General features: G+C 37.7%; 46 protein-coding genes, 1 pseudogene and 1 CRISPR repeat array (2 of these 48 running past the window's edge). Of the genes and pseudogenes, 29 read left to right on the forward strand and 18 right to left on the reverse strand.

The genetic code is table 11. The features are described 5' to 3' along the window. Positions 1–380 carry the 3' portion of a monofunctional biosynthetic peptidoglycan transglycosylase gene (gene mtgA / locus O1449_RS04145; protein WP_004663315.1) on the forward strand. The gene continues 295 nt to the left of window position 1, outside the view, so 380 of the gene's 675 nt are visible here — the last part of the coding sequence; its start codon lies off the left edge, out of view; the stop codon is at positions 378–380. A gap of 112 nt (positions 381–492) precedes the next feature. Further along, positions 493–2,571, forward strand: coding sequence for a polyphosphate kinase 1 (gene ppk1, locus O1449_RS04150; protein WP_269239242.1), 2,079 nt, complete (start codon positions 493–495; stop codon positions 2,569–2,571). A 42-nt stretch (positions 2,572–2,613) separates the two neighbouring features. Here ppk1 and O1449_RS04155 read toward each other — a convergent pair whose 3' ends face one another. From O1449_RS04155 to O1449_RS04185, 7 genes and pseudogenes are all read right to left on the reverse strand, one after another. Further along, the gene (locus O1449_RS04155; protein ID WP_269239243.1) at positions 2,614–3,657 is read right to left on the reverse strand and encodes an NAD(P)H-dependent flavin oxidoreductase; all 1,044 of its coding nucleotides are present in this window, start codon (positions 3,655–3,657) and stop codon (positions 2,614–2,616) included. Positions 3,658–3,775: 118 nt separating this feature from the next. Then, positions 3,776–4,477, reverse strand: a complete 702-nt coding sequence (locus tag O1449_RS04160; protein WP_050040643.1) for a VIT1/CCC1 transporter family protein — start codon at positions 4,475–4,477, stop codon at positions 3,776–3,778. Positions 4,478–4,712: 235 nt separating this feature from the next. Then, positions 4,713–4,874: pseudogene (locus O1449_RS04165) on the reverse strand (hypothetical protein); the annotation flags it as partial. A gap of 179 nt (positions 4,875–5,053) precedes the next feature. Continuing rightward, entirely contained in the window at positions 5,054–6,496 is a 1,443-nt protein-coding gene (locus tag O1449_RS04170) for a cryptochrome/photolyase family protein (protein ID WP_269239244.1), read from the reverse strand. A gap of 119 nt (positions 6,497–6,615) precedes the next feature. Continuing rightward, the gene (locus O1449_RS04175) at positions 6,616–7,098 is read right to left on the reverse strand and encodes an FKBP-type peptidyl-prolyl cis-trans isomerase (protein WP_004663295.1); all 483 of its coding nucleotides are present in this window, start codon (positions 7,096–7,098) and stop codon (positions 6,616–6,618) included. 122 nt (positions 7,099–7,220) lie between these two features. After that, on the reverse strand, positions 7,221–8,507 hold the full coding sequence (locus O1449_RS04180; protein ID WP_269229853.1) for an NAD(P)/FAD-dependent oxidoreductase: 1,287 nt from the start codon (positions 8,505–8,507) through the stop codon (positions 7,221–7,223). Positions 8,508–8,603: 96 nt separating this feature from the next. Next, complete coding sequence (locus O1449_RS04185; protein WP_269239245.1) at positions 8,604–9,923, reverse strand: D-alanyl-D-alanine carboxypeptidase PBP6B; 1,320 nt, start codon at positions 9,921–9,923, stop codon at positions 8,604–8,606. Positions 9,924–10,093: 170 nt separating this feature from the next. Between O1449_RS04185 and O1449_RS04190 the strand changes: the two genes are divergently transcribed. Further along, positions 10,094–11,797 carry a M61 family metallopeptidase gene (locus O1449_RS04190; protein WP_269239246.1) on the forward strand — a complete coding sequence of 568 codons (1,704 nt, stop codon included), beginning with the start codon at positions 10,094–10,096 and terminating at the stop codon, positions 11,795–11,797. A gap of 114 nt (positions 11,798–11,911) precedes the next feature. Here O1449_RS04190 and uraH read toward each other — a convergent pair whose 3' ends face one another. Then, positions 11,912–12,310 carry a hydroxyisourate hydrolase gene (gene uraH, locus O1449_RS04195; protein WP_241306155.1) on the reverse strand — a complete coding sequence of 133 codons (399 nt, stop codon included), beginning with the start codon at positions 12,308–12,310 and terminating at the stop codon, positions 11,912–11,914. A 489-nt stretch (positions 12,311–12,799) separates the two neighbouring features. Between uraH and O1449_RS04200 the strand changes: the two genes are divergently transcribed. Both O1449_RS04200 and O1449_RS04205 read left to right on the forward strand, forming a co-directional pair. After that, positions 12,800–15,031 carry an NADP-dependent isocitrate dehydrogenase gene (locus O1449_RS04200; protein ID WP_269239247.1) on the forward strand — a complete coding sequence of 744 codons (2,232 nt, stop codon included), beginning with the start codon at positions 12,800–12,802 and terminating at the stop codon, positions 15,029–15,031. Positions 15,032–15,168: 137 nt separating this feature from the next. Beyond that, a complete protein-coding gene (locus O1449_RS04205) occupies positions 15,169–16,179 on the forward strand; it encodes a DUF2971 domain-containing protein (RefSeq protein WP_269239248.1) in 1,011 nt (336 codons plus the stop codon). Between the two features lie 36 nt (positions 16,180–16,215). On the opposite strand, the gene O1449_RS04210 is transcribed toward O1449_RS04205, so the two are convergent. Further along, positions 16,216–17,034, reverse strand: coding sequence for an rRNA large subunit pseudouridine synthase E (locus O1449_RS04210; protein WP_269239249.1), 819 nt, complete (start codon positions 17,032–17,034; stop codon positions 16,216–16,218). A 192-nt stretch (positions 17,035–17,226) separates the two neighbouring features. Here O1449_RS04210 and icd point away from each other — a divergent pair, with 192 nt between their 5' ends. The 3 genes from icd (at position 17,227) to O1449_RS04225 (ending at position 22,436) form a co-directional block, all read left to right on the forward strand. Further along, complete coding sequence (gene icd / locus O1449_RS04215; protein ID WP_005157986.1) at positions 17,227–18,483, forward strand: NADP-dependent isocitrate dehydrogenase; 1,257 nt, start codon at positions 17,227–17,229, stop codon at positions 18,481–18,483. A gap of 221 nt (positions 18,484–18,704) precedes the next feature. Beyond that, positions 18,705–19,523: a PhzF family phenazine biosynthesis protein gene (locus O1449_RS04220; RefSeq protein WP_269239250.1), complete on the forward strand. Its 819-nt coding sequence runs from the start codon at positions 18,705–18,707 to the stop codon at positions 19,521–19,523. 144 nt (positions 19,524–19,667) lie between these two features. After that, complete coding sequence (locus O1449_RS04225) at positions 19,668–22,436, forward strand: M16 family metallopeptidase (RefSeq protein ID WP_269239251.1); 2,769 nt, start codon at positions 19,668–19,670, stop codon at positions 22,434–22,436. Between the two features lie 48 nt (positions 22,437–22,484). Here O1449_RS04225 and O1449_RS04230 read toward each other — a convergent pair whose 3' ends face one another. Further along, the gene (locus O1449_RS04230) at positions 22,485–22,871 is read right to left on the reverse strand and encodes a DUF3144 domain-containing protein (protein ID WP_018676862.1); all 387 of its coding nucleotides are present in this window, start codon (positions 22,869–22,871) and stop codon (positions 22,485–22,487) included. A 104-nt stretch (positions 22,872–22,975) separates the two neighbouring features. Here O1449_RS04230 and O1449_RS04235 point away from each other — a divergent pair, with 104 nt between their 5' ends. Continuing rightward, positions 22,976–23,608: a hypothetical protein gene (locus O1449_RS04235; protein WP_269239252.1), complete on the forward strand. Its 633-nt coding sequence runs from the start codon at positions 22,976–22,978 to the stop codon at positions 23,606–23,608. A gap of 97 nt (positions 23,609–23,705) precedes the next feature. Here the strand turns inward: O1449_RS04235 and O1449_RS04240 are convergent, their stop codons facing one another. Further along, positions 23,706–25,154 carry a CYTH and CHAD domain-containing protein gene (locus tag O1449_RS04240; protein WP_269239253.1) on the reverse strand — a complete coding sequence of 483 codons (1,449 nt, stop codon included), beginning with the start codon at positions 25,152–25,154 and terminating at the stop codon, positions 23,706–23,708. Positions 25,155–25,330: 176 nt separating this feature from the next. Here O1449_RS04240 and O1449_RS04245 point away from each other — a divergent pair, with 176 nt between their 5' ends. The 11 genes from O1449_RS04245 to hemL all read left to right on the forward strand — a co-directional run bounded on the left by O1449_RS04245 (position 25,331) and on the right by hemL (position 39,913). Beyond that, positions 25,331–25,702, forward strand: coding sequence for a DUF962 domain-containing protein (locus O1449_RS04245; protein ID WP_269239254.1), 372 nt, complete (start codon positions 25,331–25,333; stop codon positions 25,700–25,702). A 114-nt stretch (positions 25,703–25,816) separates the two neighbouring features. Then, positions 25,817–26,767 carry a type I-F CRISPR-associated endonuclease Cas1f gene (gene cas1f, locus O1449_RS04250; RefSeq protein WP_269239255.1) on the forward strand — a complete coding sequence of 317 codons (951 nt, stop codon included), beginning with the start codon at positions 25,817–25,819 and terminating at the stop codon, positions 26,765–26,767. 73 nt (positions 26,768–26,840) lie between these two features. After that, entirely contained in the window at positions 26,841–27,068 is a 228-nt protein-coding gene (locus O1449_RS04255) for a DUF2188 domain-containing protein (protein WP_269239256.1), read from the forward strand. A 148-nt stretch (positions 27,069–27,216) separates the two neighbouring features. Continuing rightward, a complete protein-coding gene (cas3f, locus tag O1449_RS04260) occupies positions 27,217–30,591 on the forward strand; it encodes a type I-F CRISPR-associated helicase Cas3f (RefSeq protein WP_269239257.1) in 3,375 nt (1,124 codons plus the stop codon). 14 nt (positions 30,592–30,605) lie between these two features. After that, positions 30,606–31,847, forward strand: coding sequence for a type I-F CRISPR-associated protein Csy1 (csy1, locus tag O1449_RS04265; protein ID WP_269239258.1), 1,242 nt, complete (start codon positions 30,606–30,608; stop codon positions 31,845–31,847). Further along, the gene (gene csy2 / locus O1449_RS04270) at positions 31,847–32,734 is read left to right on the forward strand and encodes a type I-F CRISPR-associated protein Csy2 (protein WP_269239259.1); all 888 of its coding nucleotides are present in this window, start codon (positions 31,847–31,849) and stop codon (positions 32,732–32,734) included. The genes csy1 and csy2 overlap by 1 nt, the downstream gene beginning before the upstream one ends. A gap of 26 nt (positions 32,735–32,760) precedes the next feature. Beyond that, entirely contained in the window at positions 32,761–33,774 is a 1,014-nt protein-coding gene (gene csy3 / locus O1449_RS04275) for a type I-F CRISPR-associated protein Csy3 (protein WP_269239260.1), read from the forward strand. Positions 33,775–33,777: 3 nt separating this feature from the next. After that, positions 33,778–34,392 (forward strand): type I-F CRISPR-associated endoribonuclease Cas6/Csy4, encoded by a 615-nt coding sequence (cas6f, locus tag O1449_RS04280; RefSeq protein WP_269239261.1) that lies wholly within the window; start codon positions 33,778–33,780, stop codon positions 34,390–34,392. A gap of 131 nt (positions 34,393–34,523) precedes the next feature. Further along, a CRISPR array of direct repeats spans positions 34,524–36,773; the repeat unit is 28 nt; unit sequence GTTCACTGCCATGTAGGCAGCTTAGAAA. A 188-nt stretch (positions 36,774–36,961) separates the two neighbouring features. Then, complete coding sequence (locus tag O1449_RS04285; RefSeq protein ID WP_269239262.1) at positions 36,962–37,903, forward strand: S1 family serine peptidase; 942 nt, start codon at positions 36,962–36,964, stop codon at positions 37,901–37,903. Between the two features lie 45 nt (positions 37,904–37,948). Then, positions 37,949–38,560 carry a thiamine phosphate synthase gene (thiE, locus tag O1449_RS04290; RefSeq protein WP_269239263.1) on the forward strand — a complete coding sequence of 204 codons (612 nt, stop codon included), beginning with the start codon at positions 37,949–37,951 and terminating at the stop codon, positions 38,558–38,560. A 51-nt stretch (positions 38,561–38,611) separates the two neighbouring features. Next, the gene (gene hemL / locus O1449_RS04295) at positions 38,612–39,913 is read left to right on the forward strand and encodes a glutamate-1-semialdehyde 2,1-aminomutase (protein ID WP_269239264.1); all 1,302 of its coding nucleotides are present in this window, start codon (positions 38,612–38,614) and stop codon (positions 39,911–39,913) included. A gap of 47 nt (positions 39,914–39,960) precedes the next feature. Here hemL and O1449_RS04300 read toward each other — a convergent pair whose 3' ends face one another. After that, positions 39,961–40,302 carry a DUF5713 family protein gene (locus O1449_RS04300; RefSeq protein ID WP_269239265.1) on the reverse strand — a complete coding sequence of 114 codons (342 nt, stop codon included), beginning with the start codon at positions 40,300–40,302 and terminating at the stop codon, positions 39,961–39,963. Positions 40,303–40,670: 368 nt separating this feature from the next. Between O1449_RS04300 and O1449_RS04305 the strand changes: the two genes are divergently transcribed. Next, complete coding sequence (locus O1449_RS04305) at positions 40,671–41,315, forward strand: RluA family pseudouridine synthase (protein WP_269239266.1); 645 nt, start codon at positions 40,671–40,673, stop codon at positions 41,313–41,315. 186 nt (positions 41,316–41,501) lie between these two features. Beyond that, positions 41,502–44,330, forward strand: a complete 2,829-nt coding sequence (gene rapA, locus O1449_RS04310; RefSeq protein WP_269239267.1) for an RNA polymerase-associated protein RapA — start codon at positions 41,502–41,504, stop codon at positions 44,328–44,330. Positions 44,331–44,386: 56 nt separating this feature from the next. Here the strand turns inward: rapA and dps are convergent, their stop codons facing one another. The 3 genes from dps to fabR form a co-directional block, all read right to left on the reverse strand. Continuing rightward, positions 44,387–44,878, reverse strand: coding sequence for a DNA starvation/stationary phase protection protein Dps (dps, locus tag O1449_RS04315; protein ID WP_269239268.1), 492 nt, complete (start codon positions 44,876–44,878; stop codon positions 44,387–44,389). Between the two features lie 206 nt (positions 44,879–45,084). Next, on the reverse strand, positions 45,085–46,101 hold the full coding sequence (locus O1449_RS04320) for an AI-2E family transporter (protein WP_087543754.1): 1,017 nt from the start codon (positions 46,099–46,101) through the stop codon (positions 45,085–45,087). Between the two features lie 85 nt (positions 46,102–46,186). Beyond that, positions 46,187–46,885, reverse strand: a complete 699-nt coding sequence (gene fabR, locus O1449_RS04325) for an HTH-type transcriptional repressor FabR (RefSeq protein ID WP_005157932.1) — start codon at positions 46,883–46,885, stop codon at positions 46,187–46,189. Between the two features lie 138 nt (positions 46,886–47,023). Here fabR and O1449_RS04330 point away from each other — a divergent pair, with 138 nt between their 5' ends. Together O1449_RS04330 and O1449_RS04335 are read left to right on the forward strand one after the other, a co-directional pair. Continuing rightward, a complete protein-coding gene (locus O1449_RS04330) occupies positions 47,024–48,091 on the forward strand; it encodes a ferredoxin reductase (protein WP_269239269.1) in 1,068 nt (355 codons plus the stop codon). 14 nt (positions 48,092–48,105) lie between these two features. After that, complete coding sequence (locus tag O1449_RS04335) at positions 48,106–49,200, forward strand: fatty acid desaturase family protein (RefSeq protein ID WP_269239270.1); 1,095 nt, start codon at positions 48,106–48,108, stop codon at positions 49,198–49,200. A 53-nt stretch (positions 49,201–49,253) separates the two neighbouring features. On the opposite strand, the gene O1449_RS04340 is transcribed toward O1449_RS04335, so the two are convergent. Continuing rightward, positions 49,254–49,721 (reverse strand): hotdog fold domain-containing protein, encoded by a 468-nt coding sequence (locus tag O1449_RS04340; RefSeq protein WP_269228431.1) that lies wholly within the window; start codon positions 49,719–49,721, stop codon positions 49,254–49,256. A 113-nt stretch (positions 49,722–49,834) separates the two neighbouring features. Between O1449_RS04340 and O1449_RS04345 the strand changes: the two genes are divergently transcribed. Then, complete coding sequence (locus O1449_RS04345; protein ID WP_269239271.1) at positions 49,835–50,455, forward strand: TetR/AcrR family transcriptional regulator; 621 nt, start codon at positions 49,835–49,837, stop codon at positions 50,453–50,455. 185 nt (positions 50,456–50,640) lie between these two features. Here O1449_RS04345 and O1449_RS04350 read toward each other — a convergent pair whose 3' ends face one another. Beyond that, the gene (locus O1449_RS04350; protein WP_269239272.1) at positions 50,641–51,210 is read right to left on the reverse strand and encodes a transposase; all 570 of its coding nucleotides are present in this window, start codon (positions 51,208–51,210) and stop codon (positions 50,641–50,643) included. Between the two features lie 189 nt (positions 51,211–51,399). Further along, positions 51,400–52,101: an SIMPL domain-containing protein gene (locus O1449_RS04355; RefSeq protein WP_269239273.1), complete on the reverse strand. Its 702-nt coding sequence runs from the start codon at positions 52,099–52,101 to the stop codon at positions 51,400–51,402. 465 nt (positions 52,102–52,566) lie between these two features. On the opposite strand from O1449_RS04355, the gene O1449_RS04360 reads away from it, so the two are divergent. The 4 genes from O1449_RS04360 to pstC form a co-directional block, all read left to right on the forward strand. Further along, positions 52,567–53,937, forward strand: coding sequence for a diaminobutyrate--2-oxoglutarate transaminase (locus O1449_RS04360; RefSeq protein ID WP_004652118.1), 1,371 nt, complete (start codon positions 52,567–52,569; stop codon positions 53,935–53,937). A 3-nt stretch (positions 53,938–53,940) separates the two neighbouring features. Beyond that, positions 53,941–55,473, forward strand: a complete 1,533-nt coding sequence (locus tag O1449_RS04365; RefSeq protein ID WP_269239274.1) for a pyridoxal phosphate-dependent decarboxylase family protein — start codon at positions 53,941–53,943, stop codon at positions 55,471–55,473. A 521-nt stretch (positions 55,474–55,994) separates the two neighbouring features. Further along, positions 55,995–57,026, forward strand: a complete 1,032-nt coding sequence (locus O1449_RS04370) for a substrate-binding domain-containing protein (RefSeq protein WP_269239275.1) — start codon at positions 55,995–55,997, stop codon at positions 57,024–57,026. Between the two features lie 99 nt (positions 57,027–57,125). Beyond that, a protein-coding gene (pstC, locus tag O1449_RS04375; RefSeq protein ID WP_269228425.1) for a phosphate ABC transporter permease subunit PstC crosses the window boundary here: on the forward strand, positions 57,126–57,671 show its start. The gene runs 834 nt beyond the window's last position; the window shows 546 of its 1,380 coding nt (coding positions 1–546); the start codon lies at positions 57,126–57,128; its stop codon lies off the right edge, out of view.

Raw genomic sequence — 57,671 nt, forward strand, 5'->3', positions numbered from 1 at the left:
AAGGGGAAGTCGTTGCAGGCGGTTCCACGATTTCTCAACAGCTCGCAAAAAACTTATTCCTTTATAATCAGCGTTCATTTATTCGTAAGGGGCAGGAAGCTGTTGCTACATGGATGATGGAACGTATGTGGTCAAAACGTCGAATTTTAGAGGTTTATATGAATTCGGTCGAGTTTGGTCAAAATATCTATGGTGTTGAAGCTGCTGCACAATTTTATTATGGTAAGAGCTCGAAAAGTTTAACGCGTGAGCAAGCTGCTTTTTTAGCTGCTTTACTACCAAATCCTAAGTATTATCAAGACCATCGTAATGATCATAAGTTACAGTTTCGTAAGCGTGTGATTTTAAGGTATATGAATAGTACACAAATTCCACAATAATTCAGATAAATTAAAAAAAGCTCAATATTTTTGGGCTTTTTTACCAAATTGACATAATTTTGCAGCATACTTAAACCGTGTTTTGATGAATGATAAAGCGACAAGGTTCAGTATGAATACTGCAGTGACGACAACAACGCCAATAGAATATACTTATAATGATCGATATATAAATCGTGAACTTTCAATTCTCGATTTTCATTTACGCGTACTTGAGCAAGCAGTTGATCCTCTCCACCCATTATTAGAAAGAATGAATTTCCTGCTTATTTTTTCAAGAAATTTAGATGAATTTTTTGAAATTCGTGTTGCAGGAATGATGGAGCAATTAACTTTAGGCAATGAAAGTCGTACACCAGATGGTTTGACCCCTAAGCAAGTGCTTGATCAAATTTCTAAAACAGCACATGCTGCGATTGAACGACAATATCGTATTTTAAATGAACAAATTTTACCAAAATTGCGTGAGGAAGATATTTGTTTCTTACGTCGTGGCGAATTGACCCCAGCACAATCTGCATGGATTAAGAAATACTTCCAAGAACAAGTTGCACCCGTTTTAACACCGATTAGTCTTGACCCAGCACATCCATTTCCACGGTTAGTCAATAAAAGTTTAAACTTTATTGTAACGCTAGAAGGTAAAGATGCCTTTGGTCGTCAGATTGATCTTGCGGTTGTGCCTGCACCTCGCTCTTTACCCCGTGTGGTTCGTTTACCCGATGAGCTTACAGATGGTAAAGAACATCATGTCATGTTGTCTGCGATTATCCATGAACATGTTTCAGATCTATTCCCTGGTATGACAGCAACAGGCTGTTATCAATTCCGTGTGACGCGTAATGCCGATTTAGCCTTAAATGAAGATGTTGAAGATTTAGCAAAAGCTTTAAAAGGTGAGTTGAGTTCACGTCGTTTTGGACGTGCCGTACGTTTAGAAGTTACGCATAATTGCCCAAAGCATATTTATGAATATTTGTTGGATGAATTTGATTTAGAAGAAGAACAGCTTTATCGCGTAGACGGCCCTGTAAATTTGGCTCGATTACTTTCTAATTTTAAACGTCCACATTTACGCTATGACTCGCATACGCCAGTGGTTCCAAAAGTATTTAAGAAGACTGAAAATATTTTTGCCGCGATGCAAAAGCAAGATATTTTATTGCATCATCCATTTGAATCATTTGCACCTGTAATTCAATTATTGCGTGAAGCAGCACGTGATCCGCAAGTTTTGGCAATTAAACAAACACTTTATCGTAGTGGTGCAGACTCAGAAATTGTTCAAGTTCTTGCCGAAGCGGCGCGCAATGGTAAAGAAGTCACTGCTGTGATTGAGTTACGTGCTCGTTTTGATGAAGAATCAAATATTGAAGTTGCAAATGTATTGCAAGAAGCGGGTGCTGTGGTTGTTTATGGGATCGTTGGTTATAAAACGCATGCCAAAATGATTTTAGTCGTACGCCGTGAGAATAATAAATTAGTACGTTATGTACATTTGGGTACAGGTAACTACCATGCCACGAATGCACGTATTTACACCGATTATGGTTTAATGACGACAGATAAAGATCTGTGTGAAGATGTACATCGAATTTTCCAAGAGCTTACGGGCATGGGGAAAATGGCAAAACCGAAAAAGTTATTGCATGCACCATTTACATTACATGCTCAACTAATCAACTATATTGATGAAGAAATTGCCAATGCCAAAGAGGGTAAATCGGCGCAGATTATTGTAAAAGTGAATGCGTTAACCGAAGTACAACTCATCAATAAGTTATATGAAGCATCGCAAGCAGGCGTACAAATTGACTTAATTATTCGTTCAATTTGTTGCTTACGTCCGGGTCTTCCGAACTTGTCAGAGAATATTCGTGTTCGCTCAATTGTGGGAAGATTCTTGGAACATACACGAGTTTATTATTTTAGTAATAATGGTAATCCTCGTATTTATTGTTCAAGTGCAGATTGGATGGACCGTAATTTATTTAATCGCGTAGAAGCATGTTTCCCGATTGAAGATCCTGCATTGAAAAAGCGTATTTATCAATTAGGTTTAATGAATTATTTAAAAGACAATCAGCAAGCTTGGTTATTACAAGGTGATGGTGTCTGGGATCGTGCTAAACCGGTTCAGGGTGAGGAACCGCACAACGCGCAACATACGTTACTTGATGCGATTAAATAAATCTAAAAACCGACCTTAAGGTCGGTTTTTTGTAGATATAGATTAGTTGGTTTTAATTTCTAAGACCAACTGATTGACTAAATCGGCAGCTTCCAACTCTCTAATTTGTGCCACATTGCTCCCTGCCCAAAATGCGCCATAACTAAAATCTTGGTGGGTATTTGCAATGCTCATTAGTTGTTTAGCTAGATCATAAGTATAAGGATAGGCTGGCGTTTGAGGTCGATTTGGTGAGTCAATCAGTGTGTGCCAAGTCCCCACTAAACCGCGTGCTGGACGACCTGATAAGCTTGCACTGATTTGTGTAATAGATTGACTGAATAAAGCTTTACGATAGGCTGCATTCGCACTCGAACTTTTACACTGTACAAATGCTGTACCCAATTGAACAGCAGCAGCACCTAATTTCAACATCGATTTTGCTTGATCACCATTCATAATACCGCCAGCAGCTACGACAGGTAATTTACAATGTGTTGAGATGAGTTGTACGAGATCACTGGTTTTAATGGCTGCATCAAAAGTTTGATTGAAAATACCCCGATGTCCTCCAGCTTCAATCCCTTGAGCAATAATAATATCAATACCCGCCGCCTCAATAGCTTTGGCCTCGATGAGATTGGTTGCAGAAACCATGGTGATAATTCCAGCTTGCTTTAATGCCTGAATTTGATGAGGGTGAGGAATTCCAAAATGGAAACTCACGGCTTTGGGGCGAGTTTCAAGTACAACATTCAGGAAATCATCATTATCTAAAAAGCTTGGATAAATACAATTCAATTGAGTTGGAGGTTCTGCTCCGAATTTTTCAAACTCAGGACGAATATAGTTAATCCATTGTTGAGCAACTTCTGGATCGAGTTGTTCTGATTGATGGCAGAAAAAATTAACTTGAAAAGGGTGGTCAGTCAGTTCTTGAGTTTTAATAATTTGTTGTTTTGCTGCCTCTGTTGAATTTGCCCCAAGTCCCAAAGAACCTAAAGCCCCTTGATTAGAAACTTCAGCAGCAAGCTCTGGTGTTGACACACCAGCCATTGGGGAAAGAAAAATCGGATGCTTTATTTCTAATAATTCTAAAATTGACATGATTTATATACTCTTTAGCTTTTCCATCACCATAACGTAAAAACAAAAAGCCCTGCAAATAATAATCAGTATTTAATTATTGAATACTAATCTTTTTAAATACCGAATCACACAGGAATTAAATGGCAGTTACATGGAATAATGAGCCGACCCAACTCGAAAATGCCATGGCTAAAATGCCCCATAAGGTAATACGTAGACTACCTTTTAGCATTGATGTTCGAGCAAAATAACTGGATAACGCTCCCAATAATGCGAGTGAGACGATACCTGTAATTAAAACTGAGCGAGCGACCCATGAACTTGGGCTGAGTAAAATGGCAAGCATAGGAAGTACAGCACCACATGAAAAGGAAGCAGCAGAAGAGAGCGCTGCTTGAATAGGATTCGCGGCAGTATTTTCATGTATGCCAATTTCATCGCGGGCATGTGCCCCAAGTGCATCATGTTCTGTGAGTTGTGTGGCAACTTCATGTGCCAATTCAGGTTTTAGACCTCTCGAAATATAAATTTCAGTCAGTTCTTTCAATTCTGCATGCGGATTTTTTTCAAGTTCAGTTGCCTCAAATTTTAAGTCTGATTTTTCAATATCTTCTTGAGATTTTACCGAAATATATTCTCCAGCCGCCATCGAGGTTGCACCTGAGATCAGTCCAGCAATACACGTGACCAAGAGTGTTTGCGAACTCGCACCACTGGCTGCCATCCCCATAATTAAACTTGTGACAGAAATAATGCCATCATTTGCGCCAAGCACGGCAGCACGCAGCCATCCTGAGCGTTGTATGACATGGAGTTCTTGATGGTGTGACAAAGACATAATGGCTCTCTTTTTATATATGTAAACGTAATTATTGGGGCAAATAAATGAATCATTATGAGCAGAATTTTATGACGATTCATCAACTTAACTTACTTATAAAGTAACTTATTTTAACGATAGCGTGATGATGATTTAGTTATGATATGTGAATAGTTTAAAATTTTTATATGTGTGAAATTGATTTTGTATCAGCTATCGAGTTGGTATTTTGAGTTGAGATCGGCTTTATTGCACCAATATTTAAAAATGCGCCTGCAATCAATAACAAAATTAAAAAAATCCAACTGCCTCTGTAACTCGTAGGTAACCATTCATATTCATAAGCAACGATACCCATAAATATTTGAGCTGCGATAGTCCATAAGATGAGTGCTGGTGCTGGATTCTTTTGCATAGCTATTTTATTTTAATGAATTCTTTTCTGATTAACTTAACACCATATTAATGTGGTTTTTGATTGTTTTATGTGATTGATTTGATGAAATGATTTTGTAAACAGTAACATACGGTATGACCTGTTTATTTGTGCGATTAAAAAATGATTACTCAGCAAATTTATAGCCTTGGTTAAGGCTATAAATATGATTTGAAAGCTTCGATCGCGCGTGCTCTGCTAGTTTTAAGATCAACAATTGGTTTTGGATAATTGAGATTTTTTGATAAATCTTTTGCATAAGGTTCGTGTATGATTTGTGCATCCAAATTTGCGAGTTCTGGCACCCATTTACGAATATAGTCTCCATTGGAATCAAATTTTTGTGATTGGCTAATTGGATTAAATACTCGGAAATAAGGGGCAGCATCTGTGCCTGTAGATGCACACCATTGCCATCCACCATTATTTGCCGCTAAGTCACCATCGATTAAATGTTGCATAAACCATTGTTCGCCAATGCGCCAATCGATCAATAGATTTTTAGTTAGAAACATAGCGCAAATCATACGAACTCGATTATGCATCCAACCTGTTGCGAGTAGCTGACGCATACCTGCATCTACAATTGGAATACCTGTTTGCCCTTGTTGCCATTTTTCTAGATTAACCGGATCATCGCGCCAATTGATTTGTTGGGTTGCTGCTTTGAAGGGTAAATGTTTAGAGACTTGTGGAAAATCAAATAAAATATGTTGATAAAATTCACGCCATAACAGTTCATCGAGCCACGTTTGTTGACCTTCAGATTGAATAACAAAATCACCGTGCTGTTGTCGAAACAACGCTTGGATACATTGGCGGATGGAAAGTATGCCAATATTTAAATAGGTAGAAAGCTGGCTTGTGCCTGATATTGAAGGTAGATCACGAGATACTTTATAGTCCGTTAGATTCTGATCGATGAAATGATCCAATAAATTATGTGCGTGTGACTCACCGACATTCCAAAGAATCGTAATTGGTGGTTTTATTTTCTCTGCATATTCGACTTGTAATTGATGGATGTCTGTTTGAGCTAAAGCAGATAAATCTAATTTAATGGGTTGTTGAATATTGGGCATCGGATAGCATTGAGGTAAAGCATGTTGTAAACGTTGGTAGCATGCTTTTTTAAATGCGCCAAAAACTTGGTAGGGTAGGTTCGATTGATTACGGATAGACGCAAAAGGAAACAGAGTTCGATCATGTAACAGTACGAGTTCTTTTTGATGACGATTTAGCTGTTTTTGTACATCGGCATCACGTTTAAGTTCATGAACACCGACCTCAATATTGGCATAAATATTTTGAAAATTAATATGTTCTAATAAGCGAATAAAGAATTGGGGAATATCGTTCCATAAAGGAATGGTTTGAACGATTAATGGGATATTCAATGTATCCAGTTGTTGTTTTAATTCTTGTAGTTGGCGTAGATAAAATTCAATTTTAATCGGCGCATCATCATGGCGTTGCCATTGTTCAGGCGATAATAGAACGATTGCGATACATGAGCCTGTTTGAGCCGCATGCCATAAAGCAGCATGATCATGGATTCTTAAATCTTGACGAAACCAAATCAATTGATAGACATGAGACATAAGCTAACAACCATTACATTTATTAGAAAGAAATTAAATATAATTATGATTTTATCTATATCTATGTGAAGAAAAAGCAAAGCCGAAGCTTTGCTTTTTATCTAATTCAAAAATATGAATTAGTGGTGGTGACCACCTGCACCGTGAACATGACCGTGATCTAATTCTTCTTGAGAAGCATCACGGATTTCAACGATTTCAACTTCAAATGTTAAATCTTGACCAGCAAGAGGGAAGTTTGCATCAACAATAACGTTTTCGCCTTCAACTGCTTTAACAGTTACGATTTGAACGCCATCATCAGTTTGAGCTTGGAATTGCATACCCGCTTGGATATTGTCTACACCTTGGAACATTTGAGCTGGAACTTCTTGTACGAGGTCTGGGTTATATTCGCCATAACCTTCAGCAGCTGGAACAGTTACAGTAAATTTTTCGCCTACTGTTTTACCAAGAAGTGCATTTTCTAAACCTGGAATGATGTTGCCCGCGCCGTGCAAATATGCAAGTGGTTCACCTTGAGATTGATCAAGTGTTTCACCCTCAGCGTTTGTTAAAGTGTAGTGGAATGAAACCACGTGGTTATTTGCAATAGCAGTCATGTTGTTTGATCCATTCAATCAATTTAGGTGTACATCATAAAGTGAAAAATAGATTTTGTTGACTATTTTCCACTTTTTGAAACTATTTCGTTATAAATGGGAACGAAATAGAAAATTTCAACTCAATAAAGTTTAATTTTTGGACGTACACGACGTGTCAGAAAATCTTTCATGGTCAGCATTCCTGCTTGGGTATAACCATGAATATTGGCTTGATGTAATCGATACAAAGATACATACATTGTTTTGGCAATAAAACCTTGTACGCTTACATCACCGAGTAATTCTCCAACAGCCTGATTACTGCTTAATGAAACCAAAGAGCCTTTATCACTGAAATTAAACATAGGTTGAGGTGAACCAGATAAACGAGCGGCCATAGCATCTACCAAGAATGTCGCTTGTTGGCTGGCGACCTGTGCACGTGGTCCTAATGGAGGTTGACGTGCATCGAGCTGACAATTTGCACAATCCCCAAAGGCAAATACATTTGGATCTGAATAAGTTTGTAATGTCGCATAGACCATTAAACGATTAATTTTATCGCGTTTAAAATCTGTAAATGACTCCAAAACTTTAGGTGCTTTGACACCTGCCGCCCATACAGTAATGTCCGAATGCAAAACATGACCGTTGCTAAAATAGACATTTGATTCATCGACTTTTTGCACTTTATGTTGCGTCAGAATGTTGATGCCCATTTTTTGTAATTGTTTCGCGCTATGTGTAGCTGTTTTTTCATTGAGTGCAGGCAAGATACGATCTGAGGCTTCGATCAAGGTAATTTTAACTTGCTTTGGATTAATTTTCTTTAACCCATAACGATAAAAATTCTTCGTGGTTTCAATTAGTTCAGCCGCTAATTCAACACCTGTCGCACCCGCACCCACGATACCAATATTCAAGGCACGTTCAGTTGCTTGGTTTTGCGCTTCAATATAAAGATGGAATAAGTCCTGTTGGAAAATATCGGCTTGTTTGCGACTATCTAAGAAATGACAATTTTCACGTACACCTTCAGTTCCGAAGTCATTTGAAACTGAACCAACAGCTAATATCAACGTATCGTAGCTGAGACTTTGAATAACAGGAGTATGTTCTTTAGAAAGTTGAGGAGGTGAAATTGTAATTTGTTTTTGATCTTTATTTACGTTGATTAATGTTCCGAGAATGAACTCAAAATCATGTTTTTCTGCGTGAGCAAAATAATTGGTTTGTTCTTCGTGAGGATTTAGCGAGCCAGCGGCAATTTCGTGTAGGAGAGGCTTCCATATATGCGTGAGATTTTGGTCGATTAGGGTAATTTTGGCTTTCTTTTTCCTGCCAAAACGTTCACCTAATTGTGTTGCAAGCTCTAAACCACCTGCGCCACCACCCACAATCACGATATGATGTAAGGTTTTGCTCATGATTAACCTAATTATTTTTGTGAAAGGATGGTTGGATTATGCCATCCTTTTTTTCAACATTGTATGGTTAATCTTGATAAAAATAGTAGGTTTTTTTTATCCTTGATTCAAAGGATAAAGTTTAGCAGCTTTGACATCATTTGTTGAAAAAAACGAGCATAAGTTTGCAAACCAAATCATAATTTTTTGAAAAATATTCGCTTCTTCAATTTCCACGTTATTTTCAATTTGTAGACTACGAATTAACTGGTTATTTTGATAAACCGTCACTGTGGCCAAATTCATGACTTGCGTCAATGGCGCTGTTAAATGCTGTTCATTGAGTTTGATATTGACGTGTGTTTTTGTCGTTTCAAGTGGTTCAATGGTTTTGATTTGCTGGTTTGTATCAAGCAAATGTATACGCTGTGTGAGTAAATCAAAACTATTTAGATCAATTGGTGTCGCTTGATCGTATAAAGATGTTGTTACGATAGTAGGTTGTTGAGTTTCAACTTTGAAAATTTTCAAAGTCGATTTGATTACAGGAAGTTCAGCAATTAGCTTTTGCTTTGGAATCACTTCTTCATCGCGTGTGTATGTATAAGCTAAATTCATTAATTTATGCGCGACTTCAGCACGTTTTAGCGCACTTGGTGTTCCAAGTACTACAACAATCAAACGGCGCTTATCAACATGTGGATTTAGAGTCGGGCGCTCAGCGGTTAAAGCCAAGTTGTAACCTGCCGCCTTGGTATAACCTGTTTTTAAACCATCTGCTGTTGGATCCATTTTTAATGCAAGATTCGTTGCACGATGGAAACGTTGGTTATAGCTAAAGCTTGGCATTTTTGAATAATGTAAATATTCAGGTGTCTCTTTTACAATCGCTTTTGCTAATAAACTCAAATCTGCTGAAGTTGAGTAATGATCTGTCATGGTGATACCAGCAGGATTACTGAAATGGGTATCTTTCATCCCTAAGGCTTGGGCTTCTTTGTTCATACGCGCAACGAACTGTGGAACACCACCTGAAATTTTTTCAGCAAGCGTAACCGCAGCATCATTTGCAGACATCACAATTAAGCCTGCCAAAAGCTGATCAACCGAAATTTGTTCACCAGCCTTTAGATACATCTGTGATTCATCCCACATGACGGTGCTCACCACAGGTGTTGCGGTTAATACCTCTTCCTTACGTAATTTACCTGCTTCGATTTCTTTCAAAGCAATATAAGCCACCATCATTTTGGTGAGCGATGCAGGCGAACGTTGAACATGACTATTATGTTCAGCAATGATTTGACCTGATTGAGCATCTACGATCGACCAAGCTTGCGCTTCAACCGTTTCAGGAGCGATATTGAGTAAATTAGCATGTACTAAATTGGCACATAACAGACTAAACAACGTAAACAGCGAGAGGAGAAATTTCACGAGAACACCTAGTGCAGCCGATCCAATGGCATGGAAAGCGAAAAAAGCATGCTATGACTTTTTTGTTGCAGAATCCAGCAACTTTTGCCAACAATTAAGACATCTACGCATGACTTTGTAAAAAAATGCTAAGCTGTGTGAAACCGTTCCTATTTTTATGATCTAAAACTATGTTGCACTATCAAATTGAGTTTGACGATTATCGCCAACATCTTATTCATGTCACACTTCGTTTCCTCGCTAATCCGAACCAAGAACTTTGGTTACCGACATGGATTCCTGGCAGTTATTTGATTCGAGAGTTTTCAAAACATATTGAATCAGTAAAAGCATCTGATGAAGCAGGGCGGTTACTTAGTATTAAGAAAACGGAAAAGAACCGTTGGCGCTTATTCAATACAGATCATGAATTGATTACGGTTGAATATGATGTCTATGCTTATGATTTGTCGGTACGTGGTGCGTATGTCGATCAAACTCGTTTATATGTAAACCCCGCTTGTGTTTGTTTAGGTTTAATTGATCAAGAACAGTCACCATGTGAAGTTGAAATTTTCTTACCACATGAATTAAAACATTTTCAAATTGCAACGGGTTTAACTGCTAAGAGTTTGGTAAAAGGACGCTATACTTTAAAGGCAGATAACTACGATCAGTTGATTGATAGTCCATTTGAGTTGGCAGAACAAAGCCGTTTTAGCTTCGAAGCGAATGGTATTCCACATGAATTTGTCATCTCAGGTAAACACACAACGAATTTGACGCGTTTAAAAGCTGATATGGCAAAGATTTGTCAGGCTGAAATTGACATGTTTGGTTCAGCACCATTCCAAAACTATACCTTTATGACGATGGCAACGGGCAATAGTTATGGTGGGCTAGAGCATTATAATAGCACTAGTTTGATCACACCACGTGATGATTTGCCGAAAGTAGATGAAGCTGAAGAACCGTCTAAAGATTATCAACGTTTCTTAGGTCTGTGTAGTCATGAATACTTTCATTCATGGTTAGTGAAGTTTATTCGTCCTGAAAACTTCGTCAATTATGACTTAAACAAAGAAAGTTATACCTCTTTGCTTTGGATTTTTGAAGGTTTTACCTCTTATTATGATGACTTGATTTTGTTGCGTAGTGGCGTGATTTCTCAAAAATCTTATCTGGATTTGCTTAAAGCACAGATTGAGCGTTATTTGCAAAATCCAGGGCGCTTTATTCAATCCGTTTCAGAATCGAGTTTTGATGCATGGGTTAAATTCTATCGTCAGGATGAAAATTCAAATAATGCGGGAACCAGTTATTACAATAAAGGTAGCTTAGTTGCGCTTTGTTTAGACTTGGGCTTACGTTTACGTGGTTCAAATTTAGATGCCTTGATGCGCCGTTTGTATGAAAATACCCAAAATGGCATTCAGGTCAATGAACGCACGATTTTTGAATTGTGTAATGAATTGACAGGGGATAACTGGATTGAACAAATTAATCATTTGATTAATACCACTGATGAATTGCCATTGGATCAACTATTCCCTGAGTTTGGTTTGAGCTATATCGTTAAAAATGACAAAGCATTACCTTTTGGCTTAAAAGTGCTAGATAAAGCGGAAGGTGTCATCGTGCAAAATGTTCGCCGTGATAGTGCTGCTGCACAAGCTGGTTTGTCTGCTAACGATGTCATTATTGCGATTGATGGTATCAAAGCATCAGAAAAGTTGTTGGCGAAGTATGCAAAACAAAAAGGCACATTTACAGTTTATGCATTCCGTCGTGATGAGCTCCTACAGTTTGAACTGCATGCTGGAGAGAATCCTCTGAATTCGGTTGAGTTAAAAGTTGAGGATCAAACCAAATTAGAGGCTTGGTTGAAAGGTTGATGCAATTGATAGCATTGTATATATCATTAACATAAATCTTCAAATGAATGAGGGAACAGATTCAGTGTCCCTCATTTGTATATCAAAATTTTAATTAAGATTTTTTGAAAATTATTAGTTACCACGATAAGTTGAGTATCCATAAGGACTAATCAAAAGTGGAATATGATAATGTTCAAGATTGCCATCCACAGAAAAAATGACAGGAACTTCTGGGAAAAATGAGCTTTGTTTATTCTTTTGGAACCATTCACCTGTTTTAAAAGTAACTTTGTAAATACCTTTTTGAAGGGCAGCATCTTCAGGATATAACGCTGTGATCCGACCTTGTTGATTGGTTGTACTTTGGTTAAGCTCTTTCCATTGGTTATTTTCTTGTTTTTCCAAAATAACTTTTACACCCGCTGAAGGAAGTCCATTTTCTAAGTTAAGCACATGCACACTTAAAGGGTTTTGCGCAAAGCTAAAAGATGAAAGAGAAATGGCTACGCAAGGAATTAAAACTTTTAACATCTGACCAATCCTAAAAAATAAAAAATGATTTTAATCATTTGTTCAAAATATAGGTTTAAAAAGTGTAAATGAAACTTGAGTCGAATATTCGTACGGACTTAAACAATTTATTATGATTAAGCATTTTATAAAATATTTGGCAGAAATGAATCAGCAAATAGAATTTTAAAAAATGTAGGGTTTAATCGTACGGAAGTACTCAAGCATTGGTATTTCGTATCGAAATGTCAATATCACGATATATTACATTGACTGAGAAGTAATCAACACTGATACTCTCATGTTTTATTTAAGCTAACCGGTTCCTTGGTCACAAAGCGTAAGCTTTATACCATTATTTCGTAGCGAAATGTCAATATCACAAGATATTGCGTTGACTGAGATACGTTGAGGACTGATACTCTCAGACCTTAATCAAGCAAACCGGTTTTAATGGACTGGGCCAAAAGCTCGTTCATGAAAAACTCAACCAAACACAAGGGGCTATATATGGCTGGTGGAAAGTCAAAAATCATTTATACACTGACTGATGAGGCGCCATTGTTGGCGACCTATTCGCTACTGCCGATCATTGAGACCTTTACTAAGCCAGCTGGCATAGAAATTGTCAAGAGTGACATTTCTGTTGCAGCACGTGTGCTTGCGGAATTTTCGGAATACTTAAGCGATGAGCAGAAGGTAAGCAATAACCTTGCTGAGCTTGGTCGCCTTACTCAAGATCCAGATACAAATATCATTAAACTGCCAAATATCAGTGCTTCAGTTGCTCAGTTAACAGCATGCATCAAAGAATTGCAGTCTAAAGGATATGCAATTCCTGATTATCCAGAAAATCCAACAACGGATGAAGAGAAAGAACTTAAGACGCGTTACGGTAAATGTCTTGGTTCTGCTGTAAACCCTGTATTACGTGAAGGTAACTCAGATCGTCGTGCGCCTGCTGCTGTAAAAAATTATGCGAAAAAGCATCCTCATTCAATGAGTGAGTGGAAACAGTGGTCACAAACGCACGTTTCTCATATGGAAGAAGGTGACTTCTACCATGGCGAGAAATCAATGACACTTGATCGTGCACGTAATGTGAAGATGGAGTTAATCACGAAGGGCGGTGAGACAATCGTTCTCAAGTCTAAAGTTGCGCTTCAAGATGGCGAAGTGATTGACTCGATGTTCATGAGCAAAAAAGCATTGTGTGACTTCTATGAGAAGCAACTCGATGACTGCCGTGAAGCTGGTATTTTATTTTCATTACACGTAAAAGCGACCATGATGAAAGTTTCACACCCGATCGTTTTCGGTCACTGTGTGAAAATTTACTATAAGGATGCTTTTGAAAAACACGGTAAGTTATTTGATCAGTTAGGTATTAATGTCAATAATGGTATGGCAGGTCTTTATGAAAAGATCGCAACTTTACCAACTTCACTTCGTGAAGAAATCATTGAAGATTTACATGCTTGCCAAGAACATCGCCCAGCATTAGCTATGGTTGATTCAGCGAAAGGGATTGATAACTTCCATTCTCCAAACGACGTGATTGTAGATGCCTCAATGCCTGCAATGATTCGTGGTGGTGGTAAAATGTGGGGTGCCGATGGTAAACCTTACGATTGTAAAGCAGTCATGCCTGAATCAACTTTCGCACGTATCTACCAAGAAATGATCAATTTCTGTAAGTGGAATGGTAATTTTGACCCACGTACGATGGGTACAGTACCGAACGTTGGTTTGATGGCGCAAAAAGCTGAAGAATACGGTTCACACGACAAAACTTTTGAAATTCCTGAAGCGGGTATTGCGAACATTACTGATTTAGACACTGGTGAAGTGTTGATGTCTCAGAATGTAGAAGAAGGCGATATCTGGCGTATGTGTCAGGTGAAAGATGCACCAATTCGTGACTGGGTAAAACTTGCGGTAAGTCGTGCTCGTAACTCTGGTATGCCTGCGATTTTCTGGCTCGACCCATACCGCCCACACGAAAATGAATTGATCAAGAAAGTTGAAAAGTATCTAGAAGAACATGATACAGATGGTCTTGATATTCAAATCATGTCACAAGTGCGTGCAATGCGTTATACGCTTGAACGTGTAGCACGAGGTTTAGACACAATCTCTGTGACTGGTAACATCTTACGTGATTATTTAACTGACTTATTCCCGATCATGGAGCTGGGTACTTCAGCGAAAATGTTATCAATCGTTCCGTTAATGGCGGGCGGTGGTATGTATGAAACAGGTGCAGGTGGTTCAGCGCCGAAGCATGTTCAGCAGTTAGTTGAAGAAAACCACTTGCGTTGGGATTCGCTTGGTGAGTTTCTTGCGCTTGCAGTTTCTTTAGAAGAGCTTGGTCTTAAAGAAGATAATGCACGTGCGAAGTTACTTGCGGAAACTCTTGATCAAGCAACGGGTAAATTGCTAGATAACGATAAGTCGCCATCTCGTCGTACTGGTGAGCTAGATAACCGTGGTAGCCACTTCTACTTAGCAATGTATTGGGCTGAAGCGCTTGCTGCTCAAAACGAAGATGCTGAATTGAAAGCGAAGTTTGCGCCTCTTGCAAAAGCCTTGGTTGAAAATGAACAAAAAATTCTTGCTGAATTAAGTGAAGTACAAGGTAAAGCTGCTGATATCGGTGGTTACTACGCTGTAGATCCAGTGAAAGTAAATGCAGTGATGCGTCCAAGTTCAACGCTTAATGCTACGCTTGAAACTATTTAAGTTTTAATACTTAATGATAATTTATCAGTGATGTAAGAAAGCCGATGTGAAAACATCGGCTTTTTTAAAGTTGATTTATTTGAATTAAGTTTGATCTGAAGTTAGTATTAATTTTTAATATTATTTTCTATAAAAATATGAATGTTTATAAATATAGGTTTGGTTCAAAACGTGATTTAGATTCTTTACAACAGAATTATTTTTATGCCCCTAATTCTTTAGAATTAAATGATCCTTACGAAGGGATATTTATTGATGAGATATTAGATGCAACTGGACTACATCATTTGTTTAAAAATGATTTCTCTCGATTTTATAAAGAAGTTAAAAATTACGGTATTTACTCCTTGAGTAAAACTGAAAAAGATGAGTTGTTATGGGCGTATTACGCTAATGCACATAAAGGTTTTTGTATTGAATATGATCAAGAAATATTATTGAAAATCGAAAGTATTAAATTGAATTGTATTGTGCAATATGATGTAGATATACCAAAATTGAATTTTAGCTCAGTATTTCATCATAATAGTATTTCTAAATTGACCGAGTTAATTCTTGGTACAAAATCAAAGAGGTGGTTGCATGAGGATGAGATAAGAATAATTATCAATCATTTTGGTAAGGTTGAATATGATGCTAGAGCCGTGAAGGCAATTTATTTTGGTTTAAGAATGCCAAAAACAAAGCAAGATCTGCATGATGATAATAAGAAATTATCAGATAGTTCATCTCAGGTGAGTCAAGAACAGGTCATGGAGGTGTTGAAAGGACGGAATATCAAATATTATCAAATGGCATTAAAACCTAACTCTTATGAATTTGAATATAATGAAGTTGTAGACCCTTATGGAGATGCTGAAAAATATAAAAATACTGTTAAATTTATAGATAAATCTTTGATTGATTACAATGGTTATGGTTGGGAAATAGACACAACTTATTTTGATAAGGTTGCTGAGATTATTCGTAGAGATCCTTATTTTTATAAATTGGCTTGTATAGCTATTTCTGTGAATGATCCAAGAAGTAAAATTGAACCGATTATTTATGCTCACTTCTATAAAACGGAAGAAGAGATATCGCCGATAAAGAAAAACTTCACTTTGCAAGAAATTGATAATTTTTATGAGAAATTACATTTAGCGTAAAAAAGCCCACTTCCGTGGGCTTTAAAAAATCAACTTTTAACGACCATTACGGTTGCGACCACGTGGTGCTTTAGTATTTGGACGAGTTGTACCATTGGTCTTACGACGTGGTTTCTCACTTTCATCCATTTGCCAAATACGTGTTGTACCGCGACCTGCTTTTTTCTTACCTTTAAACGGTTTTTCACCTTTTTCTTCACGTGCTTTATCTTTAGCACGAGAGAAATGCGGTTTATTATTCGTTTTTTTAGCAAAAGAGCGTCCTTCATACGGCTTATCTGCAGGAACATCTTTAAAGTCAGGATATAACAAAGGTTCAATTTCAACTTGTTCGCCAGGTTGTAAACCTAAACGAACCAAATCAATTGCACCAATTTTAGTACGAATTAAGCGTAAAGTTGGAAAGCCAACCGCCGCGGTCATACGACGTACTTGGCGATTACGACCTTCGCAAATTTGTAGCTCAATCCAACTTGTTGGGATGTTAGCGCGATAACGTACTGGTGGATCTCGTTCCCATAACCATTCTGGCGCATCTACTTTCATTGCGTTAGCAGGTAACGTCATGCCATCAGCGAGTTCAACGCCTTTACGCAATTGTTCTAATGCTTCCTCAGTTACATCACCATCAACCTGAGCAAGGTAGGTTTTAAATTTTTTATTTGCAGGATTCGTAATGTATTGATTCAGACCACCATGATCGGTAAGGAACATAAGTCCTTCTGAGTCAAGATCAAGTCTGCCTGCCAGACGTAAATCTGGATCATGAATAAAATGAGAAAGTGTAAGGTGAGCTTCATCCTCACGGAACTGTGACAAAACGTCGAAAGGTTTGTTGAATACAACTATTTTCATATGAGTATACTGCTTTGGCTATGGGCGGCATCATAACAATAAAGGTTTCTATTTAATGGGAAAATGTTGTTATTTCCCGTATAAATCTCAAAAAAACCTGTTTTGAACTAAACTGTTTCATGCAATAAAAACGAAAGTATGCCATAGAAGGCATAGTTATAATCGCTAAATACATGAGGGAGAACCTGCAAAATGGGTTATCAGAAGATCGTGGTTCCTGCTGATGGTGACAAAATCACAGTAAACGCAGACCTGTCACTGAATGTTCCAAATCATCCAATCATCCCTTTTATTGAAGGTGATGGTATTGGTGTGGATATTACACCAGCTATGAAAGCAGTAGTAGATGCTGCGGTATTAAAAGCATACGGTGGCAAACGTTCGATCGAATGGATGGAAGTCTATTGCGGTGAAAAAGCAGATAAAATTTATGGCACTTACATGCCTGAAGAAACCTTCGAAGCTTTACGAGAATTTATTGTTTCAATTAAAGGTCCTTTAACCACACCTGTGGGTGGTGGTATTCGTTCACTGAACGTTGCGTTGCGTCAAGAACTTGATTTATATGTTTGTGTGCGGCCAGTCCGTTGGTTTGAGGGTGTTCCTTCACCTGTTCAACATCCTGAACTCACGGATATGGTGATTTTCCGCGAAAACTCAGAAGATATTTATGCAGGGATTGAGTGGAAAGCAGATTCAGAGGAAGCTAAAAAAGTTATTAAATTTCTAAAAGAAGAAATGGGCGTAACAAAAATCCGTTTTGACGAAGGCTGTGGAATTGGGATCAAACCTGTTTCTAAAGAAGGGACACAACGTTTAGTACGTAAAGCCATTCAGTTTGCGATAGATAATGATAAACCTTCTGTGACGTTGGTTCACAAAGGTAATATTATGAAATACACCGAAGGTGCATTCAAAGAGTGGGGCTATGAACTCGCAATAGAACGCTTTGGTGGTGAACTACTTGATGGTGGACCATGGGTTAAAATCAAGAACCCTAAAAATGGTAAAGACATCATTATTAAAGATGTGATTGCCGATGCATTCTTACAGCAAATTTTAATGCGTCCAGCGGACTATTCTGTTATTGCGACGCTTAATTTAAATGGTGACTATATTTCTGATGCGCTGGCAGCAGAAGTAGGGGGAATTGGCATTGCACCGGGTGCCAATATTGGTGGTGCGATAGCAGTTTACGAGGCAACTCATGGAACTGCACCAAAGTATGCGGGGCAGGATAAGGTTAATCCTGGTTCAATTATTCTTTCTGCTGAAATGATGTTACGTGATATGGGGTGGGGCGAAGCTGCTGATTTGATTATCAAAGGTGTTTCTGGTGCAATTGAAGCGAAAACAGTAACGTATGACTTTGAACGATTAATGCCAAATGCAACCCTATTGCGCTGTTCGGAATTTGGTCAAGCCATTATTCAACACATGGAAGATTAAACAAAGCTGAGCTAAAGAGAAGGGTGTTTAAGTAACGCCCTTTTTTGTCGGCATTTTTTTAGTTCGATTGTATCGTTTGTTAATATCGTTCTTTCATTGTGCATTTCACATGATTTTCAACCATATAAATATGCACTGTATCGTAAATTTAGATAAATCTGTATCTATGTTTCATCGGCTAAAAGTTCAGAATAGTTGAAAAATATTTAGAGTCTCATGTCATGAAGATGTATCAAGTTGATGCTTTTACCCAAGAACTATTTAAAGGTAATCCTGCAGCAGTCATTGTGTTAGATGAATGGTTAGATGAAAACTTAATGCAAAATATCGCATTGGAAAATAATTTATCTGAAACGGCTTTTGTCAAAAAACAAGATGAAACTAATTATGAAATTCGTTGGTTTTCACCAACAGATGAGGTTGCCTTCTGTGGACATGCGACTTTAGCCAGTGCCTTTGTTTTATTTAAAGATTTCACCACTGTAAAGACGATTCAATTTCATGTGAAAGATTTGGGCATTTTTATCGTTAGCCAAGCAGCAGACGGCAAGATTAAAATGAATTTCCCTATTCGAAAAGCTGAACTTATATCTGAATATCCTCAAGAACTTCGAGATGGTTTAACCAAGCCATTTAAAGCGGTTTATCTGAATGGTCAGGCATATATTGTTGAATATGAAACTGTCGCTGATGTATTAAACGAGCAACCTGACTTTGAAAAATTAAAGCAATTAGGCGCATTACGTACCGCAATTACTGCATCTCAACCTGATGTTGCTATTACAGCGAGAGGCGAAGGTCAGTTTGATTGTGTATCTCGCTATTTCGCCCCTACGATTGGGATTAATGAAGATCCTGTTACGGGTTCGATTCATACTGCAATTGCACCCTTGTGGGCTGAAAAACTTGATCAAACTCAGCTTATCGCATATCAGGCATCAGTTCGAGGTGGGATTTTAGAGTGTGTTATTGAGTCTGAAGATCGTATTGAAATTTCAGGTTATGCAAAACTGTATATGCAGGCTGAACTTGCAATCTAAATTTTAACTCAAACGCTATAAAAACATAGAAAAAAGCTGTTTAAATGCACAGCTTTTTCAAAACATCACTATTAAAAATGCGAATCGTTCTCTACTATATGGTTTATCGTTTTATTTAAATGACTAAAAATACTTGGATAAATTATGTTAATGCGGTTTAAGCAGCTTACACTCTCTCTTTGTTTGATTGGATTGAGTGCGACATCTTGGTCTCAGACAGTACTCGTAAAAAGTGAAAAAAATATCGAAGAATATAAATTAGATAATGGTTTCAGAGTTATTCTTGCACCAAATGATAAAGAAAACAAAGTTTATGTTAATACGGTGTACTTAACAGGTTCACTGAATGATCCTAAAGGGAAAGGTGGTCTTGCTCATTTGCTTGAACATTTGGCATTTAAAGGCACACAAAATGTCAAAGGTGAGGAATTTCAGCGTCGTTTGGATCAATTCACTTTAATGACCAATGCCAGTACCGATTATTACTCAACTAAATATTTAAATATTGTTCGTCCTGAAAAAAATGCACTGAATGAAATTCTATACCTTGAGTCTGAGCGTATGGATAAATTGGTGTTACAAGAAAAATTTGTCCCTTCTGAAATTGAAATTGTAAAACGTGAACGTGAAATTCGTATGGATCAACCGTTTGCAGTATTGATGGATCAGATGTGGAAAGCAGCTTATGGCAATCAATATTTAGGTCGATTGCCGATTGGTGATTTGCCTGAATTAAAATCTATAAAAATGAATGAACTAAATCAGTTTTATAGAACATGGTATGCACCAAATAATGCCGTAATGGTCATTTCTGGAAAATTTGATAAATCAGAAGTATTAAATAAAATTGATCAATATTTTAGTCCGATTCCTGCACGTACTGTGCCTACACCTGTTCAAGTGCCTGTTTTGGATTCAAGTAAGATTGAGCAGCGAAAATTCACGGTGCAAAAGGGCAGTGATCTTGCTAAATTCCACATTTATATGAATGGAAAAAATACGCAACTACAACCAGCATTAGCACTTGCACCGGCACTTTATACCATGCAGCCTAGTGGTACGCTGTATAAGAGTATGGTCGAAACAGGAGTGAGCACGGCTGTTCAATCGACGACATGGTTGGACCAAGATTTTAATATGGTCTTTATGGGTGCGGTGTATGCGCCGAATCATGATGCAAAAAAAGTTGATGATGCGTTGGTTGATGGTGTTGAGAATAGCCAAGCATTTACTGACGCAGAATTACAACGTATCAAAACTATTACTCAAAATACCGCTGATACGATTGCAAATGATGCTGTTGCTTTGGGTTCTCGCCTTAGTGATTATGCAGTGTCTTCACACGGACAATGGGATCAGTACTTCAAAGATTTACAAGCCATTCAAGATTTAAAATTAAATGATGCCAATCAAACATTAAAACAGTTTTTAGTATCATCACATCGTATTTCGGGAGATATTCTACCTACGCCTGAAGATCAAAAGAAAGCGATGACACTCAAGGCACAAGATAAACCTAAAACCTTAGATCAAAGTGCCGAAAAGCCTGAACCGTTAAAAGATGTTGCGATTTATCAACAAGAAGTCACTCAGTTTGTTGCACAGTCTGCGCAGCAACTACAGAAAAATGAGCAAAAAATCCAACGCGGTGAGTTAAAGAATGGTATTCGCTATGCTTTATTCCCAACCACAACACGTGATGATAAAACCTATGCCACGATTAGCCTAGATTTTGGTACGGAAAAATCACTGTTTGGTAAAGGGGTGACCTTAGATTTAACCAGTTATTTGATGTTGCGTGGTTCCGAAAAACATACACTGCAAGAAATTACAGATAAAGCGATTGCAGCAAGTGGTGGTGCATCTATCACTTCAAATGGTAATGGTTTAACAATTGGGATTCAGGCAAAAAAAGATAAGTTTGAAGATTTTTTAAACTTTATTATTGATGTCATGAAGCAGCCTAAATTTGCACAATCAGAATTTGATTTAGCGAAAAATCAAAGCTTATCTGCATTAGATCGACCGTATACTGAACCTGCTGTGGTCGCATCTATGACTTTGGCTCGATTACTTGAAACCTATCAACCAGGTGATTTGCGTTATCACTTTGAACCTGAATTTGCCAAAAAGCAGTTAAATGAAGCGACACAAGCACAGGTTAAGCAATTCTATGATCAATTCTTTGTCACTAATCATGCGCAAATCGCAGTGACAGGTGATTTCGATCCGAAGAAAATGCAAAGCACCCTACAGAAAGCATTTGGACAGTGGAAAACCAAACAGCCATACCAAAAAATTACATCGCCGTATGTTCAATTCAAAGCAGAAAAAGTACATGCTCTATCCGAGCAACGTGAGTTTGGTAGCTATCAAAGTATTCTGACTATTCCTGTAGGTGCTTACCATCAGGATGCACCTGCCTTGATTCTCCTCAGTCATATTATGGGTAACTCGCAGTTATCTTCTCGTTTGGCTCAGGAATTACGTGAGAAAAATGCGCTTGTTTATGGTTTTGGGAGTGATCTTGATCTAGATTCAGACACGGAAAGTGGGTCGATTAGTATTACAGCGAATTATACAGCGGGTCGTTCTGATCAGGTATCGCAATCTGTTCATAAGGTATTGACCGATTTATTGAGTAAAGGGGTAACTGAGCAGGAAGTGGAAGCGGCTAAAGCAGATATGATGAAGAAGCGCGTGACTTCATTAGAAGATGAACGAAATATTCATAAAATGCTTACAGGACAGTTAGAGCGTAATAAAACCTTGATGGATCGTGCTGAGCGAGATCAAGCGCTTGCAAAACTGACCAAGGCAGATGTAGATGCTGTAATTAAAAAATACATCAAATTGGATCAGTTTGTGGAAGTGATGGCTGACCAATATGGTAAAGCCCAAGACTTAAAATAGCAGATCAAAAGAAAGCCACTCTTAGGTGGCTTTCTTTTTGAACTTAAATCATTCGTGATCGTGTTTATGCGTATGAAAATCTTCATTTTTACGGAAACGTAGATAATTTTCAAACTGCTCGCAATATTCGTCAAAGTTATCTTCTAACATCATTTGAAATTGTTGCAATAAATAAGACATAACTTGCTCTTTGGCATCACGCATTTCATTGCCATCTTTAAAATTATTTGCTGCAACCCACGTATTAAAGCGAGCTGTGCCAAATAACATCGCAGCACTCACTTGCGCACGTAAATCTTCTGGCTTCGGTTGTTGCCCTTTTTGTGGGCGGCAAAACTCATTGGCTTGTTTAATAAATTCATCCGCACGCTCAAAAAATACTGCATTTAAAGCTTCTTCTTCTGTCACATCAGTGGCATTAATTTTTTGAGACATGATTTTTCCCAACAACAAATAAGACACAATATTATAGACAAAGCCTTGTCGAAACTAAACCTTTGGCTTAATCTAAAATAGCCTAAGTAATTAGAATAATCACTATGCAAGATGCAATCGCGATTCAAAGTCTTAAAACGGATGTTGCCTTACTACGCCAACATATTCATCCACCACAATATTTAGAGCATGTCGAAGGTTTGCCGATTTATTATGGTTTAAAGGACGAGGTTGATGAATACTACCGACAATGGCAACCTTTGATTGAAAGGGCACAGCAACTCTGTCAGCCCTTTATGGAGGATGGTGTGGTGGATGCCATTCATTTACCGAGCCATCTTAATTTGCCGCTGTTTTTCTTTCATGTCGATCGTATTCGAATTAATAAAACACGGGCTAAAGAATCTAAGACTTTTCGTGGTGTAGCGGCTTTGCTCGAAAAATGTGGGCAATTTGAGACCGATCAGATTTTTGCGATGCAGGAATGGTTGGGGAGTGACGATACTGCGGCGTTAGTGGCACATCGTGAGTTTATTGATTTACGGACTTACGTATTTCAGCATGGGCAAACCGAGTATACGCGCACCCGTTTTTATATGAATGGTATGATTTTAAGTGTCGAGCCACATTTTAAATTGGTGGATGCACGGGATAAGCCACGTAAGCAGCGTAATGATAGTTATAGTGATCCGATTGCTGATAATGGGACATGGAAGATTTTTGGGAAATATCGGTAAGATTTGATAATTTCTTATCAAGTCAATCTTTTCATCCCCCTCTTTTTCAAAGAGGGGTTAGGGGGGATTTACACTTATCTGTATTTGGGGGCGATTACTACTTCCAAAAAATATCTTTAACCGATAAATGCTGTAACTTTTTATTAGCTTTCTTTGCGACATGCGGTTGTTGTGCTTTTACCCAACCTAAAGCAAATAAAAATTGTGATTGTTCTAGTGCTTGTTTTTCAAAAATCTGTTCCGCCACAAATAGATCATTATAAAAACCTAAATATTCTTGGATTGGTTCTAGTTTATTCAGAAATTGCTGAACCTCTTTTTCAGGATAAAGCCCTGAAATAAAGTCGATGCAATAACGCAATTGCTTGATATGCTTACGAGTACGATGCTGTTCTTCAATTGCAAGCGTAGAAAACTGAGCTGCGTCCTCTAAAATTTTGTTAAAAAGCTTGCTCAAACTTTTAGCTACTTGTTTAGATAATTTTGATTTCGACTCATTATCACAATATATCAAACTAAATAATGATAAGAATAGCTGTGTTGTTTTAGCTGTACTGAAAAGCTTAGCGATATTGGAATCTATTTCAGCACCAAGCGGAAATTCAAAATCACAGCTTTGTTTGATCAGCGGAATCACAGAATCCTGAATTGCATCGTGATCACGAGATTGCCCCAAAGCTCTAAAAAGTTCTGCCAATTCATTTTCCCAAGTTGGATCAATCTGTGCTGACCAATTTGAAAAATGTTTTAAAGCAGAGCGTAAACGACGCAAACCGACACGCGTTTGATGAATATGATCGGCTTCAGCGACACCATCGGCAATTGCGGCAGCATTCGGCAATATCTGGTTTAAGGTATTTTCGACGATCAATTTAACTGCTTGTTCGGCGCTAATGTCGGATTCTAAGTTTAGCGGTTTGGCTTTGGTCGCAGGAGAAACACGTTTGCCAACTGCCAGTAAATTACCGCGTTCTGCTTTGCTACGCACATCAAGCCATAATTGATATTTATCTACCCATGTCTTGGCAAAATGAATTAAGTCTTGTGCTACACCTTGTTTGAGTTCAAATTCGACTTCACAGATTTTGGCTTGATCGGTTGGGGTACGAATTTCACCATCATCTAAACAAACTTCGATCTGCGAGCCTTCAAACTCAAACACATGGAAACTTCGTTGTACATTGGTTTGAAACTGTAATTGTAGCTCAGCAGGCGTATCACCTAAAATTTCATGTAGCACCGTTTGAACGGTTCGGTTGTGCTGATAAAGTGATAAATCGAGTTCAGGTTCTTGTTCACATTTACCCAGATAAATATCTTCTTCAATGCGTTGTAGATGGTTTTTACTGGCGGCTTTAAAGGTTTGTACCCAGTGTTCACCTTCTTGGCGTAAACGGATAGCGACATAGTTTTTGGCAAGTAAGCGGTCAGCGGTATCATAATATTTGGCTTGGAGCTGAATTTTTTGCGCTTTTTGCTTATTCAGTGTTTGTAAAACGGTTTTTTTCTTAGATTCAGGAAGTTGAAATTTAAGCTCTATTTCCATGATGTTATGACTCCTGAGCGCAAAGAATGATAAATATAAAATGAGTATAACGGGTTGACCTCAAGAATGATTGTAAAGTTGTTTTAAGTCTGGATACGATGACACCTAATGACTTTATTTTGTGCAAAAAATGAATTAACGTGTGAACAATCTTGCACGATTAGGATGATCAAGAAATGAATGCACCAGCCAATATAGCCAAGCCAGTGGAATTTTCATTACCGATTAAAAATTATAATGAATTCTATTATTTCTACCTGACAGAGCATCGTAGTATCACGAGCCGCCGATTGCATGTCGCAGGCAGTTCTATTGGCTTATATTTCTTTACTAAAGCAATTCGTCAGCGTAAAGCAAAATACTTCGCTTATGGCTTAGTCTCAGGCTATGCCTGCGCTTGGGTGGGGCATTTTTTCTTTGAACACAATAAACCTGCTAGCTTTAAACAGCCATTTTATAGCTTCATTTCTGACTGGAAGATGCTGTCGGACGTTGCACGTGGGCGTTTGAGTTTGGTTGATCGTCAATTGGATAAAATTGATTCTTAAAAAATATTTTTCTTTAATACGATAAACGACATCTACTGTCGCAAAGCTGCTTCGGCAGCTTTTTTATTACCAATTGTTCAAGTAAGATAAGAAAAAATAAGAGAAATCATAACAATGGAACAACTTAATCCTTCCGATTTAAAAGCAATTCTTCATTCGAAGCGTGCAAATGTTTATTACCTTGAACATGCACGTGTCATGCAAAAAGATGGTCGAGTTTTATATCTCACAGAAGCCAAAAATGAAAACCAATATTGGAATATTCCAATCGCCAATACCACCGTCATTTTATTGGGTACAGGCACATCCATTACCCAAGCGGCAATGCGGATGCTCGCCAGTGCAGGAGTATTGGTCGGTTTTACAGGCGGCGGTAGAACGCCTTTATTTATGGGGAGCGAAATTGAATGGATGATGCCACAAAGTGAATATCGCCCTACGGAATATATGCAGGGGTGGATGAGCTTTTGGTTTGATGAGGCGAAACGTTTAGAGGTCGCAAAACAATTTCAGTTCGCTCGTATCGAATTTATCCGTAAAGTTTGGGCTAAAGATCGAGATTTACAAGCAGAAGGTTTTTATCTGGATGACCAAGATATCACCCAAGCGTTAACAGGATTTGAAAAGAAAATTCCGCATCAAAGCAAAGTTGGTGATTTGTTGCTTGCTGAAGCACAAATGACCAAGCAACTTTATAAGATTACGGCCACACGTTGCAAACTTAGTTTTGAGCGCAATCCTGAGCAGGGAGATTTAGCCAATAACTTTTTGAATCATGGTAATTATCTCGCCTATGGTTTAGCCGCAACCACGCTTTGGGTGTTAGGTATTTCTCATTCATTTGCAGTGATGCACGGTAAAACTCGGCGTGGTGCTTTGGTGTTTGATATAGCGGATTTAATTAAGGATGCAGTAGTTTTACCTTGGGCATTTATTTGTGCCAAAGAGGGTCTGGCTGAGCAAGAGTTTAGACAGCAGTTACTACAAAAATTTACTGAATATCGCTGTTTGGATTGGATGTTTGATCAGGTGAAAGAAAAATCAATTATAAGTAATACATTATAGGTTTGATTTTTAAAATTGGTTGTTTTATACTCATTAATGGAACAAATTCTGTTCTATTTTTGAGAGGTCGATTATGTCTACAAAATCAACACATGTTGTACCGAATAAAGATGGTGGGTGGGATGTTAAACAAAGTGGAGGAAAACGGTCTTCAGGACATTTTGATACTAAAAAAGAAGCTACTGATAGGGCTAGAAAGCTTAGCCAAAATCAAAATACTGAATTAGTCATTCACAATAAAGATGGCAAGATTTCACAAAAAGACAGTCATGGAAATGATACATGTCCACCTGAGGGTTAAATCTGCTTAATTTTGAAAGTAGCTTAGAAATATAAAGTATTCCTTTTATAAGGTGAGTTTACTGCCATATAGGCAGCTTAATTAAAATTTTATGTTGAATTATTTACGGATGGTTCAACACAACTTATATCAGATGAGGAAAATAATAATGATCGTCACCTTTATCTCTCAGTGTGAAAAGAAAGCGATTCCTCGAACTCGCCGTGTACTCGATGCTTTTGCGGATCGAATTGGTGACAATACATGGCAAACAGTCATTACCGAAGATGGTTTGATTGCTGTTAAAAAATTATTGAGAAAGACTGTCACCAAAAGTACGGCAGTGAGTTGTCACTGGATACGTGGTCGTCGTAGAAGTGAGTTGCTGTGGGTCGTTGGAAATCGGAATAAGTTTAATACGCAGGGGATTGTGCCTGTGAATACCACGAAGAAAAAATTAGATCAAAATAAATGGGAAAATGACTGGCATTATTTACCTCTGATTAAAGCGTTGGTTGCCGTGTCCGCATTACTTCATGATTGGGGCAAAGCAACGCTTTTATTTCAGCAGAAACTCCTCAGTAAAAATAACCAATTCAAAGGCGATCCTTTACGGCATGAATGGATTTCTTGTCTTTTGCTCAATGCATTGGTTCAATCATCGGGCGATATTGAAACTGATGAAGCATGGCTCAATTTATTTATCAGTCAAAGTTGGAATGAAGAGGTACTCAAACAAACGATTATAAAAAACTCAGATCAATCAAAAGTTTTAGATCAACTTCCACCCTTAGCGCAGTTGGTCGCATGGTTGATCGTTTCACATCATCGGTTACCCAATTTAAAAAGTGAAGAAGAATATAAGAAATATGGCAGTGAAGATGTTTCATATATAAATAACTTATTTGAATTGATCAAAGCAGATTGGGGTTACCAAAATAAATTTGAGGAAAAAGAATATCAACAACGCCTTAAATTGTGTTTTGAGTTTAAACAAGGTTTGTTGACTCAGTCATCTGAATGGAATAAACAAATTAAAAAATGGTCAACACGTTTATTACAGGAGTCTCAAGCATCTCAACAGATATTTGTGGATGGTAGTTGGCGAGTGATTTTACATCATGCCAGATTGTGTCTTATGTTAGGTGATCACTATTATTCATCTTGTGAGGCGGATAAAACGTGGAAAACCAATTTATCACTCGTTGCAAATACTGACCCAAAAACGAAACAAGCCAAACAATTTTTAGATGAACATTTAGTACGGGTCAGTGACAATGCGATGCGAGTCGCTCAGTCTTTAAGTCGCTTAGCCGATGACATGGAACCCGCTTATGATATTCAAAAATTAAAAAAGAAAAGTCCTCAAGGTTTTGAATGGCAAGATCAGGCAGTGAAAGGAATACAACAATTTATTCAAAAAAATGAGGGGATGGAGAAACAAGGTTGGTTTATTGTCAATATGGCGAGTACGGGTAAGGGTAAAACGATTGCTAATGCTAAAATTATGCAAGCTCTATCCAAAGATGGGCAATCATTACGCTATATCTTAGCTTTAGGGCTCAGAACATTAACTTTACAAACAGGCGATTCATATCGTCATGATATTGGTTTGAGCAATGATGAGCTTGCTGTTTTAATTGGTTCAAAAGTTGTTCAGGAATTACATCATCAAAATATAAAAAATACTCAGCCAGATGAAGTCATTATTGAGGAAATAGGTTCAGAGTCATTAGAAGAACTATTAGACAATGAACTTGATTATGAGGCTATGCCTCAAGCAGAGTTTATGAATGCTTTATTTCCAAAGCATCAGGAACAACGTAATAAAGCTTTTTTATATAAACCTGTTTTAGCTTGTACCATTGACCATATGATGGCAGCCACTGAAACCAAACGTGGTGGAAAATATATTTTACCCAGTTTAAGGCTTTCTTCGTCTGATTTAGTCATTGATGAAGTTGATGATTTTAACGGTCAAGACTTAATTGCGATTGCTCGACTGGTACATTTGGCAGGGATGCTAGGGCGAAAAGTGATGATTTCCTCGGCAACCATTCCACCTGCATTAGCTGAGGGTTTCTTTAATGCGTATCAGCAAGGTTGGTCATTGTATTGTGCGTTTAAGAAACTTAAAAATACCAATATTGCTGCAATGTGGGTCGATGAATTTAAAACCAAGACTCAAATGATTGATGCAAGAAAATCAAAAGAAACAATACAGCAATATAAGAATGTACATGATCAATTTATTGAACTTCGTACAACTGCATTAAGTCAGCAAATCGTAAAACATAGAGCTTACATTATAGATTGTGCTGATCTTGTTGCAGAAAAAGAAGTACAACGTTTAGATCAAAGTTTACAGTCGCAATATTTTGAACGAATTAAGCAGAATGCTGAAAAATTGCATCTAAATCATTACAGCATCGATATTAAGACAGGCAAAAAAGTTTCTTTTGGTGTGGTACGCATAGCGAATATTTCGCCATGTGTCGCGCTCACTCAATATCTATTAAATGCCGAGTGGTCACAAGGAATTGCACCTCGTGTCATGGCATATCATAGTCGTCAAGTTTTGCTATTACGTAGTGAGCAGGAGCGACATTTAGATCAGGTTTTGAAGCGCAAAGAAAAAGTAGGAGAGCAGGCGACTGCATTTTCAGAAAATGTGATTCGACAGCATTTAGATTCAACAGAGCATGAACATGTTATTTTTATCTTGGTTGCTACGCCTGTAGAGGAAGTTGGTCGAGATCATGATTTTGATTGGGCAATTGTAGAGCCATCCTCTTATCGCTCTATCATCCAACTTGCTGGGCGGGTATTACGGCATCGAAAACTGGAACAGGATATTCAAAAACCGAATATTGCTTTAATGCAATATAATTTGAAAGGAGTACGAAAGGCGAAAGTCGCATTTGAAAAGCCAGGTTTTGAAATGAATAATGATAAATTCAAATTACAGACCAAAGATCTAAAAGAATTACTCGATATTTCAAATGTTGATTTTAATATTAATGCCGTTCCACGTATTCAGGCAAATCAACCCTTACAAGCTATAAAAAAATTGGCAGATCTTGAACATGCTGTCATGGCAGATGCTTTAACTTCATATAATAAAGTAGGTGCGAAGCCCCTGAATGCGTGGTTGACTCAAAACTGGTTTTTAACGGCTTTACCTCAGAGATTTACGCCTTTTAGACAAAGTTCACCTAATATTCAGCTTTTTGCAGTGTTAAAAAATCATAAGCTTGTATTTTGTGTAAAAGATGATTTTGGAAAATATATTGATCGTAATGGCTTTTATAATATTCATCACATTCAATTAAATGAATTAGAGCAACAAAGATTATGGTTAAATCGAAATTATTACGACATTTTGTGTCGTTTTGCTCTTGATAAAGTGAGTGGAAATGAGGATATTGAAGAAAAGATAGAAATATTATCAGAACGCTATGGGGAAATTATGTTACCTGAATATGATGAGAATAAAAGACTTGTTTATTCAGAACAATTTGGACTTGTAGTTTTAGATAAATAATAAATGGGGGAAATATGGCAGAAAGTATTTATGCTTTTTTGAATGAGCGAAAAGAACTTTGGTTAAAAGATCGGATAAAAAAGGCGGAAAATGAAACGGTAATAGCTGAATTACAACAACAAGCAAATGATAAATTTAGTTTAAATGAGTGGTTACCTGACGCAGCAAAGCGAGTTACACAGCTTTCTATGGTCAGTCACCCAAGTAAATTCAGTCACCCAAGTGCAAAAACTTCAAGCGTGATTGCTAAAGTAGAACAATCTAATGATGGCTATTTACGAAGTGGGAATGTGGATTATTCATTAGATGTATTTGGCAATGCTGCTGCAATGGATGTATTTAAGTTTTTGTCCTTACCATTAAATGAAAATTTCACGGTATTGGACGGTTTTGAACAGCAAGATCAAGCATTGAAAACTCTAATTACTCATGCAAAATTAAACTTTGATACTTTAAGTACAGAATTTCTAAAAATTAAAGCAACAGATCATTCTGTTAAAACAGATCATTTGGTGAAACAAGTTTATTTTCCAGTTCGTGAAGCACAATATCATTTACTTTCTATTTTAACACCATCAGGATTAATCACTCGACTAAAACAATCTATTGATGCGATACGTTTTTCTGAAGATACTAAACAAGCTAAAGAGGCACGTAAGAAAAATGAGCATCATGAAATAGGCTATTCCGATATTTTTGATTTAACTGTAACGGGTTATGGTGGAACTCAACCACAAAATGTTAGTGTTTTAAATAGTCAAAATGCAGGACGAGCTTATTTATTATCAACTTGTCCACCTAAATTTGAAAACCGTAATATTAAATTACCCAGTCAAGATTTTTTTCAACAGTGTCTATATTGGAAAAGATTTGGTAGTGAATTTGAAAGCTTGCAGAAATATGTCACTGGAATTAATAATCAGCATACACGTAAAAAAATTAAAAAAATTTTACGTCAAATGGTTGGAGATATTTTATTTATTGCCTTTTGTATACGTAAAAATGAAAAAGGATGGTCCCAAAAGGAGCATTATCAATCCTTAGCTCTAAAGCAAAAAATATGGCTTGACGATGCATATTTAGATGTAAGAGAAACTGAAAGTGAATGGCGAGATGAAATTGCTCGAAGAACTGCAAAATGGATTTTAGACAGCTTTGAAGACTTTTATGGTTCTAAGCTATTTGGTAGTCCTGAAATTATCGAGTTAAAAGGTATTGTATTTGAAGCACTGGATGAAGATAAGGAGTTTTTTTAATGCGCCATTTTTTATTGATTCCTCATTTAAAACTTCACAATGCCAATGCAATGAGTAGTCCATATACGATTGGATTTCCTGCAATGACTGCGTGGCTCGGTGCTGTTCATGCCTTACAACGCCAGTTACAGAGCAAAGCTTGTGATGTAATTTTAACGAAAATGGCAATTAGTTGTCATGAATTTAATTTGCAAACTTATAAAGGGCAAGGGGATTTTGTTCATTCCATTATAGGTACTGCAAACCCCTTAGATAAAGATGGTAGTCGTCCTGCTTTTATTGAAGAGGCACGTTGTCATTTAGAAGTTTCACTTTTAATTGAAGTTGAAAATCTAAACATAAAAAAGAGAGAGCGACTTTTAGAACTTATTCCTGATCTCGTGTGCAGTATGAAATTTGCAAGTGGAGATGTTTTAGCAGTGAAAGATTATCAAATCATAGATTTTGATGATGAATATGAAAATCAAGATAAAGAGTTAAGACCTATCTTAAATAAACTCATGCTAGGACACGTAATCATTGAGCGCCGTGATCTTGTTATAGAAAGTATGAATGAGGGTAAAGATGCACTAGATGCGGTTTTAGATTATTTGAAGGTCACCCATAGTTCTACTATAGATGAAAATGACAAAGTGACATGGGTATCAAAGCGTAAAGCTCAAGGTTGGCTTGTGCCTATTGCTGTTGGTTTTCAGGGAATTTCTGAACTTGGAGAAGCAAAAAATCAACGTGATGCCAATACGCCGCATCGATTTGCAGAAAGTGTTTTAACGTTAGGTGAATTTGTGATGCCGTATCGTATAGAAAACATTGATCAACTGTTATGGAAGTATCATTTTGATTTAGAAAATAATTTATACCTTTGTCAAAACCAAACAACAACTTAATTTTATATTGAAAAAAGGAAAAACTCATGGCTAAAAATGAAAAAGCAATTGCAAGTGTACTGGCATTTGAAAAGAAACTTGTTCCATCTGATGGTTATTTTTACGGAACAACTTGGATTAATCGTAATGAACAAACAGCATTAAAGCTGATTGAAAAATCTGTACGAGGAACGATTTCAAACCGTTTAAAACCTGCCGTTGCAGGTGACCCAATAAAATTGAATGCCGAGGTTGAAAAAGCCAATTTACAAACTGTAGATGCATGTGCTTTGGGAGAAAATCAGGACACGTTAAAAGTTTCATTTACGTTGAAAGTACTTTGTGGAGTTGAAAACCCATCTGCTTGTAATAACGAAATATTTTTAAATTCTTATCAAGCTGTAGCAAAAAACTATATTGAACAATATGGTTTTACTGAGCTTGCTAAACGCTACGCGCTCAATATCGCGAATGCTCGGTTTTTATGGCGTAACCGTGTTGGAGCTGAAAAAGTAGAAGTTGTTGTTACAATTAATGATCAACCAGCGGTCATTTTTAATGCTTTGCAATATCCATTGCATGACTTTGATCAGATTGATGAGAAAGTACAAAATTTAGCAAACCAAATTGCACATGCTTTAAAAGGTGAAACAGCTTATTTATTAATTAAAGTTGAAGCTTATGCTTTAGTTGGTAAAGCACAAGAAGTCTATCCAAGTGAAGAATTGGTATTGGATAAAGGAAAAGGCAATAAGAGTAAAATTCTTTATCAAGTGAATGATGTTGCTGCAATGCATTCTCAAAAAATCGGTAATGCACTACGTACAATTGATACTTGGTATCCTGAATTTGATGAGAAAAAAACAGCAATTGCGATAGAGCCGTATGGTGCAGTTACAAATCTTGGAAAAGCATATAGAACTCCGAAAGATAAAGTTGATTTTTTTAATTTATTTGATAAGTACGCTTTAGGTGAGTCATTGGCTAATACTGAACAAGAACATTATGTGATGGCAGTTTTAGTTCGTGGTGGAGTATTTGGTCAAAGTGGAAAGGAGTAATCAATGGATTATTACCAAGAAATTACTTTGATTGATCAAGCTGAGATTTCACCTTATTTCCTTTGGTCAAAAATCTATATGCAGTTACATTTTGCTTTAGTGGAAATGAAAGATCAGTACAATCAAGTGCCAATAGGAATTTCTTTTCCTGATTATGTGTATGAAACAAAGGAAAATAAAAGATCTAAAGTTGGTTTAGGTGGGAAACTACGTATTTTTGCTATATCTGAAATAGATTTACAAAAACTAGATATCCGAAAATGGCTAGATCGTTTATTAGATTACACACATATCACGAGTGTACGTCCTGTCCCTGAAAGGAGAATCACAGGCTATGCCATTTATAGGCGTAAACAGGTGAAAACTAATCCACACCGTTTGGCTCGTCACCGTGTGAAGCGTGGTGATATTGGTTTTGATGAAGCATTGGCTCGTTATAGTAATGTTGTAACAACAACGGATTTACCTTATATCCAATTGCAAAGTTTAAGTACTTCTGATGAACAAGATAAGAGATGGTTTAAGTTGTTTATTGAAAAGAAATCTGCTGAAAAATCTGAAACTCAGGTTTTTAGTACTTATGGTTTAAGTTCACAGAGTTCTGTACCCGAATTTTAACCCAATATTTTTATACTCTTTAACAGCTTAATAAAATCAATAAGTTATAAACGTGGGTTAAAACTTGGGTCTTTTATTAGATTTAAAGCTTAACTCACTGTTATAACTTTATTTTTTGTGTTAATTTTACTGTTCACTGCCATGTAGGCAGCTTAGAAAGTTTGCCATGTTGTCAACCTATGTTAAAAATCGTTCACTGCCATGTAGGCAGCTTAGAAATTGCTGCGATGCAAGATTTAAGTGCTCTAACTGTTCACTGCCATGTAGGCAGCTTAGAAATTGTCTAATGAACGGCGTTGTGCTGATAGCAAGTTCACTGCCATGTAGGCAGCTTAGAAAGCCACGCATCATGGCAAGCAATGCTCTATTCGGTTCACTGCCATGTAGGCAGCTTAGAAATTTATGCTTTCCAAAAGTCAGATGTGTTGGGAGTTCACTGCCATGTAGGCAGCTTAGAAATATTGGCATACAAAGCCCTAGTCTAAATACAGGTTCACTGCCATGTAGGCAGCTTAGAAAAATTTGCGGACGAAACGCATCACTACATGCTTGTTCACTGCCATGTAGGCAGCTTAGAAATAAGTCAATCAAGGCATATGTAAGTGATTCAAGTTCACTGCCATGTAGGCAGCTTAGAAAATTGTGAAACTGAAACTCTGGCTTAGTTCTAAGTTCACTGCCATGTAGGCAGCTTAGAAAATGATGTCTAATACGTCCATCTGGTCGATTTCGTTCACTGCCATGTAGGCAGCTTAGAAAAGTCAAAATACTGTCTTTACTGAAATATTGATGTTCACTGCCATGTAGGCAGCTTAGAAATGCAACAAAGTATTAATCGTGCCCTCATCAAAGTTCACTGCCATGTAGGCAGCTTAGAAAAAGCAAGCCAATAACGATTAGAAACGGCGCAAGTTCACTGCCATGTAGGCAGCTTAGAAATATCAATACCTCAATACTACGCACAATTTATAGTTCACTGCCATGTAGGCAGCTTAGAAAAACCAGCGACAACACAATCTGTCACTAAATCAGTTCACTGCCATGTAGGCAGCTTAGAAATTTTTAAAAGCTTTATAAGCTGCTGTCTTGATGTTCACTGCCATGTAGGCAGCTTAGAAATATTAAATCGCACGTAAAAATTTGTATGTTCCGTTCACTGCCATGTAGGCAGCTTAGAAATTGTGATCTTATCGCCTGATACTGGCTCAGCTGTTCACTGCCATGTAGGCAGCTTAGAAATATAACATCAATATAACCTGTTTGACCACAATGTTCACTGCCATGTAGGCAGCTTAGAAAACCAAGTTTCAAAATTCATCGTAACACCTCTAGTTCACTGCCATGTAGGCAGCTTAGAAAGTGTTTTTGTTGTTTGTGTTTTATCATTGGTAGTTCACTGCCATGTAGGCAGCTTAGAAAAAAGAAAAAGCGAAAACGTGTAGAAATAATATGTTCACTGCCATGTAGGCAGCTTAGAAATGCATAAAAAGCATCTTCACATGCGTCTTTATGTTCACTGCCATGTAGGCAGCTTAGAAAAAATCAGCCTTTAAAATCTTTGCTTTTGGGTCGTTCACTGCCATGTAGGCAGCTTAGAAATATGATATTTCATATTTAGTGAGAGAAGTATAGTTCACTGCCATGTAGGCAGCTTAGAAACGTCAGTAGTTGTGACATATAACTGACCATTTGTTCACTGCCATGTAGGCAGCTTAGAAAAACATGCAAGTCTCTAAACGTTCCTCTGTCAAGTTCACTGCCATGTAGGCAGCTTAGAAATTGGCAAGCTGCTGCATCAACTCGTACAGTGAGTTCACTGCCATGTAGGCAGCTTAGAAAGCTTAATTCGTCTGACATACTGATCATTGACCGTTCACTGCCATGTAGGCAGCTTAGAAAGAGAATCATCTGAACCGCAACAGATAAAGCATGTTCACTGCCATGTAGGCAGCTTAGAAAAAACCGAGCTAAACGTCAAAACAATAAAAGATGTTCACTGCCATGTAGGCAGCTTAGAAATCAAAAAGATGGCGATGTGGGAAACACACCGCGTTCACTGCCATGTAGGCAGCTTAGAAATCAATCCAATCAATAGTTACTGTATTATCAACGGTTCACTGCCATGTAGGCAGCTTAGAAAAATGTAACCTGACAAAATTGGTGTAACAAGTTGTTCACTGCCATGTAGGCAGCTTAGAAAGATTGATGGCCAACCTGTGATTTTAAAAATCAGTTCACTGCCATGTAGGCAGCTTAGAAAATCAAATGAATTACGTTTTTCTGTTTGAGTTGGTTCACTGCCATGTAGGCAGCTTAGAAACAATCAAAAAAATCAGTAACTTTTGACCAAAAAGTTAACTGCCATGTAGGCAGCTTATAAAGTTTAAATTAAATAGATTTTTATTTCCTAGTCATATTTTATTAGTTAAAATAAAAAAATAAAAAGAGTTTATGCTTTATTATTTTATGCGTAATTCAATATTATTTTTGGGGACTTATATTTGTGAAAAAATATCCTATTATTCTAAATATTCTGTTATTTAGTTTCATACAAAGCGTATGGGCGAATATGAGTCCACAAGCTCGTATTATCAATGGCAATACGACTACAGAAGCACAAATCCCGTGGCAAGTTGCAGTTGTACTTAACCCTTTAAAACCTTACCAATCCTACCATTGCTCAGGAAGTCTAGTTGCAGATCATTGGGTGGTGACAGCAGCACATTGTATTGAACCACTCGAAAAACAAAACAGTGATTATTATATTTTGATTGGTGCACAAAATTTGCAAAGTATTCAAGCAGGACAAATTATTAAAGTTAAAAAGGGGTATATACATGAGAAATATAATAATCGTATTTATGATAACGATATTGCACTATTAGAATTAGAAGGTAATGTGGATTTTATAAAGTGTGGTGTAAATTGCCAAACGATTGACATTATGAATCCCGTCTTAGAACAACAAAATGCATTGATTGTAAATATGGTACAGATTGCAGGGTGGGGCGTATTAGAAGATTGTGACAATACTCAATCTCAGACTTGTAAAGATTATGAAGAAAAAAGCATTAGAAACCCTGCGCTGTATCCAACAACTTTAAGATATACCACGCTAAAATTAGCCAATTGTCTATCTTCATCATCATTATATAGCGCGCAACAAATCACTCAGAATATGCTTTGTGCAGAATCACCGATGCAAGACAGTCTTACAGATGCTTGTTATGGTGATAGCGGTGCAGGTTTAACGATTAATAATTTAGAAAAACCATATTTGCTAGGTGTTGCGAGTTGGGGAATTGGTTGTGCCAAGGTTGGTTATCCTGGGGTTTATACTCGAGTTGCGAACTATTCAGATTGGTTAAACGGTTATCTGCATCCAAGTACCGTTCCCGAACAAAAAAGTAGCCAAACAAACCAATCGGGTGGTGGAAGTGTCAGTGTGTTCATGATTATATTCTTAGTAATGTTGGCGATTGTACGTTGGCGCTTTATTAAAAGTGCTTAATATTTTTGCTTTATACTGAATACCTGAAATTGATGAGTTTTAACTATGCGCGGCCTTTATCTTATTACCAATGATGATCCTCTCCAATTATTATTAGAAAAATTAGAGGTCGCTTTGGCGACAGGGCATATTGGAATATTACAGTATCGTCGTAAGAAAGTCGCAAAAGCTGATCAGCTTGATGAAGTTGAACAAATCCAAGTCCTCTGTGAAACATACCAAGTTCCATTTGTGATTAATGATGACTTGGAATTGGCTGAGCAATTTGGTTTAGGTGTACATCTTGGACAGTCCGATGGTGAAATTATCGATGCGACTGCACGTCTACCACAGGGGGTGATTATTGGGCGCACTTGCTTAAACTCTTTAGAACTGGCGGAAAAGGCAATTGTTGAAGGTGCAACTTATGTGGCTTTTGGTGCAGTTTATGCAACTTCAACTAAACCTGAAGCGGGGAATGTTGGGATCGAAGTGATTCAACAGGCAAAGCAGAAGTTTGAAGTACCAATATGCGCAATCGGTGGTCTGACAGTTGAAAATTCTCAGCTTGTGATTGATGCTGGGGCGAGCCTTTGTGCAGTCATTAGTGATATATTAGGACGATCAACAGCCGAAATTCCTGCTCGTGTAAATGCATGGGCAAAGTTATTTGCATAATTTTTTGCATCGTTTCGACATTTTATTCTTCGATTCTAGGTTGAGTCTTTTATGAGTTTATCTCCAAAGCAAGAACAGTTATTTAAACAAGCAAATAAACATATTCCAGGTGGTGTCAATTCACCTGTACGTGCATTTAACGGTGTTGGTGGTACGCCAGTCTTTATTGAAAAGGCAAAAGGTGCATACTTATGGGATGTCGATGGCAAACGTTATGTGGACTACGTGGGCTCATGGGGACCGATGATTCTAGGTCATGCACATCCTGATATTATTCAGGCAGTACAAACTGCGGCGGAAGATGGTTTAAGTTTTGGTGCGCCAACCGTACATGAAACCACTTTAGCGGATACGATTTGCGAGATCATGCCTTCAATTGAAATGGTGCGTATGACCAGTTCAGGTACAGAAGCGACCATGACCGCAATTCGTTTGGCACGTGGTTATACAGGGCGCGACAAGATTGTAAAATTTGAAGGGTGTTATCACGGTCATTCAGATTCGTTATTGGTGAAAGCAGGCTCAGGTTTACTCACTTTAGGTGAAGGTGAACCAACCTCAAAAGGCGTACCTGCTGATTTTGCAAAGCATACTTTAACGCTGCCATATAATAATATTGAAGCTTTAAAAGAATGTTTTAGCAAGTTTGGGCATGAGATTGCAGGTGTGATTATTGAGCCAGTTGCAGGCAACATGAACTTGGTTACGCCAATTGATGGTTTCTTGCAAGCGATTCGTGATGTATGTGATGAGTACAAATCGGTATTTATTATTGATGAAGTGATGACGGGGTTTCGTGTTGCTTTAGGCGGCGCACAATCGGTTTATAACGTAAAACCAGATTTAACGACTTTAGGAAAAATTATTGGTGCAGGTTTGCCAGTCGGTGCTTTTGGTGGTAAACGTGAAATCATGGAATGCATTGCACCTTTAGGTGGTGTTTATCAAGCAGGTACATTGTCAGGGAATCCATTGGCAATGCGTGCTGGTATCGCGATGTTTAAACATCTACGTGAACCTGAATTTTATGACAAGCTCGCTGCACAGCTCGCAAAATTACTTGCAGGTTTACAAGCTGCGGCAGATGAAGCGGGTATTCCATTTAAAACTCAGCAAGTCGGTGGCATGTTCGGTTTGTATTTCACCGATCAAGAGGACATTACCAGCTTTGATTCGATGTTAGCTTGTGATGTTGAAGCATTTAAGAAGTTCTTCCATGGCATGTTAAAGCGTGGTGTCTATCTTGCACCATCTGCATTTGAAGCAGGATTTATTTCTTCTATGCATTCAGATCAAGATATTGCAGAGACCATTCAAGCAGCAAAAGAAACTTTTGCAGAGATGAAAGGCTAATATATAAAAAAAAAGCAAGCATACTGAGTGTGCTTGCTTTACAAAAACTACCAATCTCGTGTTGCTATAAGCTCTTCTATATCTGCATCAGCAAACCCGTAAGCGCCAGCAATCACATCAAAATCATGCGCAATTGCCTCTCGTGCTGCCGTTTCGATTTCACTTTCTTTTTCCCAAAACTCTTCTTGCAACTCATTAAATTGCTCAATTGTTGCATGAGTTAAAACATAGAGTTCTGCCAAAGTTTTGGGCTGTGTTAGCTCAATTTTTTGACAAAGTGCGATGAGAATATTTTCACCTTTTTTCACCAAATCATCAGGGAAATATGAATCTTCGTACATATCTGTTAAGAAAGCATAATTTGCCATTTTCTCATTTTGAAGTTGCATATTTTTCTCTCAATATTTTAAGTTGATTTGATATTTTCTATATAAAAATAGCGAGATAGTAAAATTAAATCGCTAAACTCAATCTTATACTCGCAGTGTCTTGTGCAATGCTGATAGGTCAATGCTAGTTTAAGTTACTTTATTTTTTGTAATTTCGATATTGATATCAAATCAAATTTAAAAAACTTTATTTAAAACTATTGAGCTCATGGTGGCGTACACCATTTAGAGAAAACGATCAGTATTATTTGGGACTTAAATGTGAGTCATGCTAAAAAATAACCGAGTTAGCTAAAATTTGATTGTAATTTCTCTTCAAGCTTTTTATGATTGCCCGCTTGTTTTCATCCAGTCGTTGGAAGGTACGCTTGAGTAATTTTCTAAGTGAACATTTGATTCATCGTGATGAAGATTTTATGGTCATCCATAAACCTGCTGGGCTTCTGACAGTGCCGGGGAAAACACCTGATTTACAAGACTGTTTGATCAATCGTTTTTTAAAATTAGAACCCAAAACTCTACTCATTCATCGTTTAGATCGAGATACCTCAGGCATTTTGGTGTTTGGTTTATCCAAATTTGGACAGAGCAATATTTCACGTCAATTCCAAGACCGTCAAACCTCAAAAATTTATCAAGCTTTGGTTGCTGGTCATTTAGAGGGTCAGGGCACAGTTGATATTCCTGTGATTTATGATCCAAGTCGTCCACCATTACATATCGTTGATGCAACACATCACAAGCCTGCGTTAACCGAATGGCAAGCAATTGAGCATTTCGAAATTCAAGGACAAGCAGTAACCCGAGTTAAATTGACTCCGATTACAGGCCGTTCACACCAACTTCGTGTACATATGCAATACGTAGGTCATCCAATACTAGGAGATACCTTATATGCAACTCCTGAACAGCAACAGCTTTATGCACGTTTGTGTCTTCATGCAACACAACTTAGCTTCACTCATCCTAAAACAGGCACTCAACTGAGTTTTGATTGTTCTGTACCATTTTAATCGTATTTTTTTGATCTAAAGAGATGTAAAGCGCGCTATTTCAGTCAGCTTTATGTCAAAATATTGAGGTTATTGGGTGATTCATTTTCACCATAATACCAAATTTAAAACTACATAAAGTAGCTTAAACTTTCATCAGTTTAAGGCATACAATATGTGGGCTAACATGAAAAAAGGTGGAATAAATTGCAGCCGTTTGCTATTGGTCAACGTTGGTTATCGGATACAGAAACTGAACTCGGTCTAGGTGTTCTTATTGATGTAGATGAACGTTCTATCAGTATTTTATTCCCGAAAAGTGATGAAACGCGTGTTTATGCACGTAACAACGCGCCTTTGTCTCGTATCATCTTCAATGTCAAAGATGAAGTGCAAGATCAAGAAGGTGTTAAGTGGATTGTTGAATCGGTTGAAGATCGTCATGGCGTGCTGCGTTATGATGTGGTTCGTAGCCTAGAAAATGGCGAACAAGAACGTAAGTCATTGAACGAAACCCGTATCGGTGCACAAATTCAGCTATCAAAACCTTTAGAGCGTTTGTTAGCGAGCCAAATTGATTATAAAGAATGGTATGACCTTCGTATTGAAGCGATGCTATTGCAAGCGCAAATGCATACCAGTCCTTTACGTGGCTTCCTTGGCGCGCGTGTGGGTTTGATTCCACATCAACTGTATATCGCACACGAAGTGGGTAAACGTTTTGCACCACGCGTATTGTTAGCCGATGAAGTCGGTTTGGGTAAAACCATTGAAGCGGGTTTGATTATCCATCAACAACTGAAAACAGGACGTTCAGAGCGTATCCTAATTTTAGTGCCTGATTCATTACAGTATCAGTGGATGATTGAAATGCGCCGCCGTTTCAATTTACAATTTTCTCTATTCGATTTAACGCGTACTGCTTCGATCAAAGAACATGATCCTGATCTAAATCCATTCCTGACTGAACAATGCATTATTGCCAGTGTCGATTTGATGGTTGACCATGATGACTTGCGTGAGCAAGCGGTTGAGGCAGGTTTTGATTTACTGGTTGTCGATGAAGCACATCATTTGATGTGGAGTGAAGAAGACGGCGGTAATGATCGTTATGATCTTGTCGAAGAGTTGGCTGAACAAACAGCGGGTGTCTTACTTCTCACTGCAACGCCTGAACAATTAGGTGTAGAAAGCCATTTTGCACGTTTACGTTTACTTGATCCGCAACGTTTTAGTAGCTTAGATCGTTTCCTTGACGAAGAAGAACAATATCAGCAAACAGCTAAAGTTGCCGAAGTCTTAATGTCAGATGAAGCACTGACTGAAGAACATCTTGCTGCTTTGGATAGTTTATTGGGTCATCGTATTGATGATCAGCCTGAACAGCGTATGCGTGCGATTCATGAATTATTAGATCGTCATGGTACAGGTCGTATTCTATTCCGTAACACGCGTGAAGCAATACAAGGCTTCCCAGGTCGTGATTGCCAGCCAGCACCTTTGCCAGCACCAGAAGATTGGTCATTTGATGGCAAAATGCGTGAGCAAATGTGGCCAGAAGAAGGTCAACTTGATGGTGCATGGATGGAAAATGATCCGCGTGTGCCATGGTTAATGGAAGTACTACGCAAAGATTTAAAACACAAAAAAGTGTTATTGATCGCACGTAGTGGGCCAGTGGTAGAGGCATTAGAAAATGTATTGCGTTTACATGCAGGTATTCGTACTGCCATGTTCCATGAAGGTATGAGCTTATTAGAGCGTGACCAAGCTGCGGCATACTTTGCAGAAGACAGTTATGGTGCTCAAATCCTCCTCTGTTCTGAGATTGGTTCGGAAGGACGTAACTTCCAGTTTGCCAGCGATCTCATCCTATTTGATTTGCCTGCAAACCCAGATGTACTTGAACAACGTATTGGTCGTTTGGATCGTATTGGTCAAGAAAATCGTATTCAAATTCATGTGCCTTATTTAATTGGTACAGCACAAGAACGTATGTTCCGTTGGTACAACGAAGCACTGAATATTTTCAGTAGTATTTCTCCAACCGCACAAACGCTGCAAGAAAACTTTATTATTGAACTCAAAGATTGTTTATTGGCAGATCAAGGTCAGACGTTTGAGGATTTACTTGAAGAAGTGAATGTACAACGTCAAGCTTTAGAAGCTGAGTTACAAGCTGGTCGTGATCGTTTGCTTGAGTACAACTCTTGCCGTCCAATTGTGGCACAAGGCATTGTGCAAGCACTTGAGGATTATGATGACAACACGACTTTACCAATGTTCGTGAAGCGTTTCATGTCATCAACCAATATTGATTTTGATGAGCAAAGCAACGGTACAGTGATCATCAAACCAACTGATCAAATGCAAGTTCAAGGAATCACCTTGGATGAAGAAGGCATGACAGCAACCTTCTATCGTGATCAGGCTCAGATCCGTGAAGATGCACAATATTTGACTTTGGAACACCCATTTATTGAAAGTGTGATGGAAATGATCCGTACACAATCATTTGGGAGTACTAACGTTGCATTACTCAAATCGAATGCGTTAAAACAAGGTTCAGTTTTATTGGAAGTTTGGTTTAAGGTCGATGTCGTTGCACCAAAAGGGTTGAACTTACCGTCAAGTTTGCCGAAGCAATTGATTCGCGTATTACTGAGTGAAACTGGTCAGGATTTATCTGCCAAGATCGATCCAAGTATTTTGCGCCCATATTTGCATCATCTCGATGGCAATAGCTGCCGTCAAGTTGTGAAAGCACGCCGTGATGTAATTGAACAGCGTTACGCACAAGCTTTAGATATTGCCAAAACCTCTTTGCCTGAATTGATGCAACAAGCTAAAGAGCATTATGGCAGCAAATGGCAATATGAAATTGACCGTTTAACTTATCTTAAGCAATTTAATCCAAGTATTCGTCAAGATGAAATTGAGCGTTTACAAAAGTTCCAGAAAGAGGGGCTAGGCTTATTAGATGGTCTTTCTGTGACCCCAGAAGCGATTCAAGTCTTAGTTGTGGTTAAGCCTTAACTAAAACAGTAATAAAAAAGAGGACAATTAAAGTCCTCTTTTTTATGCCGATTGATTTAGTGATCAATATTGGCTTCTAAGAACCATAAATATTGATCCAGATCTTCGAGTGCTGCATGGATAATATCTTCAGAGATTGGATCTTTAATTTGCTCGATTGTATCTCGAAGATGATTTGCAACGACAGCATAACGATCAGCCAACTCTTTTAAGTGATCTTGCACTGCATGGATTGCAACAGGATAAGGCTTAAGATGTGAGGTCTCTGAAACCGTTTGTGTTGTTCCGAGCGCTGTTCCACCAATCTGTACCGCACGCTCTGCGACATTGTCTAAATGGGTAATAATTGAGGTGCGGAATGTATCTAACATTTCATGCACTGCAATAAAGTTGCTCCCACGCATGTTCCAGTGCGCTTGTTTGGTAAGCAATGATAGATCAATAAGGTTAGCAAGTATTTGATTTAATATTTTAACGGTGGCTTCTTTGATGGCATCATCTAAATTATTACGTGTATATACTTTCAAAGCCGCTGCTGAAGAATTCATAGTTACCTCATTCAATTATAATGTGATGAAACATCGTGAATAAAATGATTCATTTAGTCTTTAGCATATGCTTTGAGTGGGCATGTGAATGTTTTAATTCGCAAGGCTTTTGTAATTTTATTTATCATCATTTTTCTTTTTATTACTTTGCTAAATGAGTTGAAATAATAGATTGATCTATTGAATCTGAATAGCTCAAATATAATTCAGATCAAACCAGCATCTTTGCATTCTAATTTAATGTAAGCGTAAAAAATCGGTGCAACGATTAAGCCACTCAAGCCGAAAATTGATTCAAAAATGAGCATAGCCAAGAGTACTTCCCATGCACTCGCATTAATTTTTGTACCAATGATTTTTGCGTTTACGAAATATTCAAGTTTATGAATAATGACTAAATATGCTAAAGCGATGGCTGCAACAGAGAGTGAAATGGTTAAGCCAGCCATGATAATCAAAGTATTCGAAATCAAGTTACCAATAATAGGTAAAAGACCAAAAATGAAGGTCAAAATAGTCAGTGTTTTAGCAAAAGGTAAATGGATATGGAATAGAGGCAAAACGATAAAAACAAAAATGATAAATAGTGCTGTATTGATTAAAGAGATTTTCACTTGAGCAAAGACAACATTTTTAAATGAAATCGAAAGCTTCTGAATACGATGTAAAATAGCAGCTTTAAAGACAGGTTGTGGTGCGTGCTGCTTAAAGTTCTGAATTGAAACCAAGATACCTACAATTAAACCGATCAGCATGGTCGCTAAGTTATGCAGAATATCGGTACCTGTATTTTTAACAATCGAAATATTATTCTTGATGAAGGACAAAATCTGATTCTTGATATCTGCAACACTATGAGGAAGATAACCAGGGACATATTGACTCATTTCAGCTTGGAATTTAATGAGAGTTTGATCAATCTTAAAGTTAAACGAGTTAAGACCTGTTCCTTTTAAATCATAGATCACAAAACTAATTAAACTGGTAATAAAAAAGCCAATCAAAAATGTGGTCAAAATTCCAAGAATAATACTGATAAAGATACGCGCACGTTGTCCATCAATATGTTTTTCAACAATTGAGCTTAGACTGTTAATAATTTCGAAAATCAAGAAACCTGCAAAAAAACTAGGCAACAAATGCAGGGGAATGACCATCATTAAAAATAAAAACATCAGAATAAAACTGGCGATGATACTTTGACGGTCATTGAGAAGGATCATGATCTGTATGCCTAAATTTGCTTATAGTTATGATAAATGACAAAGATATATCCCAAATGAAGATAGTCTATGCTGATGAAATTGCTTAATCAATTTCCATTTTATCGAAATGACGGGCACCTTCTAAAATCATACGAATCATTACCATGGTTTGCTCTGCAACGTCAGTTCGTTGTTCAGCAGGTAAATCAATCACTTTTGCACCCATATTGAATACCAATTGGGTAATCGCTTTAGCCGCAATGTCAGCATGACTGATTTTACTATTATTCATTTGTTCTAGGCGAATCAGGTCTTCTTGTAATTCTTGCTGAAAGAAATTTAGCTGACGGTCTACAGCGAGTTTATATGAGGTTGAGCCCGTATATCCTTCGCGTAATAATAAGCTGAGATAACCTTCATCGGCATCGAGCTGTTGAATGAAAACTTCAACTGAACTTCGAATAATGCTTTGCTGCATAGATGCCTGCAAACGCGCTTCGCGAATGATTTTACGTAATACCAAACCTGCACGATCGATCAGAGCGATAGCCAGTTCATCAATATCTTTAAAATGTCGATAAAAACTATTTGGTGCAATGCCTGCTTCACGCGCTACTTCACGTAAGCTCAAAGATGCAATACTTTTTTGTGGACCAATTAAATTCAGTGTCGCCTGAAAAAGTTCTTCTTTGGTAATGGTTGCTTTTCTACCAACCGAACGTACAGGAGATTTCATAGCAATGACATCTTGTTCATTTAGTGAGTCATGACCGAGCGGTAAAAAAGTAGAAGACTGAACCATTATTTTCAAAATATAAGTAAGCTACTCGGGATTATAGCGATTGTCTGACTACTTGGGAAATGTAAATTCTTATACGAATATATATACAAATATATATACATATGTATAATAATTAAAAAATGATCAGAGTTCCCGCTCATGCAAGCAGTCGAAAAGAGAATTTCTCTATTCAATTCAATAGCCCAAAGCGTAATTACGAACCATGATGCCAATTTTTGGCTACAAAAAATCAATCCACTGTGGTCTTTGAATCAATCACTCGCTAAAGTTGTAAAAAAACAAACGGTAGCTAAAGATACGGTAAGTCTTATTCTGCAATGCAATCGTCATGTACAACGCGGTGTTGCAGGGCAGCATCATCCTGTCACCGTTGAAATAGCAGGGCGTCATTACGAACGCACGTATAGCTTGATGCAATTAGATGCAGACCATCTCTGTTTAACCGTCAAAAAAGTTGATCAAGGTTTGGTGAGTTCATGGTTGGTTGAGCAAGCTAAAGTAGGGGATATTGTCTATTTAGGGCAACCTTATGGAGATATGCAGCAGCATATTCAAACTCCTAACCTGTTATTACTTGCAGCAGGTAGCGGCATTACGCCGATGCTGAGCCTGATCGAAAGTTTGAGTCAAACCAAACAGTTTTCGACGACATCTGTACAGTTGATGTATTGGGTGAGAACTCAGGCCGATGCAGCCTATGCTGAATATTTCAAAGAAACAGCGGAAAACTTTCCTCATTTCAGTTATCAAATCTTTTATACCCAAGAGCAAGATCAACGTTTGAACCAGAGTTATGTTGATCAAATTTCAGCTTTAAATGAAACCACTGTATATGCCTGTGGTCCATCGGGTTTTGTGAGTACAGCAGAAAAATTATTTTCTTGTGCTGCTTTGCTTCAAACCGAAGCTTTTAGTTTAAGCCAATTTGATGTGGATGCTTCGGAAACTGGTTTTATAAATGTGAGATTGACTCAATCCAACAAAACGGTTGCGATACCTAAAGGGCAATCCATTCTTTCTAGTTTGGAACATCAAGGGATTAAACCTAATCATGGTTGTCGTATGGGCATTTGTAATAAATGCGCCTGCACTAAAGCGCAAGGCTCAACGAAGAATTTGTTGAATGGTTCAGCGAATCATGAACCTGCTCAACTATTAAAAATTTGTGTAAATTCCGCTCAGTCTGATCTAGTGATTGATCTATAAATGAGAAATTAATTATGAATATGCCTGTTAAAATTGAATATTTTAAAAATCCTAAAAATCGTGATTTAACTGCTTCAGAATTAGATGCTTTTGCACGAGAATTAGATCAGATCAAGCAAGAAGTATTGGATGACTTAGGCGAAAAAGATGCGAAGTATATTCGTCGTGTTTATTCGTCAATCCGTTATAGCAGCTTACTCGGACGAACTTTGTTGTTTGCAGGATGGTTTCCACCAGCATGGTTATTAGGAACGGGGCTATTGGGTTTTGCCAAAATTATGGAAAACATGGAGTTAGGTCATAATGTGATGCATGGACAATATGACTGGATGAATGATCCAAAATTTAATGGTCAGACTTACGAATGGGATACCGTTGGAACCTCAGATAATTGGCGTCAAACACATAACTACAAACACCACACTTATACCAATGTGAAAGGTATGGATGATGATGTGGGTTATGGTGTATTTCGTTTATTTCCCGAACAACGTTGGACAAAGTTTACTTTAATTCAACCGATTTATATTGTGCCATTCAGCTTATTATTCCAGTGGGGAGTTGCGATTCAAAATCTTGAACTCGGCAAAGTGATTTATAAACGTAAATCAATGACGCAATTTAAACGAGAATGGCAACCAGCACAGAAAAAAATAGCGAAGCAACTTTTTAAAGATTATGTGTTTTTCCCATTGATTGCAGGACCTTCAGCGATCCCAGTTTTTACTGGAAATTTAGTTGCTAATGGGATTCGTAATATTTGGACTTTTAGTATTATTTTTTGTGGTCATTTTACTAAAGATGCTGAGGTCTTCCCAAAAACTGTTTTACAGAATGAAAGTCGCGGTCATTGGTACATGCGTCAAATTCGTGGTTCTTCTAATTTAACAGGTTCGGAAGCATTTCATATTTTGACAGGGCATTTGAGCCATCAAATTGAACATCACTTATACCCAGATATTCCCGCTCGCCGCTATCGTCAAATTGCACCTAAAGTGGAAGCTGTATGTGAGAAATATGGTTTAAATTACAATAATGCTAGCTTTGTAAAACAATTCGGTGAAGTTGTAGGGCGTATTTTTAAATATGCGCTTCCTTTTAAAAAGTAAAAAAATAACTCAAGTAGAACAGCCCCGAATACCGTGTTCGGGGCTTTTTACTTTTATTTTTTCTTTTTTGAAACCCACATGGTAATGGTGGCGTGAAAGACTTTTTCATTCTGTTGATCAATTACATCAACATTCACCAGATATTCTCCAGCTTTATCCCAATCGTAGTGCTGCTCTACTGGGGTGGCGATCGCAATCAAATCAGTTTCTGCTTTTTTTAAATATTCTACGGTCATGCCTTTTGGAATCCAGCGATGTGAAGTTGGAACAGTCACCTCAGTCATCGTACCGCCTGCAAGTTCGGCCATATTGCACATTGCAATCGCATGAACTGTACCAATGTGATTCAGCACTGCGCGTTTTTTCTTAATGGATATTTTACAAAAGTTCGGTTTCAATTCCTCAAATAAAGGAGAAATGCTACTGAAATAAGGTGCTTTTAAACAAAGCATACGTGTGAACGTCCATTTTCCAGCAGGTAAAACTGAAACCTTATTCCATAATTCCAAAGTTGATGCCATTAGATGATTCCCTACAAAACAGAATTAAATTCTTTTACGGAATATAATTCTGTTTACAAGTTGTGGTCAAGTCATACACAATAGTTCCGATGATTGGTAAATTTAAATAACTTATGCAAACGGCTCAGCAATTATTAGAACGCTTATATCCACAACGTAGATCATTATTAAAAAGACAAATCTTATTGGACGCATTGGTATATTTTCTTGAATATGGTCTCGATGCGACCAGTATTGAAATGATCCGAGACAAATCTGAAAGTAGTGTCGGGGCAATTTATCACCATTTTAAAAACAAAGAGGGGGTGATTGCTGCACTGGTTTTTGCTGCTTTAGATGATCAAGCAGCATTACGAGATCAATATCTAGAGCGTACACAGTCTTTAAGAGATGTATTGAATGCTTTAATTTATAGTTACGTTGATTGGGTTTCTGATCAACCTCATTTTGCAAAATTTTTAATGCTTGCTCATTTTAATGTGATGCAAAGTGAGTACCGACCATTGTTAAATGAAAAAAATAAACTGAGAAATCAAAAAATCGTGAGCTATATGTCGACATATAGCGATGCTAAGTTATTGAAATCAGTACCGCCTGAATTGATGATCTCATTGGTGATTGGTGCAACTGAAAGTTATTGTCGAGCATGGTTATCTGAAAAAGTGCTTACCAACCCAAATGGTTATCGGGAATACTTGGCTCAGGCTGCTTGGGATTCGTTGCAGAACTTATAGCATGGCACTATTATTTTGAACTGCACAAATTGAAAGAATGAGACTCAAAATTTTCTCTTAGATTTTGCTTAAATAAAATTAAAATTGCTCATATTCGGTGTGTTCATATCATTCAAACAGCACTTTTGCCAGTGAGCAAAAAGCAATTAAATTCTTGATTGGGCGTATGCGATACGCCCCTACAATTATGAATCAATATGAAAGAGATCATTTTCCCATGTTCGAGGATTATTAATAATATAGTCAGAAATCACCATATAGGATTTTTCATTACGAATGATATGTTCATAGTAATTTCTTTGCCATACTTTTTGACTAAAAGCGAGTTGATTAAATTGTTTTGTAACCGCAGCCTTATAGCCACGAATGATCGCACCAATATTATTAGATGGTGATCGTAGGGGCGTATTGCATACGCCCAAATCACTACACATGTTTAGATTATCAGTAGTTTGAGTAATAGAAATATTCTTTATATCTGGCTTTTTTAGATGGATGATTGCATGCATATGATTAGGCATAATAATAAAATGGTCTAAAACAACATTGTTTCTTAAATTGATTGTATTTAACCATTTATTGTAGGCGATTTGACCAAATTGATTTAACGTCATTTCTTGCTCAGTAATTTGACCAAATATACATTGTCGGTCTGCGCAGCAAATTGTAATAAAATACATTCCATTTTGTGAATAATCATAGCCTTTTAGGCGGATAGTTTTTCTGTGATGTATATTTGGGGTATAGGTATTCATTGTTCTTATCTTTAAGTGTATTTGGGCAATTAAACATGCGTAAAAAATCAAAAAACTACCATAAGTGATTGTATTTTATTTATTAATTTAAATAAAAAACATGTTTACTTTTTAGCTCTTACTTATATATTGAATGGATTATATTATAGAAATAGGGCGTATCTGATACGCCCTTATGTGAATATTTAATTATTTAAATTGGATTGAGCCATTAGCAGTGACAGTAATTTTCGATTCACCAGCAGCCATGTCTTGTGCTGGAGCTGCTTCAGCCATCGCAAATTTTGCCATGCCACCACGCATCATTGGTTGAGGAAAATAATTACTTGTATTCAAATTTAAACTGACAAGATTATATTGCGTTTTATTCCAAGCCTGAGTAATCGCTTGTGCGCGTTGCTGAAAGTTTTTAGAAGCTTCAATCATCAGTTCATTTTCAACTTTTTTACGTTGTTCGTCAGATACGCTAAAACTAATCGATTGGGTCTGAAAGCTTTGTTGTAGTTCACTAATCAACTGGCTTGCTGCTTTAAAGTCTTTACTTTCAATTTGGATTTCTGCGCGCGCGCGCCATTCTTTTAACTTATTATTATCATTGTCATAAATAGGGTAAGTACTTTGAGCACCTGTTTCGACTTTTACTTGTGGATATTTACGAGAAATTACTTGCGCTTGATTCATCAACTGATTGATTTGATTCGAAAGCTCTGCGGGTTGCTTATTGCTTCTTTCAATATAAAGCACAGCACGCATTTCGTCATTCGCAACTTGGCGTGCTGCATCTGCTTGGATATTCACAATATTATAATTTAAGCTTTCTGTTTCTTGAGCAAAAAGGGACGGGCTGAGTGCTACGCCGATCATCATAGTCGCAAGTGCTAAAGTACGCATAAAATATTCCTTAAAATTTGGTATTAAACATTTATTTTTACAAGTCTGATATTAGAAACAACTGATGGGGAACTTTTGCATTTTTTGTGGTGTCTTTGTAATATATTAACAGTGTTTTGCAACAGAAAAATTAATTAAAAAATATTTAAAATTAAATAATTAGCTATATATATTTGACCATTTATCTAAAAAAATTAAGGCTGTTAAAAAAAGCTTACTTTCTTTCGCTTGTCACATAGTATGATGATAATTCATCATAGTTATTGGAATGAAGCATTTTTTCAATAATATTAGATGAATGTCAGGCATAAAAAGAGTTTATTTTATTTCAAAATTAGGTATCATCTCGCTCCTAGTTGAAAGATATAAAATTTGTGTCTCACTAGATTCTAAAAAGCACCGAGTCAAACGACCGCAAGTCACCAGACTTATTTCTTTTACCCATATCAGAGATGGTAATTCGATATGAGCGTTACTTCCGTAAATCCTGCCGCTAATGCAACTAACGAATATTATCTGACTCGCCAAAGTCAGATGGAATCGAATGTTCGTAGTTATCCACGTAAATTACCGTTAGCGATAGCAAAAGCACAAGGCTGTTGGGTTACTGATGTTGAAGGTACAGAGTACCTTGATTGTTTAGCTGGGGCAGGGACATTGGCTTTGGGCCATAATCATCCTGCGGTGATTCAAAGTATTCAAGACACATTGGCAAGCGGTTTGCCATTGCATACTTTAGACTTAACGACTCCTTTAAAAGATGCGTTTACTGAAGCGCTTTTGGCTTATTTGCCAGGCGGTCAAGAAGAATATTGCCTACAATTCTGTGGTCCATCTGGTGCAGATGGTACAGAAGCAGCGATTAAATTAGCGAAAACTTATACGGGTCGTAGCACAGTGATTAGTTTCTCTGGTGGCTACCATGGTATGACGCACGGCGCGCTTGCAATGACAGGTAACCTGTCAGCGAAGAATGCGGTGAATGGCTTAATGCCAGGCGTGCAATTTATGCCATACCCACATGAATATCGTTGCCCACTTGGTTTAGGTGGGGAAGCAGGTGTTGACGCTTTAACTTATTTCTTTGAAAACTTCATTGAAGATGTTGAAAGTGGTGTAACCAAGCCTGCAGCTGTGATCCTTGAAGCGATTCAAGGTGAAGGTGGTGTTGTTACTGCACCGGTAAAATGGTTGCAAAAAATCCGTGAAGTGACTGAAAAGCACAACATCGTTTTAATCTTGGACGAAGTTCAAGCTGGTTTTGCACGTTCAGGTAAAATGTTTGCCTTTGAACATGCTGGAATCGAGCCTGATGTTGTGGTGATGTCTAAAGCGGTCGGTGGTAGTTTACCACTTGCAGTATTGGGTATTAAACGTAAGTTTGATGCTTGGCAGCCTGCGGGTCACACGGGTACTTTCCGTGGTAACCAACTTGCAATGGGTACAGGTTTAGCATCGCTTCAAGTGATCAAAGAACAAAACCTTGCTCAAAATGCGCAAGAGCGTGGTGATTTCTTACAAGCAGAGTTCAAGAAACTTGCTCAAGAATTCCCATGTATTGGTAACGTACGTGGTCGTGGTTTGATGATCGGTGTTGAGATCGTTGACGAGCGTAAACCTGCGGATCATATGGGTTCATTACCTGCGGACGCTCAGTTGGCTGCTGCAATTCAGACGGCTTGTTTCAACAATAAATTATTGCTTGAAAAAGGTGGTCGTAACGGTACTGTTATCCGTTTACTTTGCCCGTTGATTATCAATCAAGAAGAATGCGTAGAGGCGGTTGCTCGCTTCAAGAAAGCTGTTGCTGAAGCATTAAAAGCAGTACGAGGCTAATTCATGGTTGATTTTGCAGAACATCGTAAAGCGTTACTCTGCAATGATGCTCAATCTATTGCTGACTATCAGTCAGCAATGGGAGAGGCGGTAACTGCCGTTTCAGCATGGTTGCAAAATGATAAAATGTACACTGGCGGTAGCATTAAGGATTTGCGTGAAGCAATTTCTTTTGCTCCTTCAAAAGAAGGTCTAGGTGTACAGCAATCATTACAACGTATGATTGAGCTTTTTCTCAATAAAAGCTTAAAAGTACATCACCCGCATTCACTTGCACACTTACACTGCCCAACCATGGTGATGAGCCAGATTGCGGAAGTGTTGATCAATGCAACCAACCAGTCGATGGACTCATGGGATCAAAGCCCAGCGGGTTCTTTGATGGAAGTTCAACTCATTGATTGGCTTCGTCAAAAAGTCGGTTATGGTGCAGGTCAAGCTGGTGTGTTCACCTCTGGTGGTACACAGTCAAACTTGATGGGTGTATTGCTGGCACGTGACTGGTGTATATCGAAAAACTGGAAAGACGAAAATGGTAAGTCATGGTCTGTTCAGCGTGATGGTATCCCAGCAGAAGCAATGAAGAACGTCAAAGTCATCTGTTCTGAAAATGCACATTTCTCTGTGCAAAAGAACATGGCGATGATGGGTATGGGCTTCCAGTCTGTTGTCACTGTTCCTGTGAATGAAAACGCACAGATGGATGTTGATGCACTGGAAAAAACCATGGCGCATCTTCAGTCTGAAGGCAAAATCGTCGCGTGTGTTGTTGCAACAGCGGGTACGACTGATGCTGGAGCAATTGATCCACTCAAGAAAATCCGTGAAATTACCACGAAGTATGGTTCATGGATGCATATTGATGCAGCTTGGGGCGGTGCACTGATTCTTTCAAATGACCATCGTGCAATGTTGGATGGTATTGAATTATCAGATTCAATCACGCTAGATTTCCATAAACATTATTTCCAAAGCATTAGCTGTGGCGCTTTCTTGTTGAAAGACGAAGCAAACTATCGCTTTATGCATTATGAAGCAGAATATTTAAACTCTGCTTATGATGAAGAACACGGTGTGCCCAACCTCGTGTCTAAATCATTACAAACGACTCGTCGTTTTGATGCATTGAAATTGTGGATGACGGTTGAAGCATTAGGCGAAGAGCTTTATGGTTCAATGATTGATCATGGTGTGAAACTTACACGTGAAGTTGCTGACTATATTAAAGCAACAGCGGGGCTTGAATTGTTGGTTGAACCACAATTCGCTTCAGTCCTGTTCCGTGTAGTACCAGAAGCTTATCCTGCTGAATTTATCGATAGCTTAAACCAAAACGTGGCAGATGAATTGTTTGCTCGTGGTGAAGCGAATATTGGTGTAACCAAAGTGGGTAATGTTCAATCATTGAAGATGACCACTTTAAGCCCAGTTGCAACACTTGAAAACGTTCAGAACTTGCTTGCATTGGTGCTTGCAGAAGCTGATCGTATTAAAGATGCAATTGTTGCAGGAACTTATGTTCCAGCGATTGACTAATCAATTTGCTTTCTAAGAGAAAGGCACATTCATGTGCCTTTTTTATTTTTTTAGTCTTGGAGATTGAGCTTGGGAAGGTTTAGCTCATCTGAGTATAGCTTTAATTTAATCTCAAGTAATTTTCGGAATAGCTTAAGATAGATGTGTAATGGCTATTGGAAACCTAATTTTAGTTAATTTAGAGCCGAATTGAAGGATTAAAACTAATATTACAAAGAACCTGTCATATAGTTTTCATTACTAAGGTCGTCAAATTTGTATTTCTAGTTTGATTTCTTATATGTCTTGTTGTAAGTGAAAAATTATAAATTACAATCATTAAGATAATTTTCTTTCGCTATTTTTATCAAAAAATTCTTTTCTTTATGACTGAAAATTTTCAAATAAAAATGATCATCATAAAAGCGTCATAAATTTGTCACTTAATTGTCATATTATCTGCTCAAAATGCAATTAACTAAAGTACAACACTTAAATTAAAAAGAGTTGTAAATCAAATTGTACAAATGAGAGAAAACAGAATGCGCTTAAACCCACGTCATATTGCACTTGCATTAGCTGTATCTGGAGTAGCCGTAGTAACAACTGCAAATGCAGCTCGTGATACAATTCAAATTGCTGGTTCTTCAACTGTATTGCCTTATGCAAGTATTGTTGCTGAAGAGTTTGGTAATACTTTCCCGCAATTTAAAGCACCGGTTGTTGGTTCAGGTGGTACTTCAGGTGGTTTGAAGCAATTCTGTCAAGGTGTTGGTGATAACACGATCGATATCGCAAATGCTTCACGCAAAATTAAAGATTCAGAGCTTGCTGCATGTAAAAAAGCAGGCGTAAATCAAGTTCAAGAAATCAAAATTGGTTATGACGGTATTGTTTTTGCGTCTAACTCAAGAAAGGGTGCTTATAACTTAGACCCAGTGCATGTATTTACAGCATTGGCTGCACAGCTTCCTTCAGGTGGTAAATTGGTTCCAAACCCATATACACGATGGAACCAAATTGATGATGACTTACCAAATGAACCGATTACTTTAGTTATTCCAGCAACAAACCATGGTACGCGTGAAGTGTTCCAAGAAAAAATGGTTGAAGCGGGTTGTGAATCATTTGCTTATTTCAAAAATTTAGATAAAGAAGAACAGAAAAAAGCATGTGCAAACTTCCGTAAAGACGGTCGTGTAATCGAAATTGCAGGTGACTACACTGAAACACTTGCTCGTTTAAAAACTTCTCCAAATGCAGTGGGTGTATTTGGTTTAGGTTTCTATGATCAAAACCGTGATAAGTTACGTGTTGCGACTGTAAATGGTGTTTTACCTTCAGAGAAAACAGTTTTAAGCGGTCAATATCCAGTATCTCGCGCACTTTACTTCTATGTAAAGGGTGAGCACTTAAAATCAATTAAAGGTTTACCACAATACGTAGAATACTTCCTGAATAAGAAAGCTTCAGGTAAAGGTTCTAAATTAGAAAAAGCTGGTTTGATCACTATGAGCGATAAAGAACGTGCAAAAGTTCTAGCTGATTTCAAAGCGGGTAAAACAGTTAAGTAATATTGTTAAAAGGGAGGCTGATGAGACTTGGGTTCATCAGCCTTTTTGTCTAACTAAGTTTTTTCAAATGATGAAAATTGAGAAAACAGTGGAGATTACATGAATCTGCTACTTATCGGTGTGTTATTGGCCCTTGTGGCAATTGCATATCAAATCGGGCTGAGTAAAAGCCGTAACCTAGCAGGTAAGGGAAATAACTCAGCAACACTACATTCACGTCCAGGTTATTATGGTGCGTTGGTGGCTTTGTGGTGCGGTATTCCTGCTTTTTTAATTTTGATCATTTGGAATTTGGTTGAACCAAGTATCCTACAACATATTATCTTTAATAATATTCCTGCATCTGTCAGTGCTACTCTGGATGAAGCAGGACGCGATGTTTTAATTGATCGTGTTCAAGCGATTGCCTCTGGTTTTGGGGTTACAGATCAAGCAGCTGCATATGAAGTGGCAGCAGCTCAACAGCTAGCGAAATTTGAAACAATTGGTTCTTTTGCAAAGTTAGCAATCGTAATTAGTGCGGGATTGGGCGGTTTAGTTTGGGCAAAACGTCATGTCAGTCAGCAATTTCGCGCGCGTAACCAAGTTGAGAAAGCCATTAATGTTGGTTTAATTCTGTGTTCTGGTGTTGCGATTCTCACTACC

It is taken from the genome of Acinetobacter sp. TR3, from assembly GCF_027105055.1.
Classification (GTDB): Bacteria; Pseudomonadota; Gammaproteobacteria; order Pseudomonadales; family Moraxellaceae; genus Acinetobacter.

Bases quoted from the DNA above. Each gene is read 5' to 3' on its own strand.
- ppk1 (WP_269239242.1), top strand. From the start codon at position 493: ATGAATACTGCAGTGACGACAACAACGCCAATAGAATATACTTATAAT.
- O1449_RS04155 (WP_269239243.1), bottom strand. From the start codon at position 3,657: ATGTCAATTTTAGAATTATTAGAAATAAAGCATCCGATTTTTCTTTCC.
- O1449_RS04160 (WP_050040643.1), bottom strand. From the start codon at position 4,477: ATGTCTTTGTCACACCATCAAGAACTCCATGTCATACAACGCTCAGGA.
- O1449_RS04170 (WP_269239244.1), bottom strand. From the start codon at position 6,496: ATGTCTCATGTCTATCAATTGATTTGGTTTCGTCAAGATTTAAGAATC.
- O1449_RS04175 (WP_004663295.1), bottom strand. From the start codon at position 7,098: ATGACTGCTATTGCAAATAACCACGTGGTTTCATTCCACTACACTTTA.
- O1449_RS04180 (WP_269229853.1), bottom strand. From the start codon at position 8,507: ATGAGCAAAACCTTACATCATATCGTGATTGTGGGTGGTGGCGCAGGT.
- O1449_RS04190 (WP_269239246.1), top strand. From the start codon at position 10,094: ATGTTGCACTATCAAATTGAGTTTGACGATTATCGCCAACATCTTATT.
- uraH (WP_241306155.1), bottom strand. From the start codon at position 12,310: ATGTTAAAAGTTTTAATTCCTTGCGTAGCCATTTCTCTTTCATCTTTT.
- O1449_RS04200 (WP_269239247.1), top strand. From the start codon at position 12,800: ATGGCTGGTGGAAAGTCAAAAATCATTTATACACTGACTGATGAGGCG.
- O1449_RS04205 (WP_269239248.1), top strand. From the start codon at position 15,169: ATGAATGTTTATAAATATAGGTTTGGTTCAAAACGTGATTTAGATTCT.
- O1449_RS04210 (WP_269239249.1), bottom strand. From the start codon at position 17,034: ATGAAAATAGTTGTATTCAACAAACCTTTCGACGTTTTGTCACAGTTC.
- icd (WP_005157986.1), top strand. From the start codon at position 17,227: ATGGGTTATCAGAAGATCGTGGTTCCTGCTGATGGTGACAAAATCACA.
- O1449_RS04220 (WP_269239250.1), top strand. From the start codon at position 18,705: ATGAAGATGTATCAAGTTGATGCTTTTACCCAAGAACTATTTAAAGGT.
- O1449_RS04225 (WP_269239251.1), top strand. From the start codon at position 19,668: ATGTTAATGCGGTTTAAGCAGCTTACACTCTCTCTTTGTTTGATTGGA.
- O1449_RS04230 (WP_018676862.1), bottom strand. From the start codon at position 22,871: ATGTCTCAAAAAATTAATGCCACTGATGTGACAGAAGAAGAAGCTTTA.
- O1449_RS04235 (WP_269239252.1), top strand. From the start codon at position 22,976: ATGCAAGATGCAATCGCGATTCAAAGTCTTAAAACGGATGTTGCCTTA.
- O1449_RS04240 (WP_269239253.1), bottom strand. From the start codon at position 25,154: ATGGAAATAGAGCTTAAATTTCAACTTCCTGAATCTAAGAAAAAAACC.
- O1449_RS04245 (WP_269239254.1), top strand. From the start codon at position 25,331: ATGAATGCACCAGCCAATATAGCCAAGCCAGTGGAATTTTCATTACCG.
- cas1f (WP_269239255.1), top strand. From the start codon at position 25,817: ATGGAACAACTTAATCCTTCCGATTTAAAAGCAATTCTTCATTCGAAG.
- O1449_RS04255 (WP_269239256.1), top strand. From the start codon at position 26,841: ATGTCTACAAAATCAACACATGTTGTACCGAATAAAGATGGTGGGTGG.
- cas3f (WP_269239257.1), top strand. From the start codon at position 27,217: ATGATCGTCACCTTTATCTCTCAGTGTGAAAAGAAAGCGATTCCTCGA.
- csy1 (WP_269239258.1), top strand. From the start codon at position 30,606: ATGGCAGAAAGTATTTATGCTTTTTTGAATGAGCGAAAAGAACTTTGG.
- csy2 (WP_269239259.1), top strand. From the start codon at position 31,847: ATGCGCCATTTTTTATTGATTCCTCATTTAAAACTTCACAATGCCAAT.
- csy3 (WP_269239260.1), top strand. From the start codon at position 32,761: ATGGCTAAAAATGAAAAAGCAATTGCAAGTGTACTGGCATTTGAAAAG.
- cas6f (WP_269239261.1), top strand. From the start codon at position 33,778: ATGGATTATTACCAAGAAATTACTTTGATTGATCAAGCTGAGATTTCA.
- O1449_RS04285 (WP_269239262.1), top strand. From the start codon at position 36,962: ATGAGTCCACAAGCTCGTATTATCAATGGCAATACGACTACAGAAGCA.
- thiE (WP_269239263.1), top strand. From the start codon at position 37,949: ATGCGCGGCCTTTATCTTATTACCAATGATGATCCTCTCCAATTATTA.
- hemL (WP_269239264.1), top strand. From the start codon at position 38,612: ATGAGTTTATCTCCAAAGCAAGAACAGTTATTTAAACAAGCAAATAAA.
- O1449_RS04300 (WP_269239265.1), bottom strand. From the start codon at position 40,302: ATGCAACTTCAAAATGAGAAAATGGCAAATTATGCTTTCTTAACAGAT.
- dps (WP_269239268.1), bottom strand. From the start codon at position 44,878: ATGAATTCTTCAGCAGCGGCTTTGAAAGTATATACACGTAATAATTTA.
- O1449_RS04320 (WP_087543754.1), bottom strand. From the start codon at position 46,101: ATGATCCTTCTCAATGACCGTCAAAGTATCATCGCCAGTTTTATTCTG.
- fabR (WP_005157932.1), bottom strand. From the start codon at position 46,885: ATGGTTCAGTCTTCTACTTTTTTACCGCTCGGTCATGACTCACTAAAT.
- O1449_RS04330 (WP_269239269.1), top strand. From the start codon at position 47,024: ATGCAAGCAGTCGAAAAGAGAATTTCTCTATTCAATTCAATAGCCCAA.
- O1449_RS04335 (WP_269239270.1), top strand. From the start codon at position 48,106: ATGAATATGCCTGTTAAAATTGAATATTTTAAAAATCCTAAAAATCGT.
- O1449_RS04340 (WP_269228431.1), bottom strand. From the start codon at position 49,721: ATGGCATCAACTTTGGAATTATGGAATAAGGTTTCAGTTTTACCTGCT.
- O1449_RS04345 (WP_269239271.1), top strand. From the start codon at position 49,835: ATGCAAACGGCTCAGCAATTATTAGAACGCTTATATCCACAACGTAGA.
- O1449_RS04350 (WP_269239272.1), bottom strand. From the start codon at position 51,210: ATGAATACCTATACCCCAAATATACATCACAGAAAAACTATCCGCCTA.
- O1449_RS04355 (WP_269239273.1), bottom strand. From the start codon at position 52,101: ATGCGTACTTTAGCACTTGCGACTATGATGATCGGCGTAGCACTCAGC.
- O1449_RS04360 (WP_004652118.1), top strand. From the start codon at position 52,567: ATGAGCGTTACTTCCGTAAATCCTGCCGCTAATGCAACTAACGAATAT.
- O1449_RS04365 (WP_269239274.1), top strand. From the start codon at position 53,941: ATGGTTGATTTTGCAGAACATCGTAAAGCGTTACTCTGCAATGATGCT.
- O1449_RS04370 (WP_269239275.1), top strand. From the start codon at position 55,995: ATGCGCTTAAACCCACGTCATATTGCACTTGCATTAGCTGTATCTGGA.